A 56124-nucleotide genomic window follows, 5' to 3' on the forward strand; every position below is an offset into this window, starting at 1 on the left:
ACGGCGGTGACGGCGTCTTTATGCTGACCAAAGCGCAGCTGCTCGACGCGCGCGAACACTTCAGCATCTATAAAGATTAATCCAGCGGGCTTCGGCCCGTTTCACAATGCTCAAAACACAAACAACAACATCGGAGCCGTGATGGCAGGAAACAGTATTGGACAGGTATTCCGGGTGACCACGTTTGGTGAGTCGCACGGGCTGGCGCTGGGCTGTATCGTTGATGGCGTACCGCCAGGCATAGAACTGACCGAAGCAGATTTACAGCACGACCTTGACCGTCGTCGTCCGGGTACCTCTCGCTACACCACGCAGCGTCGCGAGCCGGACCAGGTCAAAATTCTCTCTGGCGTTTTTGAAGGCCGCACCACCGGCACCAGCATTGGTTTGCTGATCGAAAATACCGATCAGCGCTCTCAGGACTATGGCGCTATCAAAGACGTGTTCCGTCCGGGGCACGCTGATTACACCTACGAACAAAAGTACGGCTTTCGCGACTATCGCGGCGGCGGACGTTCGTCGGCGCGTGAAACCGCGATGCGCGTGGCGGCAGGCGCGATTGCTAAAAAGTATCTGCAGCAGAAATTTGGCATCGTTATCCGCGGCTGTCTGACCCAGATGGGCGACATTCCGCTGGCGATCAAAGACTGGGATCAGGTAGAACAAAACCCGTTCTTCTGCGCCGACGCAGACAAGCTGGAAGCGCTGGATGAGCTGATGCGCGGCCTGAAAAAAGAGGGCGACTCCATTGGCGCGAAAGTGACCGTGGTGGCCGACGGCGTCCCGGCTGGCTGGGGCGAACCGGTATTCGACCGTCTCGACGCCGACATTGCCCACGCGCTGATGAGCATCAACGCGGTGAAGGGCGTAGAGATTGGCGACGGTTTTGACGTGGTTCAGCTTCGTGGCAGCCAGAACCGCGACGAAATCACGAAAGCGGGTTTTCAGAGCAACCACGCGGGCGGCATCCTCGGGGGGATCAGTAGCGGACAGCAGATTATTGCCAACATCGCGCTGAAGCCAACCTCCAGCATTACCGTGCCGGGCCACACGATTAACCGCGATGGCGAAGAAGTTGAGATGATCACCAAAGGACGTCACGATCCGTGCGTAGGGATCCGCGCGGTGCCGATCGCAGAAGCGATGCTGGCGATCGTGCTGATGGATCACTTCCTGCGCCAGCGCGCGCAGAATGCGGATGTGACGACCACCATTCCACGCTGGTAAACATGAAAAAAACCGCAATTGCTCTGCTGGCGTTGCTGGTCAGTGGGGCCAGTCTGGCCGCGACGCCATGGCAAAAAATCACCCACCCGGTAGCGGGGAGCGCCCAGTCTATTGGCGCCTTTTCGAACGGATGTATCGTTGGTGCTCAGGAGCTGCCTCTGCAGTCTGATACCTACCAGGTGATGCGTACCGATCAGCGACGCTATTTTGGCCACCCGGATCTGGTGCTGTTCATCCAGCGTCTGGGAAACCAGGTGCATAACCTGGGGCTGGGCACGATGCTGATCGGCGATATGGGGATGCCTGCTGGCGGTCGTTTTAACGGTGGACACGCCAGTCACCAGACCGGACTGGATGTTGATATCTTCCTGCAGCTGCCGAAAGCGCGCTGGACGTCAGCCCAACTGCTGAAACCGCAGGCGCTGGATCTGGTGGCGAGCGACGGTAAGCGCGTTGTGCCATCACTCTGGACGCGGGATGTTTCCAGCATGATCAAGCTGGCGGCAGAAGATAACGACGTCACGCGGATTTTCGTCAACCCGGCCATCAAGCAGCAGCTCTGCCTGGATGCCGGAACCGATCGCGACTGGCTGCGCAAAGTGCGCCCGTGGTTCCAGCATCGTGCGCATATGCACGTTCGTCTGCGCTGCCCGGCGAACAGCCTGGAGTGTGAAGATCAGCCGTTACCTCCGCCAGGCGATGGCTGCGGTGCGGAATTGCAAAGCTGGTTTGAACCGGCAAAACCTGGAACCTCTAAGCCTGAGAAGAAGACACCGCCTCCGTTGCCGCCTTCCTGCCAGGCGCTACTGGATGAGCATGTACTTTAATGGATAATTTCGTCGATTTGTTTATGGTGTCACCGTGGATGCTGGCGGCACTGTTTTTTGTTGCGATGTTAGCCGGTTTTATCGATGCCCTGGCGGGTGGGGGCGGTTTGTTGACCGTTCCGGCACTGCTGGCGGTGGGGATGAGCCCTGCCCAGGCGCTCGCCACGAATAAACTTCAGGCCTGCGGCGGATCGCTCTCCGCGTCGCTCTACTTTATTCGGCGAAAAGTGGTAAACCTTGCCGATCAGAAGCTGAATATTCTGATGACCTTTATCGGCTCGACCTCAGGTGCGCTGCTGGTTCAGCACGTGCAGTCTGATATTTTGCGCCAGATCCTGCCGATTCTGGTTATCTGCATTGGCCTCTACTTTTTGCTGATGCCCAAGCTCGGTGAAGAGGATCGCCAGCGTCGTCTGCACGGCCTGCCGTTTGCTCTGATTGCCGGGGGCTGTGTGGGTTTTTACGACGGTTTCTTTGGCCCGGGTGCAGGCTCGTTTTACGCACTGGCGTTTGTGACGCTGGCCGGGTTTAACCTTGCCAAATCCACCGCTCATGCCAAAGTGCTCAACGCGACCTCGAACGTCGGCGGCCTGCTGCTGTTTATCATTGGCGGCAAGGTCATCTGGGCAACCGGCTTTGTAATGATGGCAGGGCAGTTTCTGGGCGCGCGCGCGGGCTCACGTCTGGTGTTAAGCAAAGGACAAAAACTGATTCGCCCGATGATTGTTATCGTCTCGGCGGTAATGAGCGCCAAACTGCTTTATGACAGCCATGGACAGGAGATCCTCACCTGGTTGGGGATGAACTAATGAACAGTACGCATAAATACGAACAGCTGATTGAGATTTTTGACGGCTGTTTTGCTGATGATTTTAATACCCGTCTGATTAAAGGCGACGACGAACCGATCTATCTTCCTGCTGATGCGGAAGTACCGTACAACCGTATCGTCTTTGCGCACGGCTTTTACGCCAGCGGTCTTCACGAGATTTCTCACTGGTGCATCGCGGGGAAAGCGCGTCGCGAGCTGGTGGACTTCGGTTACTGGTACTGCCCGGACGGACGTGACGCCGCCACGCAGGGGCAGTTTGAAGATGTGGAAGTGAAACCGCAGGCGCTGGAGTGGCTATTCTGCGTGGCGGCGGGCTTCCCGTTCAACGTTAGCTGCGACAACCTCGAAGGCGACTTCGAGCCGGACCGTATCGTCTTCCAGCGCCGCGTTCACGCGCAGGTGATGGAATATCTTGAGAAGGGCATCCCGGAACGTCCGGCACGTCTGATCAAGGCCTTACAGAATTATTACCACACGCCGGAGATGACGGCGGAATGCTTCCCTTGGCCGGAAGATCTTTAACAGAGGAAAGAAGATGATCGCAGAATTTGAATCACGCATTCTGGCGTTAATTGATGACATGGTGGAACACGCCAGTGATGATGAGCTGTTCGCCAGCGGTTATCTGCGTGGTCACCTGACGCTGGCTGTTGCCGAGCTGGAGGCAGGGGACGATCACTCTGCCGAGGCCGTTCACGATGAAGTGACCCGCAGCCTGGAGAAAGCCATTCAGGCAGGGGAACTCTCTCCACGCGACCAGTCTCTGGTGCTGGGCATGTGGGACAATTTGTTCAAGCAGGCGAAAGCGAAGTAAGCGTTTCACCTCCCTCTCCCTGTGGGAGAGGGACGCGGTGAGGGCACCAGACCGCACCCTACTTAACCTTCTTCCCCTTCAGCAGTTTCCTTACCCACAAGCGATTTGGATTAAGTCCCGCAAGCGTAACCCTGTCCAGCGGAATCGGCTCGTCGCTCATTTGCGCGGCTAACACTTCAGCCAGCAGCGGCGCAGAGCACAGCCCGCGAGAACCCAGCCCGCCCAGCATAAACAGCTCCGGATAGACCGGTGCGGCCACCGCTGTGTCCTTGTGTTCAGCCAGATCATGATAGGCTTCAAGCGTGGCTTCGTAGTCCGGCACATTTCCCGCCATCGGCAGATGATCGCGGGTGGCACAGCGCACGCCGCAGCGCGCTTCTCCCTCGCTGACGTCGACCTCTTTCGCCCACGCCGCATCCGGGAAACAGTCAATCAGGCGTTGGCGGTTCTGCGTCTGATCCGCCTCGCTGTAGCGCATATCCGTCTCGCCACGATGATAGCTGGCCCCGATGCAGTGATGACCATTTGACGGATTTTGCGGCGTCAGATAGCCGTCATAGCACAGCACCTGGCGCAGTTTGCTCAATTCGGGGGCGGTCGGGATATGGCTCACCTGACCGCCGACCGGATAAACCGGCAGCGTCTCTGTCTGGATAAACTGACTGATGTTATGTCCGTTTGCCAGCACAACGCTGGCATGGCTCGCCTCTTTCCCATCAGCAAAACGCAGATTCCAGTGTTCTGTCCGACTCAGCGATTCCACCTTGTGGGCATAATGCACCGTCAGCCCGCGCGACTGCGCAAGAGCAATCACCGCAGCGGTCAGTTCAGCCGGGCACAGCCAGCCGCCGAGGGGATACTGAATACCGCCGCAGCCCGTTTCAACGCCAGCGGTTTCAGCCACCTGCTGTGGGCTCACCGCGAGGGCAATCTCGTCAGGCAGACCCAGCGACAGCATCTGCGTGATTTTTTGCTGGCTCTTATCATCCCAGCCGAGCTGCGTCACGCCGCACCAGTCATGGTCGAACGCCACCGGCAGAGCGTCGTACAGGCGACGGGCGAAGGTAAACGCCGCCGGGAAAAACTGGAACAGCGCCGGATCATGCGCGCTTAAAAGCGGATAGAGCGCGCCCTGGCGATTACCGGACGCGCCGCTTGCTGGCGTGTCGTCAGCACAGTAGAGCGTAACCTGCCAGCCACGGTGAACAAGCGCGAGAGAGAGCAGGGCGCTGGCAATCCCCCCGCCGACTATCGCCACCTCACGTGATGCGCTGGCACTGCGTGAAAACCAGGGGGCCTGAGCAGGAATGTCCAGCGTCTGATCCATCCTGCCGACCAGCATGTCGCGCTTGCGGCCAAACCCTTTGGTTTTCTGCATGGTAAAGCCCGCCTCCTGCAACCCGCGGCGGACAAAGCCTGCCGAGGTAAAGGTGGCGAGCGTTGCGCCAGGACGCGCCAGGCGTGCCATTGCTTCGAACAGATGCTGGCTCCACATGTCCGGGTTTTTGGCGGGCGCAAAGCCGTCCAGGAACCACGCGTCCACCTTCTGATTCATCGAATCATCAAGCGTATCGGTCAGGTCGTTAATATCGCCAAGCCAGAGGTCCAGCGTGACGCGTCCGCCGTCCAGAATCAGGCGATGACAGCCGCCGATGTGGGGCGGCCACTGTGCCTGAAGCTGCTCTGCCCAGGCTGCAAGCTCCGGCCAGCGCTGATGAGCAAGCCGCAGGTCGTGCGCGGTGAGCGGGAATTTTTCGAAACTGATGAAATGTAATCTTTGTAGCGTAGCCTCAGGGTGTGCAGCGTGAAACCGATCGAACGCCTGCCAGAGGGTTAAAAAATTCAGCCCGGTGCCGAATCCGCTCTCCGCGACCACAAACAGGCTACGCGGGTGCATCGGGAAGCGGGCGCTGAGCTGGTTTCCGTCGAGGAAAACATAGCGGGTTTCTTCAAGTCCGTTATCATTAGAAAAATAGACGTCATCAAAATCTCGGGAAACAGGTGTACCCTCAGCGTTGAATTCGAGGTTGGCGGGTTGTATAGCGTTTTGTTTCACGTAAGTTACTCGTCTGACAGGCAGTGGCACGATCTTAACGATGTGAGTCCATTGGTGCAAATTTCCGCAGAAAATGTCTGATCGGACTTGTTCGGCGTACAAGTGTACGCTATTGTGCGACTCGAAACTTACTATAGTGCGACTTACAGAGGTATTGAATGAAACGTGCAGTGATTACTGGCCTGGGCATTGTTTCCAGCATCGGTAATAACCAGCAGGAAGTCCTGGCATCTCTGCGTGAAGGACGCTCCGGGATCACTTTCTCTGAAGAGTTTAAAGATTCAGGTATGCGTAGCCACGTATGGGGTAACGTCAAACTGGACACCACCGGTTTGATTGACCGCAAAGTGGTTCGTTTCATGAACGATGCCTCTATTTATGCTTATCTCTCCATGCAGGAAGCGATCAAAGATTCCGGCCTGAGTGAAGAGGTTTATCAGAACAACCCGCGCGTGGGTCTGATCGCCGGTTCCGGCGGCTCATCAAAAGCGCAGGTATTCGGTGCTGACGCGATGCGTAGCCCGCGTGGTCTGAAAGCGGTAGGTCCGTATGTGGTAACCAAAGCCATGGGTTCTGCGGTTTCCGCATGCCTGGCGACCCCATTCAAAATCCACGGTGTGAACTACTCCATCAGCTCCGCGTGTGCAACTTCCGCACACTGCATCGGTAATGCTGTTGAGCAGATCCAACTGGGTAAACAGGACATCGTGTTTGCTGGCGGCGGCGAAGAGCTGGGCTGGGAAATGGCCTGTGAATTCGACGCAATGGGTGCACTGTCCACCAAGTACAATGAGACTCCGGATAAAGCATCCCGTACTTATGATGCTCACCGTGACGGTTTCGTTATCGCTGGCGGCGGCGGTATGGTTGTGGTTGAAGAACTGGAGCACGCGCTGGCTCGTGGCGCGCACATCTACGCTGAAATCGTGGGCTACGGTGCAACGTCTGACGGTGCCGATATGGTGGCTCCATCCGGCGAAGGCGCAGTGCGCTGCATGAAGATGGCGATGCACGGTGTTGACACCCCAATCGACTACCTGAACTCTCACGGGACATCTACACCAGTAGGCGACGTGAAAGAGCTGGGTGCGATCCGTGAAGTCTTCGGCGACAACAGCCCGGCGATTTCCGCGACCAAAGCCATGACCGGTCACTCTCTGGGTGCGGCTGGCGTGCAGGAAGCGATCTACTCTCTGCTGATGCTGGAAAACGGCTTTATCGCCCCAAGTATCAACATTGATGAGATGGATGAGCAGGCTGCTGGCCTGAATATCGTGACCAAACCAATGGAAGCGACACTGACCACCGTCATGTCCAACAGCTTCGGTTTCGGCGGCACCAACGCCACGCTGGTCATGCGTAAGCTGAAAGCATAAGTTTTATGTTTGATTCAGAAAGGGAGCCATAAGGCTCCCTTTTTTTTCTGCATTGACAACCGGCTGATCTCACAGGCAAACTTCACCACTCAACATTATCCTCACGATAATGCGTAAGCGTTTAACGTCAACCAACGCACCTTAATCCTGATAAACAGGTGGAGGGGGCGTGGCATTTTCCCGCCTTACTCTTCATTTCGGAGTAAAGCATGACTGCAGTAACTCAAACAGAAACAACTTCTTCAGCGAACGTCTCGCTGTTCCGTATCGCCTTTGCAGTATTCCTGACCTATATGACCGTTGGCCTGCCGCTGCCGGTGATCCCGCTGTTCGTTCACCAGGAACTCGGCTATGGCAATACCATGGTTGGCATCGCCGTAGGCATTCAGTTTTTAGCCACGGTTTTAACCCGCGGCTACGCCGGACGGCTGGCGGATCAGCACGGTGCTAAACGCTCAGCGCTGCAGGGGATGTTTGCCTGCGGGCTGGCGGGCGGCGCATGGCTGCTGGCGGCTCTCCTGCCGGTAGACGCCGCGTATAAATTTGCGCTGCTGGTTCTGGGCCGTTTAATCCTTGGCTTTGGTGAAAGCCAGCTGCTGACCGGCACCCTGACCTGGGGAATGGGCCTGGTGGGCCCGGCACGTTCCGGCAAAGTGATGTCCTGGAACGGCATGGCCATCTATGGCGCGCTAGCCGCGGGCGCACCGCTTGGGCTGCTCATCAATAGCCAGTTCGGATTTGCGGCACTGGCAGCAACCACCATGGTGCTGCCGCTGCTGGCGTGGGCGTTTAACGGCTCGGTGCGTAAAGTGCCCGCGCACAAAGGCGAGCGTCCTTCCCTGTGGAGTGTTGTCGGCCAAATCTGGCAGCCGGGTCTTGGCCTGGCACTGCAGGGCGTGGGGTTTGCGGTGATTGGTACGTTCGTCTCGCTCTATTTTATGAGCCGAGGCTGGGCGATGGCCGGTTTTACACTCACCGCTTTTGGTGGTGCGTTTGTGCTGATGCGCGTGCTCTTCGGCTGGATGCCGGACCGCTTTGGCGGCGTGAAGGTGGCGGTGGCGTCGCTGGTGATTGAAACCATCGGTCTGCTGCTGTTGTGGAATGCACCCGTGGCATCCGTTGCGCTGCTTGGTGCGGCGCTTACCGGCTGTGGTTGTTCACTGATTTTCCCGGCACTCGGCGTCGAAGTGGTGAAGCGCGTGGCCCCGCAGGTGCGCGGTACGGCGCTGGGCGGCTATGCGGCGTTTCAGGATATCTCGTACGGAGTAACCGGGCCGCTGGCCGGGCTGTTAGCCACCTCGTTTGGCTATCCGTCCGTCTTCCTGGCTGGTGCGGTTTCAGCGGTGGTTGGGATTGTGGTGACGCTGGTGGCGTTTCGCAGGACTTGAGCCGTTGTTGCCGGGTGGCGGCTGCGCCTTACCCGGCCTACGTTTTGAGTCGTTGTAGGCCCGGTAAGCGAAGCGCCACCGGGCGAAACATCAGGCAACCAGCCAGAAAATCGCCAGCGCAATCAGTAGCGCAATAAACAGCAAACCCGGCCGCGCAGAGAGGGTTCTGAACGTCTCCACAACTGGCGCAAACAGCGGGCTGTAGATTGGCTGAATGTTTCTCACCTCTGGCATGCCGCTTTCGCGCTCGGCGCGACGAACGAAGATCTGATTGAGCACATCCTGCACCTGTGCGGTAGTCAGTACCGTTTGCGGTGTGGCCTGCCAGTTTTGCTGGGCGTAATCCCGAATCACCTCGAACTCGCGCGGCTCAAGCGGCTGTTTCAGTGCGGCCTGAACGGTATGCAGGGTAGGGGCATTCTGGGTGCTGAGCGTCTGGCGCGCCTGGAGCCAGGTCACCAGATGGGTAAACTGTTTGGCCGGAATCAGCTCGCCCGCCTTCACGCCGGACAGTTCCAGCATGGATTGCCAGATAAGCTTCGTCGGTTCGCCGGTGGCTGCGGCCAGTTTTGTCACCATCTGTTTAAGCGTGTTGTGCTCTGCGGGCAGCAGCGAACGCTCGGTCGACGGGCGCACCTGAGGCTGCGGAATAGACAGCTCATTGTTCTGCAACAGCATCAGCACGGTTTTAAGCTGGTCTGGTGTCAACTGGCCCAGGGCGGTCTGACCATACTGCTGGCGAATAAAATCACTCACCGCCTGTCGGTTATTTCCCTGGCCAAGCAGCTCCGTCAGCTGCGCAACAATCTGGCGCGTGGTGTGGTTCTGCTGCGCGGTATTGATACGCTGGTTCAGATTTTGCTCGGCAGCCGGGAAGTGGCGCGACTGCAGCGGTGCGTCGTTTCTCATACCCAAATCATGCTTTACCCCCGCCCAGACTTCCGCATTTTGCTGCGAAGTCAGCGCAATCAGGCGCGTGATCAGTCGCTCCAGCACGGTGCGCTGTTGCGTGGATAGCGGTTGTTCGCCGGCAACGTTTGGCGTAACAGGGCCTTCACCCGGAGGGCGCGGCGGCGTGCCTGAAATGGGCTGCATCGTCAAAAATCCTTAAAGTCAAAACTCAGCGTAAACCTGCATACGTATATGCCTGGCGGCCAGATTATGGCACACTTGGCAGGTTTTCTTCCTCTCAAACAGGTACTCAGACGTGAAAATCCTCGTTGATGAAAATATGCCTTATGCCCGGGAGCTGTTTAGCCGCCTGGGTAACGTTAAGGCTGTCCCTGGTCGCCCGATCCCGGTCAACGAACTGGATGACGCAGACGCGCTGATGGTGCGCTCGGTGACCAAAGTAAATGAGGCATTGCTCGCTGGTAAAGCGATTAAGTTCGTCGGGACTGCAACGGCAGGAACCGATCATGTGGATGATAAATGGCTTACGCAGGCCGGGATCGGTTTTTCCGCCGCGCCGGGCTGTAATGCCATTGCCGTTGTGGAATACGTTTTCTCCTCGTTGCTGATGCTGGCCGAGCGTGATGGTTTTACGCTGAAAGACCGCACCGTGGGGATTGTCGGCGTGGGTAATGTTGGCGGACGCCTGCAAAAGCGCCTTGAAGCGTTAGGGATCCGTACGCTGTTATGCGATCCGCCGCGCAAAGACAACGGTGATGACGGGGATTTCCGCTCGCTGGATGAGCTGGTTGAACAGTGCGATGTACTGACTTTCCACACGCCGCTGTTTAAAGAAGGGCCGTATAAGACGCTGCATCTCGCTGACGACGCGCTGATCCGCCGTCTGAAGCCTGGCACTATTCTGATAAATGCCTGCCGTGGTCCGGTGGTGGATAATGCCGCGCTGCTCACGTGTCTGAATGAAGGACAAAACCTCAGCGTGGTGCTGGACGTCTGGGAGCCGGAGCCGGATCTCAACGTCGAGCTGCTTAACAAGGTGGACGTGGGCACCGCGCATATTGCCGGTTATACCCTCGAAGGGAAAGCGCGCGGCACGACGCAGGTCTTCGAGGCCTACAGCGCTTTTATTGGCCATCCGCAGCAGGTGGCGCTGGATACCTTACTCCCCGCACCTGAATTTGGCCGCATTACCCTGCACGGCCCGCTCGATCAGGCAACGCTGAAAAGGCTGGTGCATTTGGTGTATGATGTGCGCCGCGATGATGCGCTGCTGCGTAAAGTGGCGGGGATCCCGGGTGAGTTTGATAAGCTGCGCAAGAACTATGTTGAGCGCCGCGAGTGGTCTTCCCTGTATGTGATATGCGACGACGCCCCGGCGGCGGCGCTGCTGCATAACCTGGGGTTTAACGCCGTTCATCACCCGGCGCGTTAATGTCTTCTTAATGCTCCCTGTCGGATACTCCGACAGGGACGCTTTTTTATTTCTGGAGTAAACCACCATGTCTGAAGGCTGGAACATTGCCATTTTAGGTGCCACAGGTGCCGTGGGCGAAGCCCTGCTCGAAACCCTTGCTGAGCGTCAGTTCCCGGTGGGCGATATCTATGCGCTGGCGCGTACGGATAGCGCGGGTGAGCATCTGCGTTTTAACGGTAAATCCGTGATGGTCCAGGATGCGGCAGCGTTCGACTGGACGCAGGCGCAACTGGCATTTTTCGCCGCGGGCGCTGAAGCCACTGCTGCATACATTGAAGAGGCGACCAACGCAGGCTGTCTGGTGATCGACCTGAGCGGTCTGTTCTCAATGGAGCCGGATGTGCCGCTGGTGGTCCCGGACGTGAACCCGTTTGTGCTGGCTGACTACCGTAACCGTAACGTCATTGCGGTACCGAACAGCCTGACCAGCCAGCTGCTGACCGCCCTGAAACCGCTGATCGACGACGGCGGCCTGTCGCGCATTACCGTCACCAGCCTGCTGTCCGCGTCCGCGAACGGCAAAAAGGCCGTTGACGCGCTGGCCGGACAGAGCGCGAAGCTGCTGAACGGCATCCCGATTGACGAAGACGATTTCTTTGGCCGCCAGCTGGCGTTCAACATGCTGCCGTTGCTGCCGGATCGCGAGGGTTCCGTACGCGAGGAGCGCCGCATCGTTGATGAAGTCCGTAAAATTCTGCAGGACGATGGCCTGATGATTTCTGCGAACGTTGTGCAGTCCCCGGTCTTCTACGGCCACGCGCAGATGGTCGGCTTTGAAGCGCTGCGTCCGCTGGCCGCAGAAGAGGCGCGCGATGCGTTTGGCCGCGGTGAAGACATCGTGCTTTCCGAAGAGAGCGAGTTCCCGACCCAGGTGGGCGATGCCACCGGCAGCGCACATATCTCCGTAGGCTGCGTGCGCAACGATTACGGTATGCCGGAGCAGGTTCAGTTCTGGTCCGTTGCCGATAACGTTCGCTTTGGCGGCGCGCTGATGGCGGTGAAGATCGCTGAAAAACTGGTGCAGGAGTACCTGTACTGATGTCAGCAGTGGAGCAAAAGCCAGTTCATAAAATTGCCCTCGGCATTGAGTACGACGGCAGTAAATATTATGGCTGGCAGCGTCAGAATGAGGTGCGCAGCGTCCAGGAAAAGCTGGAGAAAGCGCTCTCTCAGGTGGCAAACGAGCCGATTAACGTCCTATGCGCAGGACGTACGGACGCGGGTGTTCACGGCACAGGGCAGGTGGTTCACTTTGAAACCACCGCCGTGCGTAAGGATGCCGCCTGGACGCTGGGTGTAAATGCGAATTTACCTGGTGACATTGCGGTGCGTTGGGTAAAAGCTGTGCCGGATGATTTTCACGCGCGCTTCAGCGCTACGGCGCGCCGCTACCGTTATATCATCTACAACCAGCGTCTGCGTCCGGCGGTGTTGAGCCAGGGCGTGACGCATTTTTATGAACCGCTTGATGCTGAACGTATGCATCGCGCGGCGCAGTGTCTGATTGGTGAAAATGACTTTACCTCGTTTCGTGCGGTCCAGTGTCAGTCCCGTACGCCGTGGCGTAACGTCATGCACATAAACGTCAGTCGTTATGGCGCGTATGTGGTGGTGGATATCAAAGCCAATGCCTTTGTACATCATATGGTTCGGAATATTGTGGGCAGCCTGATGGAAGTGGGTGCCGGACACCAGCCGGAGAGCTGGATTGCAGACCTGCTGGCAGCGAAGGACAGAACGCTTGCGGCAGCCACGGCGAAAGCGGAAGGGTTGTATCTGGTCTCGGTAGACTATCCGGATCGGTTTGACCTGCCGAAACCGCCAATGGGCCCGCTGTTTTTAGCGGACTAAACAAAGGTGCAATTAGGGCTTAGACAATATGGACGTAATTCGTTTTTTGATTGATTTCATCCTGCATATTGATGTTCACCTGGCGGAGCTGGTCGCGCAGTATGGCGTCTGGGTTTACGCCATTCTGTTCCTCATTCTGTTTTGTGAAACCGGTCTGGTCGTGACCCCGTTCCTGCCAGGAGATTCCCTGCTGTTCGTCGCCGGGGCGTTATCTGCGTTACCCACCAATGACCTGAACGTGCACCTTATGGTTGTGCTAATGGTGATTGCCGCCATTGTCGGTGATGCGGTCAACTATACGATTGGACGCGTGTTCGGTGAGCGGCTTTTCCGCAATCCTGATTCAAAAATTTTCCGTCGCAGCTATTTAGATAAAACCCATGCGTTTTATGAACGCCATGGCGGAAAAACCATTATCCTTGCGCGCTTTGTGCCTATTGTGCGCACATTTGCACCGTTTGTGGCAGGAATGGGGCATATGTCCTATCGTCATTTTGCGGCATATAACGTGGTTGGCGCACTGCTCTGGGTACTGCTGTTTACCTATGCAGGCTACCTGTTTGGCGATCTTCCGATCGTGCAGGAAAACCTTAAGTTACTGATTGTAGCGATTATTGTACTTTCCGTACTGCCAGGCGTTATCGAAATTATTCGTCACAAACGTGCGGCGGCAAAACAAGCGAAGTAAAGGCACGCTGGCGGTTCGACCACTTTTTTATCCAAAGTTTCGGGCTGTTATGTTTTAATGTGCAACATTCATGGTCTGTTGGAGGCAAAAATGGCATTATTCGCCTCTTATAGCAAAACTGGCATACGACCAGGTTCAGGCAGAAAGGTTATCAATGAGCTGGATTGAACGAATTAAAAGCAACATTACCCCAACGCGCAAAGCGAGCATTCCTGAAGGGGTATGGACGAAGTGTGATAGCTGCGGCCAGGTTCTGTATCGCGCAGAGCTGGAGCGCAACCTTGAGGTGTGTCCGAAGTGTGACCACCATATGCGTATGTCGGCGCGCAACCGCCTGCATAGCCTGCTGGACGAAGGTTCTCTGGTAGAACTGGGCAGCGAGCTTGAGCCAAAAGACGTGCTGAAGTTCCGCGACTCCAAAAAATACAAAGATCGTCTGGCCTCTGCACAGAAAGAGACCGGCGAGAAAGATGCGCTGATCGTCATGAAAGGCACCCTGCATGAGATGCCGGTTGTTGCCGCTGCGTTTGAGTTCGCCTTTATGGGCGGCTCAATGGGCTCCGTGGTCGGTGCGCGCTTTGTGCGTGCCGTTGAGCAGGCGCTGGAAGACAACTGCCCGCTGATCTGCTTCTCTGCCTCCGGCGGAGCACGTATGCAGGAAGCGTTGATGTCTCTGATGCAGATGGCGAAAACCTCTGCAGCGCTGGCGAAAATGCAGGAGCGCGGTCTGCCGTATATCTCCGTGCTGACTGACCCAACCATGGGCGGCGTCTCCGCAAGCTTCGCGATGCTGGGCGATCTGAACATCGCTGAGCCAAAAGCGCTGATCGGCTTTGCGGGTCCTCGTGTTATCGAGCAGACCGTTCGTGAAAAACTGCCGCCTGGCTTCCAGCGCAGTGAGTTCCTCATCGAAAAAGGCGCCATCGACATGATCGTCCGCCGTCCGGAAATGCGCCTGAAGCTGGCGAGTGTCCTGGCGAAGCTGATGAATCTGCCAGCGCCGAACCCGGATGAACCGCGCGAAGGCGTGGTGGTACCGGATCAGGAACCCGAGGCCTGATAACTGAAAAGGGCAGGGCCGGATGGCGCTGCCCTTTTGCTTTCTAATCTGTTAATGACAACCGGGCATTATGGAAAATAAAAGCATTCCCCAAGCCACGTCGCCCCTGGCCGCGTGGCTTTCTTATCTGGAAAACCTGCACAGTAAAACCATCGATATGGGGCTTGAGCGCGTAAGCCAGGTCGCCGCGCGTCTTGATGTGCTCAAACCGGCACCTTTCGTGTTCACCGTTGCGGGTACCAACGGCAAAGGCACCACCTGCCGTACGCTGGAATCCGTGCTGATGGCTGCGGGTTACAGGGTAGGCGTTTACAGCTCTCCACACCTGGTACGCTACACCGAGCGGGTGCGCGTGCAGAACAGCGAACTGCCGGAGTCGGCGCATACGGCGTCGTTCGCGGAAATTGAAGCCGCGCGCGGTGAGATCTCATTAACCTATTTCGAATACGGTACCCTGTCGGCACTGTGGCTGTTCAGGCAGGCGCAGCTGGATGTAGTGATTCTGGAAGTTGGCCTCGGCGGACGACTTGATGCAACCAACATGGTGGATGCGGATGTGGCGGTGGTTACCAGCATCGCGCTGGACCATACCGACTGGCTGGGGCCGGATCGTGAAAGCATTGGCCGCGAGAAGGCCGGTATTTTCCGGGCCAATAAGCCCGCCGTGGTCGGCGAGCCAGATATGCCACACACTATTGCTGACGTGGCAAACGAGAAGGGCGCGCGTCTGCTGCGCCGCGGCGTTGACTGGCAGTATGAAGTGCATGACAACGGCTGGTGCTTTAGCGATGCACAGGGCGTGCTCGATAATCTGCCATTGCCACAGGTTCCACAGCCTAACGCGGCTACTGCCCTGGCGGCACTTCGTGCGAGCGGGCTTGTGGTCAGCGAGCATGCGATCCGCGACGGCATTCAGAACGCAATTCTGCCCGGGCGTTTCCAGATTGTCAGCGAGTCACCGCGTTTGATTCTGGATGTGGCGCACAACCCCCATGCGGCGGCGTATCTCGCGGGACGTCTCAAATCGTTACCAAAAACCGGGCGCGTGCTGGCGGTTATCGGTATGCTTCATGATAAAGATATCGGCGGGACGCTGGCCTGCATGGAGAGTGTGGTCGATAGCTGGTATTGTGCCCCTCTGGAGGGACCGCGCGGCGCGACGGCTGAGCAGTTGATGGAACATCTCGGCAAAGGCGCAATCTATAGTAGCGTGGCTCAGGCCTGGCATGCCGCGATGGCGGATGCTAAACCAGAAGATACCGTGCTGGTGTGTGGTTCATTCCACACGGTGGCACATGTCATGGAAGTGATGGACGCGGGGAGAACCGGTGGCGAGTAAGTTTCAGAACCGTTTAACAGGAACCATTGTGCTGGTCGCGCTCGGGGTGATTATTCTCCCGGGTCTTCTCGACGGGCAGAAAAAGCATTATCAGGATGAGTTTGCCGCTATTCCGCTGGTCCCTAAACCGGGTGACCGCGATGAGCCGGATATGCTGCCAGCGGCGACGCAGGCGCTTCCTGCTCAGCCACCGGAAGGGGCGGCGGAAGAGGTTCGTGCCGGCGATGCCGCAGCACCGTCGCTCGATCCGTCTCGCCTGGCGGCAGCGAGCAACAGCGACATCGATCCTGTGCCGGTAGAGCAGCCTAAACCTGTAGAAAAACCAAAGCCGGTCGACAAACCGCAGCCGAAACCGCAGCGTGACAAAACGGCAGACCAGCTTGCCGCGGCGTCAGAGACGCCACCGCCAGCGAAACCGGCTCAGCAAGACGCCGCTGCCCCAACGGGTAAAGCCTACGTTGTGCAGCTGGGCGCGCTGAAAAATGCGGATAAAGTCAATGAGGTGGTGGGCAAACTGCGCAGTGCGGGATATCGTGTTTACACTTCACCTGGCACGCCGGTGCAGGGTAAAATTACCCGTATTCTCGTGGGGCCAGAAGCGTCTAAAGACAAGCTGAAAGGTTCGCTCGGCGAGCTGAAGCAGATCTCCGGCCTGAGCGGTGTAGTGATGAGCTACAGCGCGAACTAAGTACGACCTGCTCCTTAAAGAGATAGGCGATAAGCCACGGCGTTGAACATTTTTTCAGCGCCTTTTTTATTTACGCGGGGGAAGGAAATCCCTACGCAAACGTTTTCTTTTTCTGTTAGAATTCGCCCCGAACTGGATGACAGGGCGTTAAATCGTGGGACACATATGGTCTGGATTGATTACGCCATCATTGCGGTGATTGGTTTTTCCTGTCTGGTTAGCCTGATCCGTGGCTTTGTTCGTGAAGCGTTATCGCTGGTGACTTGGGGTTGTGCTTTCTTTGTCGCCAGTCATTACTACACTTACCTGTCTGTCTGGTTCACGGGCTTTGAAGATGAACTGGTCCGAAATGGAATCGCCATCGCGGTGCTGTTTATCGCGACGCTGATTGTTGGCGCTATCGTGAATTACGTGATAGGCCAGCTGGTCGAGAAAACCGGTCTGTCAGGAACGGACAGGGTGCTTGGGATCTGTTTCGGGGCATTACGAGGCGTGCTGATTGTGGCCGCGATCCTGTTCTTCCTGGATACCTTCACCGGGTTCTCCAAAAGCGAAGACTGGCAGAAATCGCAGCTCATTCCAGAGTTCAGCTTCATCATCAGATGGTTCTTTGACTATCTGCAAAGCTCGTCGAGTTTTTTGCCCAGGGCATAAACCCTGAGATGTGGCTTAACGAGGAAAAGACGAATGTGCGGTATTGTCGGTATCGCCGGTTTCATGCCGGTAAACCAGTCGATTTATGACGCGTTATCGGTGCTTCAGCACCGTGGGCAGGATGCTGCGGGTATCATCACCATTGATGCAAACAACTGCTTCCGTTTACGCAAGGCGAATGGCCTGGTAAACGATGTGTTTGAAGCCCGCCATATGCAGCGTCTGCAAGGTAATATGGGTATCGGTCACGTTCGTTATCCTACTGCTGGCAGTTCCAGCGCTTCTGAGGCACAGCCTTTCTACGTCAACTCACCGTACGGCATTACCCTTGCTCATAACGGCAACCTGACCAACGCGCATGAGCTGCGTAAAAAGCTGTTCGAAGAGAAACGTCGCCACATTAACACCACCTCTGATTCTGAAATCCTGCTCAATGTGTTCGCCAGCGAGCTCGATAATTTCCGTCACTACCCGCTGGAAGCAGACAACGTCTTTGCCGCTGTCGCTGCGACAAACCGCCAGATCCGCGGTGCGTACGCCTGCGTGGCGATGATCATCGGTCACGGCATGGTGGCCTTCCGCGATCCAAACGGCATTCGTCCGCTGGTGCTCGGCAAGCGCGACCTCGGTGATGGTCGTACCGAATATATGGTTGCTTCTGAAAGCGTGGCGCTGGATACCCTGGGCTTTGAGTTCCTGCGTGACGTTGCGCCGGGCGAAGCGGTCTACATTACCGAGAAAGGCCAGCTGTTTACCCGTCAGTGTGCTGATAACCCGGTCAGCAACCCGTGCCTGTTTGAATACGTTTACTTTGCCCGCCCGGACTCCTTCATCGACAAGATTTCCGTCTACAGCGCGCGCGTGAACATGGGCACCAAGCTGGGCGAGAAGATTGCCCGCGAGTGGGACGATCTCGACATCGATGTCGTCATTCCTATCCCGGAAACCTCTTGCGATATCGCGCTGGAAATCGCCCGCATCCTGGATAAGCCATACCGCCAGGGTTTCGTGAAGAACCGCTACGTTGGCCGTACCTTTATCATGCCTGGACAGCAGCTGCGTCGTAAGTCCGTGCGCCGCAAACTGAACGCCAACCGCGCCGAGTTCCGCGACAAGAACGTTCTGCTGGTGGATGACTCCATCGTTCGCGGTACCACCTCTGAGCAGATCATCGAGATGGCGCGCGAAGCGGGTGCGAAGAAAGTCTACCTGGCCTCTGCGGCACCGGAGATTCGCTTCCCGAACGTGTACGGTATTGATATGCCAACCGCTAACGAGCTGATCGCTCACGGTCGCGAAGTGGATGAAATTCGCCAGATCATCGGTGCCGACGGCCTGATTTTCCAGGATCTGAACGATCTCATCGACGCGGTGCGCGCCGAGAACCCGGATATTCAGCAGTTTGAATGCTCCGTGTTTAACGGTATTTACGTGACCAAAGACGTTGACCAGCAGTACCTCGACTATCTGGATTCGCTGCGCAACGACGATGCGAAAGCCGTCCAGCTGCAGAACGATCTCGAAAGCTTAGAGATGCACAACGAAGGTTGATCTCTCTGCAGGTGAGGGCGCTCGCCCTCACTTGCAACTCCCCGCAAAATCCTGCACAGTCTGCCCTGAAATCAGTAAGGGCGAAAATCATGAAACGACTCATTGTTGGGCTCAGCGGCGCCAGTGGCGCGATTTACGGCGTACGTCTGTTACAGGTTCTGCGTAACGTGGCGGAAGTCGAGACCCATCTGGTGATGAGCCAGGCGGCGCGACAGACCCTCTCTCTGGAAACCGATCTCTCCCTGCGCGATGTTCAGGCCCTGGCGGATGTCGTTCACGACGCCCGTGATATCGCCGCCAGCATCTCCTCAGGCTCGTTTAAAACGGCCGGCATGGTTATCCTGCCCTGTTCAATTAAAACGCTCTCCGGCATTGTGAACAGCTATACCGATACCCTGGTAACCCGCGCGGCGGATGTGGTTCTGAAGGAGCGTCGTCCTCTGGTGCTCTGCGTGCGGGAAACGCCGCTGCACCTGGGCCACCTGCGCTTAATGACCCAGGCCGCCGAGCTCGGCGCGGTCATCATGCCGCCGGTACCGGCGTTCTATCATCGCCCAGTCACGCTGGATGACGTGATTAATCAGACCGTTAACCGCGTGCTGGATCAGTTTGACATCGACCTGCCTGAAGATCTCTTCACCCGCTGGCAGGGGGCCTGATTCTGTGCACAAACAGAGTGCATGAAAAGAGGCGTTGCCCTGTTTCAGGGCAATTATGCAACGGCGATCATATCCTCGACATTTAATTCGTTTTTTCCCTTTTTCTCTTTCCGGTTCGTTCGGCAGACCTGCTATCTTTCACCATTAAGGCAATATCGCAACGTTTTATTAACATATTTAACGTCGAAGTTTTGACCAGACGGCAATGTGGCATAAGACCTGCAAGATGAAGCCTGCAACACAACACACAACACAATACATAATAAAATCACGGTATTTGAGGGTAAATGTATGAAGAAGACGGTTCTGGCTCTGTCTTTGCTCGTGGGGTTAAGTGCGGCAGCAGGTAGCTACGCAGCGCTTCCACAGACGGTTCGTATCGGTACAGACGCAACCTACGCGCCATTCTCTTCCAAGGATGCGAAAGGCGATTTCGTGGGGTTTGATATCGATCTGGGTAATGAAATGTGCAAACGCATTGCGGTGAAATGCACATGGGTGGGCAGCGACTTTGACGCGTTAATCCCGTCGCTGAAAGCCAAGAAAATCGACGCCATTATCTCTTCTCTCTCTATCACCGAAAAACGTCAGCAGGAGATTGCCTTCTCTGACAAGCTCTACGCTGCGGATTCTCGCCTGATTGCCTCTAAAGGTTCCCCGATTAAGCCAACCATCGACTCGCTGAAAGGCAAGCATGTCGGCGTGCTGCAGGGATCGACTCAGGAAGGTTATGCCAATGCGACCTGGCGTGAGAAGGGCGTAGACGTGGTGGCTTACCAGAACCAGGATCTGATTTACTCGGACCTGGCGGCAGGCCGTCTGGATGCGGCATTCCAGGATGAAGTCGCCGCGAGCGAAGGCTTCCTGAAGCAGCCAGCGGGTAAAGACTACGCATTTGCGGGCCCGTCTGTGAAAGACAAAAAGTACTTTGGTGATGGTACCGGTATTGGCCTGCGTAAGGATGATACCGAGCTGAAAGCCGCCTTCGACAAAGCCTTTGCAGAGCTGCGTAAAGACGGTACCTACGACAAACTGGCGAAGAAATACTTCGACTTCAACGTATACGGTGACTAAGACCTGGCGCTAACGCACTGCAAAGGTGCGTTGCGGGAGCGGTTGACCCAATGCAGTGCATTTAATGCACTGTGTTGGGTCGCTGTGTGCATACTTACGCATTTATAATGCAAAAAATCCCGCCTGAAAGGCATTAATCTTTGCCTGACAGAGGGGATTGATGGCACATTAGCACCACCCCGTCGTCGTAAAAATCCCGTATGAAGACAGTTTGTTGAGGATAAATATGAAAAAACTCGTGTTGTCATTATCTCTGGTGCTGGCCTTTTCCAGCGCCACCGCGGCATTCGCAGCCATTCCGCAGAAAATTCGGATTGGTACCGATCCAACCTATGCGCCGTTCGAATCAAAGAATTCAAAGGGTGAACTGGTGGGTTTTGACATCGATCTGGCCAATGAGCTGTGCAAACGCATCAAAGCACAGTGTACCTACGTTGAGAACCCGCTGGATGCACTGATCCCTTCTCTGAAAGCGAAAAAAATCGACGTAATCATGTCCTCGCTTTCTATCACCGAAAAACGCCAGCAGGAGATTGCCTTCACCGACAAACTCTACGCAGCCGATTCTCGACTGGTGGTGGCTAAAGCTTCTGATATTCAGCCAACGCTGGAGTCGCTGAAAGGCAAACGCGTGGGTGTGCTGCAGGGCACCACGCAGGAAACCTACGGTAACGAACACTGGGCACCGAAGGGGATTGAAATTGTCTCTTATCAGGGCCAGGAAAATATCTATGCAGACCTGACGGCAGGCCGTATCGATGCAGCATTCCAGGATGAAGTCGCGGCGAGCGAAGGCTTCCTGAAAACGCCGGTAGGTAAAGTTTACAAGTTTGGCGGTCCGTCCATTAAGGATGTGAAGTTATTTGGTGTGGGCACCGGTATGGGCCTGCGCAAAGAAGACAACGAACTGCGTGAGGCGCTGAATAAAGCGTTTGCTGAAATGCGCGCTGACGGCACTTACGACAAACTGGCGAAAAAGTACTTTGATTTTAATGTTTACGGCGGCTAATCGCCCCGTTAAATAACGTGCGGCCCCTCCCGCTGCGGGAGGGGAAAAGACACGGTTCCACCACTCACGATACGACAGGGCTCGCGGTATGCTGTACGGATTTTCTGGCGTTATTTTACAGGGCGCGCTTGTCACCCTTGAGCTGGCTATCAGCTCCGTGGTGCTGGCGGTGCTGATAGGTCTGGCGGGCGCAGGGGCGAAGCTTTCAGCTAACAAACCGCTGGCGCTGATCTTTGAAGGCTATACCACGCTCATTCGCGGCGTTCCCGATCTGGTGCTGATGCTGCTTATCTTTTACGGTCTGCAGATTGCGCTGAACAGCGTGACGGATGCGATGGGCATGGGACAAATTGATATCGACCCGATGGTGGCCGGTATTATTACCCTCGGCTTTATCTACGGTGCCTACTTCACCGAAACCTTCCGCGGTGCTTACATGGCCGTGCCGAAAGGTCACATTGAGGCGGCAACCGCCTTTGGTTTTACCTCTTCACAAACGTTTCGTCGGATTATGTTCCCGGCCATGATGCGCTATGCGCTGCCCGGCATCGGCAACAACTGGCAGGTTATCCTCAAAGCCACAGCGCTGGTCTCGCTGCTGGGCCTTGAAGATGTGGTGAAAGCCACTCAGCTGGCAGGTAAAAGCACCTGGGAGCCGTTCTACTTTGCGGTAGTCTGTGGCGTTATCTATCTGGTCTTTACGACCGCCTCCAATGGTGTGCTGCTTCTGCTCGAGCGTCGCTACTCCGTGGGTGTGAAGAGGGCTGACCTGTGATTGAGATTATTCAGGAATACTGGAAATCGCTGCTGTGGACAGATGGCTACCGCTTTACCGGCGTGGCAATTACGCTCTGGCTGCTGATCTCCTCCGTGGTAATGGGCGGCATTCTGGCGGTGTTTCTTGCCATTGGCCGCGTGTCGAACAATAAATTTATTCAGTTCCCGATCTGGCTGTTTACCTATGTCTTTCGCGGTACGCCGCTGTACGTGCAGCTGCTGGTGTTCTATTCGGGGATGTACACGCTTGAGATCGTAAAAGGCACTGAGATGCTGAATGCGTTCTTCCGCAGCGGTCTGAACTGTACGGTGCTGGCGTTAACGCTCAATACCTGCGCCTATACCACCGAGATTTTCGCGGGAGCTATTCGCTCTGTGCCTTACGGCGAAATTGAAGCGGCGCGTGCGTACGGCTTTTCCTCAGTGAAGCTTTACCGCTGTATTATTCTGCCGTCGGCGCTGCGTATCGCGTTACCGGCGTACAGCAACGAAGTGATTTTGATGCTGCACTCCACCGCGCTGGCCTTCACCGCGACGGTGCCGGACCTGCTCAAAATTGCGCGCGATATTAACTCCGCGACCTATCAGCCGTTTACCGCGTTTGGCATTGCGGCAGTACTCTATTTAATTATCTCTTATGTTTTGATTAGCCTGTTCCGTAAGGCTGAAAAACGCTGGTTGCAGCATATAAAACCTTCTTCGACGCACTGAGAAAGATGATGGCTGAGAACAAATTAAACGTTATTGATTTGCACAAACGCTACGGCGAGCATGAAGTGCTGAAAGGGGTGTCGCTGCAGGCGAATGCGGGCGACGTGATCAGTATCATCGGCTCATCTGGCTCGGGTAAAAGTACCTTCCTGCGCTGTATTAACTTCCTTGAAAAGCCGAGTGAAGGCTCGATTGTGGTGAGCGGGCAGAATATTACGCTAGTGCGTGACAAAGACGGCCAGCTGAAGGTGGCAGATAAGCATCAGCTGCGTCTGCTGCGTACGCGTCTGACGATGGTGTTCCAGCACTTCAACCTCTGGAGCCATATGACGGTGCTGGAGAACGTAATGGAAGCACCGATTCAGGTGCTGGGCCTGAGCAAGCAGGAAGCGCGCGAGCGTGCGGTGAAATATCTGGCGAAAGTGGGTATCGACGAGCGCCAGCAGATGAAATATCCGGTGCATCTCTCCGGCGGACAGCAGCAGCGTGTCTCCATCGCCCGCGCGTTGGCGATGGAACCGGAGGTGCTGCTGTTCGACGAACCGACTTCCGCGCTGGACCCGGAACTCGTTGGCGAAGTGCTGCGCATCATGCAGAAGCTGGCAGAAGAGGGTAAAACGATGGTAGTGGTGACGCACGAGATGGGCTTCGCCCGTAACGTCTCGAACCACGTTATCTTCCTGCATCAGGGTAAAATTGAAGAGCAGGGGCACCCCGACGAGGTGCTGGCGAACCCGCAAAGCCCACGTTTGCAGCAGTTCCTTAAAGGCTCTCTGAAGTAGGTTTTGCCTTTCTCCCTCTCCCTGTGGGAGAGGGTCGGGGTGAGGGCATCAGACCGCAGTACAGCCCAATCGCCCGGTGGCGCTTCGCTTACCGGGCCTACTAATTCCGTTGCCGGCCGGCATACTCAAGCCGATACACCCAGTCGTCATAGCGCACGCCGTCAATCTCATACGCCTTTTCCAGCACCTGCATGCGCACAAACCCGGCTTTCTCAAGCACCCGCACCGACCCGCCGTTGTCCGCCAGAACGTACGCGTTGATCGCTTTCACGCCGGTCTGGTTAAACGCATAATCACACACCGCGCGCAGCGCCTCGCTGGCGATACCTTTTCCCTGCGCGGCAGGCACAACTGTATAGCCGATATCGGCCTCTTCACGATTCTCTGTGCTGATTTGCAGGCCGATATCGCCAAGCGGCGTGTCATCATCCTGAAAGCGGATCACAAACACATGTGCAGCCGTGAGTCGCGCGGCAAACACGCGTCGGGTCTCTTTTTCCGGGGTGATGGCGCCCATATAGCGCATGATATTACGGTCTTCCCGCAGCGAGCGAAAGAAGGCCCAGTCAGTGGGTTCGAAAGGGGTGAGGTGCAGACGGGGTGTGGTGATGGTTGCCATTGTTACGCCATTTGATCAAAACATGGCGTATGACTGTAGCATATTCACCGCACCACATCCCCCAGCGCCTCTTCTAATTCATACCAGCGGAACGCAAAGCCGGCCGCTTCCAGCCGTTTTGGCAGCGCGCGCTGCCCGCCCAGTACCAGCACAGACGCTTCACCCATCATCAGGCGAATCACCGTGGCAGGCACGCGCAAAATCGCCGGGCGATGCAGGGCATGTCCCAGCGCGTGGGCAAACTGTTCGTTACGCACCGGATACGGCGCAACCATGTTAAACGGCCCGCGCAGATCGTTATCCAGCAGCCAGAGAATACCGTTGACCATATCGTCGATATGGATCCAGGCCAGATACTGACGGCCATTGCCGATGGGGCCGCCGAGTCCGAGCCTGAAAGGGGGAAGCATCTTCGCCAGAATGCCGCCTTTCGGCGAGAGGACGACACCGGTCCGCAGCAGGCAGACGCGGGTACGATCGCTCTGCGCCGTGCAGGCGATACGCTCCCACTGGGCGCAAAGTTTATGGGTGAACTCGTTATGGGGCGGCTCTTCCTCGGTCACCACCACCTCACCGAGATCGCCGTAATAGCCCACTGCTGAACCTGAAATCAGCACTGAAGGCGGCGTGTGGCTGTTGCGGATCAGCTCGACCAGCTTTTCGGTGATGTTCCACCGGCTGCTGCATAACAGCTGTTTTTGCTCTTCCGTCCAGCGCTTATCGGCAATGGGTTCACCCGCGAGGTTAATGACGGCGTCGAAGCCGTCCAGATTTTGCTGCTCGGTCAGATTTTTCCAGATATCAATACCCGCCCCCAGCACCTGGCGCGCTTTCTCAGGGCTGCGCGTGACCACGGTAATATCGTGATGCAAGGCCTGCAGACGCGCAATAAGATGACGACCAATGAGGCCAGTACCGCCGGTCAGCAAAATCTTCATACAACCTCCAGGGTTACGCCTGGCGTTTCCAGCTTAACGCCATAGAGACGGAGTCGGCGTAACGCAGGGCGTGAAGTTTATCGATCTCAACTTCAGCATAAGTGACCCAGTGATGTTCGCGTGCGATATCGAGCACATCCTGAGTTAATTTTTCCAGCAGAGAGAAGCGGTTATTTTCTACGTACTGGATGATGTTTTTGGTTATTGTGCGGTAGTTCAGCGCGTCATTGATGTCTTCGCTGGCCCGCGCTTTTTCTGCGGGGTAGTGAATCACCACGTTAATGACAATATCCTGACGGTTGGCGATCTCTTCCTCTTTGATGCCGATAAAGGTACGCAAGCGTAAATTTTTTATACGAATAACAGCGTCTGGCTGTGACATTGCAGGTCTTCTCCGTGTCAGTATTTCCCGCTCATCATACATGAGAGGCTCGCGGGCACCCAGCCTCATACCGCGTTAAATCTGCTGGATTTTTTGCATCGCGCGTTCGGTGGCCGGGCGGGTCCGAATGCGTTCAAACCAGTTGTTCACGGCCGGGTAAGCGGCTAAGTCAATTCGGTGTTTTTCATGCGTATTCACCCACGGCCAGCAGGCGATATCGGCAATGCTGTAATGATCGCCCCCGAGCCACGGTGTTTTCTCCAGCCGACGGTTCAGAACGTCATAGAGCCGTTGAGTCTCTACCTGATAGCGTTCTATCGCATAAGGAATGGGCTGCGGGGCGTAAGCGGTAAAATGGTGATTTTGCCCCAACATCGGCCCAAGTCCGCTTGCCTGCCAGAAGAGCCATTGCAGGGTATGGTGACGCTCGCGCAACTCTCCGCTCAGCAGTTTGCCGGTTTTTTCCGCCAGGTAGAGCAAAATTTCACCGGATTCAAACAGGCTCAGCGGTCTGCCCCCGTCCACCGGCTGGTTATCAATAATTGCCGGGATTTTATTGTTCGGCGAGATAGCCAGAAAGAGAGGACTGAACTGATCGCCTTTGCTGATATCCACGCGAATGATCCTGTAATCCAGTTCGGCTTCCTCAAGAAAGAGGGTGATCTTATGGCCGTTTGGGGTAGGGGCATAATAAAGGTCGATCATTCTCAACTCCTGTCCATGCGAAGAGTGGTGCCATGACAAATGAGTATAGGTGGTTGTTGTAAATCGTGAGTTTTCATCAAGTGACAGCGAGGCAAAGAGATTATATGTTGAGTGAAAACCGATCAGCCGATGAGGATGTTATGAACCAGCCCGTAATCACGTTGTGGTCCGATGCGAATTTCTTTTCTCCCTATGTTATGAGCGTATACGTTGCGCTGGCCGAAAAAGGGCTCACTTTTACGCTGAAGACCGTTGATCTCGACGGCGGTGAACATCTCAAACCGCAGTGGCAGGGTTACGACCTGACCCGACGCGTGCCGGTGCTGGAAATTGATGGCTTTGCCCTGAGCGAATCATCGGCGATTGATGAATATCTGGAAGATCGGTTCGCGCCGCCCGAGTGGGAGCGTATCTATCCTCACGACCTGCAAAAGCGCGCCCGGGCGCGGCAGATCCAGGCGTGGCTGCGTAGCGATCTGGTACCGATTCGCGTGGAACGCTCGACGGATGTTGTGTTTGCCGGGGTGAAAAAGCCAGCGCTCAGCGCAGAAGGCACCGAAAGCGCGCAGAAACTAATTGAAACCGCCACCGCGCTGCTATCCCATGGTAACCCGAACCTGTTCGGCGAGTGGTGCATTGCCGACATCGATCTGGCGTTGATGCTAAACCGTTTGATACTCAACGGTGATGAGGTGCCTCAGTTGCTGGTCGATTATGCAGCGTTTCAGTGGCAGCGAGCCTCCGTGCAGCGCTATGTGGCACTCTCCGCTAAGCGCGCGGGCTGATAAGCCCAGACGCTTCAGGTATGATGAGGGCAGTCTGTTTTCCCGAGGAGTGACTGATGAAACTGATGTTTGCGTCGGATATCCATGGATCGCTGCCCGCTACCGAGCGTGTGCTCTCTCTGTTTACACAAAGCGGCGCGCAGTGGCTGATCATTCTGGGTGATGTGCTCAATCACGGCCCGCGTAATGCGCTGCCGGACGGCTATGCCCCTGCGCAGGTGGCTGAAAAACTGAATGCGCATGCCTCGCGTATCATCGCCGTGCGCGGCAACTGCGACAGCGAAGTGGACCAGATGCTGCTGCATTTTCCCATTACCGCGCCGTGGCAACAGGTGCTGCTGGAAGACAGCCGCCTGTTCCTGACCCATGGGCATCTTTTTAGCCCGGATAATCTCCCGGCGCTCGCGGCTGGCGATGTCCTGGTTTACGGTCATACTCATATTCCGGTTGCTGAAAAACACGGTGATATTTATCACTTTAACCCGGGTTCGGTCAGCATACCGAAAGGCGGATATCCTGCGAGCTATGGCATGCTGGAAGGAAATACCCTGAGCGTTATCGCACTTAATGATCAGCAAGTTATTGCGCAGGTAGCGATTAATCCGTAAGTTACACCTCAACTGCAAACGCGCCGAAAGAGCGCTTAGACGAGAAGGTTTCCCGATGGTGGAGCAGAGTCATTTGGCAAGTACAGAGTGGGTTGACATTGTCAACGAAGAGAATGAAGTGATCGCGCAGGCCAGCCGCGAACAAATGCGTGCGGAGCGTCTGCGTCACCGCGCAACGTATATTGTTGTGCACGACGGTATGGGCAAAATTTTGGTCCAGCGCCGTACGGACACCAAAGATTTTCTCCCTGGTATGCTGGATGCCACTGCAGGCGGCGTTGTCCAGGCGGATGAAGTGCTGCTGGATTCTGCGCGTCGTGAAGCGGAAGAAGAGTTAGGCATTGCCGGTGTGCCGTTTGCCGAGCACGGCCAGTTCTATTTCGAGGACGAACATTGCCGCGTCTGGGGCGGGCTGTTTAGCTGCGTCTCTCACGGGCCTTTCGCCCTGCAGGAAGAAGAAGTCAGCGAAGTGAACTGGATGACGCCGGAAGAGATTACCGCGCGCTGCGACGAGTTCACGCCGGATTCGTTAAAAGCGCTGGCACTGTGGATGACCCGCAACGCCAAAAACGAATCCGCTAAGCCAGAAAGCAAAGCGGAAAAAGAGGAAGAGGCTGAATAAGCCTTAACAGCTTTCCCGCAGGCACAGGCTGGACGCGATGGGTTTATGGTCGCGCCAGTCTCCGTCATTCAGACGTTCCAGTAACGCTTTCCCGGCTTCAATCCCAATCTTACGATGCGGTACCGCCATCGTCGTCAGCGGCGGCTGACAGACGCGGCTGACGTCGCTATCGCCAAAACCCACTACCGCCAGATCGTCCGGCACCTTGATTCGTCTGCGCTGGCACTCGTACAGCGCACCGCAGGCCAGCTCGTCAGAGACGCATACCAGCGCATCCAGCTCGGGCCAGGCCAGCAGAAATTCAGGCAGTTGCGCTGCGCCGGTCGAGAAACTCGGCGACATCGCCGCGTTAATGACCCGATTCGGTGACATATGGTGGCGAAGCATAGCTTTGTACCAGCCCTGCAGATGCTGCTGGAAAATCCACTGCTCCTGGTTGGCGCACAGCAGGCCAATATTTTGGTAGCCGCGCTTAATCACCATTTCCGTAAGCTCATACATGGCCGCCACGTTATCAATCCCGATATTCATATCAATCGGGTCGGCACGCATGGCACCCATTTCCATTACCGGAATGGAGGCATTTTTTAGCCAGTGACGAACGGTGTCGGTATGTTCAACGCTGAGCAGGATAGCGGCAGCAATATTCGACGCCAGCAGCGTCTCCAGCAACTTTTCTTCCTGCTCAAGGCGGTGCTGGGATTCAGCCAGCATGATCTGATACCCGGCAGGCTGCAGCACCTGCTGCAGCCCGGCAAACATCTCCGAGCAGCCAGCTTCGGAGAGATTAGGCACCACCATGGCGATTGTCCATGACGACGCCGAGGCCAGGGCGCTGGCGGCAAGATTAGGCATATAGCCCAGCTCCTGCACCGCAGCTTCAATTTTTTCTCGTAGTTTATCGGAAACCTGTTCAGGCGTGCGGAGTGCACGGGACACGGTCATCGTGCCTACACCGGCAAGCTGTGCGACATCGGCGAGTGTCACTTTACCAGTACTACGCCGTTTTCGGGTTAAAGACATACACCTTCCTGCTGACCAGACGCGTTCTTCTTTTCCTTCGCTTCACGTGACAGGCAGTATACGCCTTAAATCCCTTTTTTTGCTGTGATTTAGCGCCGTGATTGCAATTTGATAGCGCTATCACATTTCTGCATGTTAACGATTGGTAGCGCTATCTTTGTGATCGCGATCGCAGTCATTCAGCGATGTGTTGAATAAAGTTTGCTCATCTTTAGCGTGTAGCGGGAGTGAAAAGTGCTCAAAAAATGGATATATGATACAACCATCATGCTGCAGGATAGCGTGGAAAACTGGCCGCAGGCGCTGGAGCTGTGCGCGAAGCCGCTACTGGATTTGCAGGTGATTGAGCCTGAATACGTCACGGCCATCATTCAGCAGCACCACACGTTAGGACCCTATTATGTGCTGGCACCAGGGCTAGCCATGCCGCATGCGCGGCCGGAGGAAGGAGCCAAAGGACTGGGGTTGTCATTATTAAAACTAAAACAGGGCGTCTCGTTTGGTGCCGGTGAGTTTGACCCTGTCGACGTCATTATTATGCTCGCGGCACCCGACAAAAATAGTCATATCGAGATGATCTCATCGCTGGCTGAATTATTTTCCAGCGATGCAGATATGGCCGAACTGCATCAGGCGAATACCCTGGAGGAGATAAAAACGATTATTGACCGCTTCTGATTTAACTCTTTAATCCGATTATTCACAACATTACGCGCCAGCGTGATGGGGCGTACTCTACTCAAAATAAGGGGACAATAATGAAAATCATGGCTATTTGCGGTTCCGGCCTGGGCAGTAGTTTTATGGTCGAAATGAATATTAAAAAGGTGCTTAAAAAGCTGGAGATTGAGGCTGACGTTGAACACTCCGATCTCTCCTCGGCCACGCCGGGCGCGGCCGATCTTTTCGTGATGGCAAAAGACATTGCGGCCAGCGCCAGTGTGCCGGAATCCCAGCTGGTGGTGATCAACAACATCATCGATATCAACGAACTTGAAGCGCAGTTGCGCGCCTGGTTCGAAAGACAATAACCCTGATAAGGCGAGGTGGATATGTTTATCCTTGAAACGCTGAATTTCGTTGTTGATATTTTAAAAGTCCCTTCGGTGCTGGTGGGGTTAATTGCGTTAATCGGTCTGGTTGCGCAGAAAAAAGCGTTTTCCGACGTGGTGAAAGGGACCATTAAAACCATACTGGGCTTTATTGTTCTGGGCGGCGGCGCCACGGTTCTGGTCGGGTCATTAAATCCTTTAGGCGGTATGTTTGAACACGCCTTTAATATCCAGGGCATTATTCCAAATAACGAGGCGATTGTTTCCATTGCACTGGAAAAATACGGCGCCTCAACCGCACTGATTATGGCTTTCGGAATGGTGGCGAATATTATCGTCGCGCGCTTTACCCGCCTGAAGTATATCTTCCTGACCGGGCATCACACCTTCTACATGGCGTGCATGATTGGCGTGATCCTGACGGTAGCGGGCTTTGAGGGCGTAGGGTTGGTCTTTACCGGATCGCTGATCCTGGGTCTTATCATGGCTTTCTTCCCGGCGATTGCGCAGCGCTACATGAAGCGCATTACCGGCAACGATGAGATCGCCTTCGGCCACTTCGGCACGCTGGGCTACGTGCTCTCCGGCTGGATTGGCAGCAAGGTCGGCAAAGGCTCACGCTCAACCGAAGAGATGAACCTGCCGAAGAACCTGAGCTTCCTGCGCGACAGCTCGATCTCTATCTCGCTGACCATGATGATTATCTACCTGATCATGGCGGTGAGCGCCGGACGTGAGTACGTTGAGGCGACCTTCAGCGGAGGTCAGAACTACCTTGTCTACGCCATCATCATGGCAATTACCTTCGCGGCGGGCGTGTTCATCATCCTTCAGGGCGTGCGCCTGATTCTGGCGGAAATCGTCCCGGCCTTTACAGGCTTTTCGGAAAAACTGGTGCCCAATGCGCGTCCAGCCCTGGACTGTCCGGTGGTCTATCCGTATGCGCCAAACGCGGTGCTGATTGGCTTCCTGTTCAGCTTCCTCGGGGGAATTGTAGGGTTGTTCATCTGCGGTCAGTTCAGCTGGGTGCTGATCCTGCCGGGCGTGGTGCCGCATTTCTTCACCGGCGCAACGGCGGGCGTGTTTGGTAACGCCACCGGCGGACGACGCGGGGCAATGATTGGCGCCTTTGCTAACGGCCTGCTGATCACCTTCCTGCCGGTTCTGCTGCTGCCGGTACTGGGCGCAATTGGCTTTGCCAACACCACCTTCTCGGACGCTGATTTCGGTGCCGTTGGGATTGTGCTCGGCAACCTGGCGCGCTTCCTGTCGCCGCTTGCCATTACCGGGCTGGTTGTGGCGTTGTTCGCGCTGCTGGTGGCGTACAACGTCTTCGCGAAAAACAAACCTGCTGGCGGTAACGCGCAGGAAAACACCGGAGCCAAATCATGAATGAGAAAGAGATAACCGAACTCGCGCGTCAAATTCGTCTTGAGACCCTGAAATCGCTGACGCAGCTGGGGTTTGGCCACTACGGCGGCAGTATGTCGGTGGTTGAAACGCTGGCCGTGCTTTACGGCGCGGTGATGAAAATCGACCCAGCGGACCCGGACTGGCCAGAGCGAGACTATTTTGTCCTGTCGAAAGGTCATGCGGGCCCGGCGCTCTACAGCACGCTGGCGATCAAGGGCTACTTCCCGGTGGAAGAGTTGAGCACCCTGAACCAGAACGGTACGCGCCTGCCAAGCCACCCGGACCGCCTGAAAACGCGCGGCGTGGATGCCACCACCGGTTCGCTGGGGCAGGGGATTTCCATCGCAGGCGGAATGGCGTTGCCACACAGGCTGGCAGGAAGGCCAAACCGGGTATTTTGCATCGTTGGCGATGGCGAGCTGAACGAGGGCCAGTGCTGGGAAGCCTTCCAGTTTATTGCCCACCATCGCCTGAACAACCTGACGGTGTTCGTCGACTGGAACAAACAGCAGCTCGACGGCGAACTGGATGAGATCATCAGCGCATTCGACCTGGAGGGGAAATTCCGCGCCTTTGGCTTTGAGGTGGCGACGGTGAAGGGCGACGACATTCCGGGTCTGCTGGCAGTGACGTCGCGGGTCCCGGCTGCCGATGCGCGTCCGTTAGTCGTCATCCTCGACAGCATCAAAGGGCAGGGGGTGCCGTACCTGGAGCAGCTCAGCAACTCGCACCACCTGCGATTGACCGCGGAGAGCAAAGCGGCCCTCAACGAGACGATTCGCCAACTGGAGGCTTCACATGATTAAGGTTGCACCGCCACGACAGAAAGACGCCGTTGAGATGCGTAAAGTCTACGCGGGTTTTGTGGCAAAACAGATTGAGGCAGGAAGTGAGATTATCGCGCTTGAAGCCGATCTGATGAGCTCAATGGCAATGGACGGCGTCGCGCGCGATTATCCGCAGCACGTGATTAACTGCGGCATTATGGAGGCCAACGTCATCGGCACGGCGGCGGGGCTGTCGCTTACCGGACGCAAGCCGTTCGTGCACACCTTCACCGCGTTTGCCAGCCGCCGCTGCTTTGACCAGCTGTTTATGTCCCTGGACTACCAGCGCAACAACGTAAAGGTGATTGCCTCGGATGCAGGCGTGACGGCCTGTCATAACGGTGGAACCCATATGTCGTTTGAGGATATGGGCATCGTGCGTGGTCTGGCACACTCGGTGGTGTTGGAGGTGACCGACGCTGTGATGTTTGAGGACGTGCTGCGTCAGCTTATCGACCTGGAAGGCTTCTACTGGGTGCGCACCATCCGCAAGCAGGCGCCGAGCGTGTATGCGCCGGGCTCAACCTTCACCATCGGCAAAGGCAACGTGCTGCGCGAGGGGAGTGATATTACGCTTATTGCCAACGGCATTATGGTGGCGGAAGCGCTGGAGGCGGCGCATCAGCTGGAGCAGGAGGGGGTCAGCGCGGCGGTTATCGACATGTTTACCCTGAAGCCCATCGACCGGATGCTGGTGAAGAACTACGCCGAGAAAACCGGACGGATTGTGACCTGTGAAAACCACAGCATTCACAACGGGCTGGGGTCGGCGGTGGCGGAAGTGCTGGTGGAAACCTGCCCGGTACCGATGCGTCGGGTGGGGGTAAAAGAGCGTTACGGCCAGGTGGGGACGCAGGAGTTCCTGCAGAAGGAGTATGGCCTGACGGCACATGACATTGTGTCGGCGGCGAGAGAGTTGTTGTAATAAAAAAGGCGACTCTGTAGTCGCCTTTCTTGCCGGATGGCGCTTCGCTTATCCGGCCTACAAAACCGTAGGCCCGGTAAGCGCTAGCGCCACCGGGCTTTTTATCTTACTGCTGCTGCTGCGAAGACTGGATCGCGGTCAGCGCGATGGTGTAGACGATATCGTCAACCAGCGCACCACGGGACAGGTCGTTCACAGGTTTGCGCATACCCTGCAGCATTGGCCCGATGGAGATCAGGTCTGCAGAACGCTGTACCGCTTTGTAGGTGGTGTTACCGGTGTTCAGATCCGGGAAGATGAACACGGTAGCGCGACCTGCAACCGGAGAGTTCGGCGCTTTGGATTTCGCAACGTCAGCCATAACGGCGGCATCGTACTGCAGCGGGCCGTCGATCATCAGGTCAGGACGTTTTTCCTGTGCCAGACGGGTCGCTTCACGCACTTTCTCTACGTCGCTACCTGCACCAGAGGTACCGGTGGAGTAGGAGAGCATCGCCACGCGAGGTTCGATACCGAAGGCAATCGCGGAGTCCGCAGACTGGATAGCGATTTCAGCCAGCTGCTCTGCAGTTGGATCCGGGTTAATCGCACAGTCGCCGTAAACGTAAACCTGTTCAGGCAGCAGCATGAAGAAGACGGAAGAGACCAGAGAACTGCCCGGTGCCGTTTTGATCAGCTGCAGCGGTGGACGAATGGTGTTCGCAGTGGTGTGAACTGCACCGGAAACCAGACCGTCAACTTCGTCCTGTTCCAGCATCAGCGTACCCAGCACCACGTTGTCTTCCAGCTGCTCGCGCGCAACGGCTTCGGTCATGCCCTTGCTCTTACGCAGCTCAACCAGACGGGCAACGTAGCTTTCGCGGACCACTTCAGGGTCAACGATTTCGATGCCAGTGCCCAGCTCAACGCCCTGAGACGCCGCAACGCGGTTGATCTCATCCGGGTTACCCAGCAGCACACAGGTCGCGATACCGCGCTCTGCACAGATAGCCGCTGCTTTAACGGTACGTGGTTCGTCGCCTTCTGGCAGAACAACGCGCTTGCCTGCTTTACGCGCCAGCTCGGTCAGCTGGTAACGGAATGCAGGAGGAGACAGACGGCGGCTGCGCTCGGAGGTCGCAGTCAGGGATTCGATCCAGTCTGCGTTGATGTAACCCGCAACGTATTCCTGAACTTTCTCAATACGCTCGTGGTCGTCAACAGGCACTTCCAGGTTGAAGCTCTGCAGGCTCAGAGAGGTCTGCCAGGTATTGGTGTTCACCATGAAGACCGGCAGGCCAGTCGCAAATGCGCGCTCGCACAGTTTGCCGACGCGTGGGTCCATTTCGTAAGCACCGGTCAGCAGGATGGCACCGATTTCCACGCCGTTCATCGCGGCCAGACACGCAGCAACCAGCACGTCAGGACGGTCTGCGGAGGTCACCAACAGGGAACCTGCGCGGAAGTGTTCCAGCATGTGCGGAATGCTACGCGCACAGAAGGTCACGGACTTCACGCGGCGGGTGTTGATGTCGCCTTCGTTAACCACGGTCGCGTTCAGGTGGCGCGCCATATCGATTGCACGGGTGGCGATCAGATCGAAGCTCCATGGCACCGCGCCCAGTACTGGCAGCGGGCTGGATTCCTGCAGTTTAGCCGGGTCAATTTTGACAACTTTCGCTTTGGAAGAGTCGTCGAAGATTTCGGACAGGTCAGGGCGAGTGCGGCCCTGCTCATCAACTGGCGCGTTCAGCTTGTTCACGATCACGCCGGTGATGTTGGTATTTTTCGCGCCGCCGAAGCTGCTGCGCGTCAGTTCGATACGCTCGTTCAGCTGCTCTGGGGTATCGGTGCCCTGAGACATCACGAAAACGATCTCTGCGTTCAGGGTTTTCGCAATTTCGAAGTTCAGAGACTGGGCAAACTGGTGTTTGCGTGTCGGGACCAGGCCTTCAACCAGCACCACTTCAGCGTCTTGCGCGTTAGCATGGTAGTTGGCGATGATCTCTTCCATCAGCACGTCTTTCTGGTTGCTGGACAGCAGAGATTCAACGTGGCTCATCTTCAGCGGTTCAGCCGCTGGCAGATTGGAGTTCTTACGAACGATGGAGGTGGTCTGGTCTGGCGCATCGCCACCGGCACGTGGTTGGGCGATTGGCTTAAAGACGCTCAGACGAACGCCTTTGCGTTCCATAGCACGGATAACGCCAAGGCTGACGCTGGTCAGGCCGACGCTGGTTCCGGTAGGGATCAGCATAATAGTACGGGACACGGTTTATCCTCTTTCGTTACCGCCCAAATGTGGCGGGTTACAAAACAGCACCGCCAGCATTGCTGGCGGTGTGGAATCAGGCAGTCAGGCGGTGCGCGTCTTGCGCGATGACCAGTTCTTCGTTAGTTGGGATAACGAGAGCAGGGCGGGTGCCTTCTTTGTTGATGAAGCCAGACTTGCCGAAGCGGGCAGCCAGGTTACGTTCGTGATCAACGTCGAAGCCCAGAACGCCCAGTTTACCCAGGGACAGTTCACGAACCATTGCCGCGTTCTCACCGATACCGCCGGTGAAGATAACCGCGTCCAGACGACCGTCCATCAGCGCAGTGTAAGAGCCGATGTACTTCGCCAGACGGTGGCAGTAAACGTCCATTGCACGTTTAGCGTCTTCTTTGTCTGCGTAGTTGTCTTCAACGTAACGGCAGTCGCTGGTGACTTCGGTCAGACCCAGCAGGCCAGACTCTTTGGTCAGCATTTTGTTGATCTGGTCAACGCTCATGCCCAGGGTGTCGTGCAGGTGGAAGATGATCGCCGGGTCGATGTCACCGGAACGAGTACCCATCACCAGACCTTCCAGCGGGGTCAGACCCATGGAGGTATCAACACATTTACCGTTGCGGATAGCAGAAACAGAACCACCGTTGCCCAGGTGGCAGGTGATGATGTTCAGTTCTTCAACCGGCTTGTTCAGAACTTTTGCGGCTTCCTGCGTCACATAGAAGTGGCTGGTGCCGTGCGCGCCGTAACGACGTACGCCGTGTTCTTTGTACAGGCTGTATGGCAGGGCATAGAGGTAAGATTCTTCCGGCATGGTCTGATGGAACGCGGTGTCGAATACGGCCACGTTTTTGTTTTTCAGATTCGGGAAGGATTTCAGCGCTTCAGCGATACCGATCAGGTGCGCCGGGTTGTGCAGCGGTGCGAAGGACGCAGAGTCCTTGATGCCCTGGATTACAGATTCGTCGATCACAACGGAGCTGGTGTATTTTTCGCCGCCGTGGACGATACGGTGACCAATCGCAGTCAGCTGAGCAGACAGTTCTGGTTTTTGTGCCAGAATAGTGTTAACGATAAAGTTCAGCGCTTCACTGTGAGCGGCGCCTGCACCTAAAGCCGCTTCTTGTTTGCTGCCGTCCATCTTCCACTTGATACGTGCTTCAGGCAGATGGAAACATTCGGCCAAACCAGAGAGGTATTCGTCACCGTTGAGCGCATCGATGATGGCGAATTTCAGTGAGGAGCTACCGCAGTTCAGAACCAGTACTAACTTACTCGACATGGAAGTACCTATTATTGATACGTGGCTAAAAAAACGTCAGTGAGTCTAACAGCGTAACGCATGATGACTCAGACATTTATGATTAACATCATGCCAAACGAACATTGTGGCATGATGGAAGAAATAACTATGATTTTATGCCATTTTGCACAATTTTCAGCCAATGGCATAATATGCAATAATTTGACGAGTTAATGATTCTCGTCTAAGGCCCTATCAGGCTGGCACAGGATACCCGATACGGGGTAGAGATGACAAAATATTTTGAACGTTGTCATAGCTTGTTGTGGTTTTGCACGAAAATTTTAATTTTTATATGTGAAGTTGAGGTACAGCCATGTCGACACCAGAGAACCCGTCCGTAAATTTCTTCAGTCTGTTTCGTCGGGGACAGCATTACGCAAAGACGTGGCCGATGGAAAAGCGCCTTGCGCCCATGTTCATTGAGAATCGCACCATCCGCGCCACGCGCTATGCGATTCGCTTTATGCCGCCAGTTGCTGTCTTTACTTTGTGCTGGCAGATAGCGCTGGGTGGGCAGCTTGGACCTGCCGTCGCAACGGCACTCTTCGCGTTAAGCCTGCCGATGCAGGGGCTGTGGTGGTTAGGTAAACGCTCTGTCACGCCACTTCCACCTTCTATTTTACACTGGTTTTATGAAGTTCGCGGAAAACTGGAGGAGGCCGGGCAGGCGCTCGCCCCGGTCGAAGGTAAGCCGGATTACCAGGCGCTGGCGGACACGTTAAAGCGCGCTTTTAAGCAACTGGATAAAACATTCCTCGATGACTTGTGATTGATCATCGAAACGACGACGAAAAGAAGGCACAGTAACAATCAGTTACCGTGTCTTTTTTTTAAGTGCAATGCGCTACAGGAGTCGAAAGATGGAAATGACCCATGCTCAACGTCTGATTTTGTCTAACCAGTACAAGATGATGACTATGCTTGATCCCGATAACGCTGCGCGCTACAGCCGCCTGCAGACCATCGTCGAACGCGGCTTTGGTTTGCAAATGCGCGAACTGGACCGCGAGTTTGGCGAACTGAAAGAAGAAACCTGCCGCATCGTGATCGACATCATGGAGATGTATCACGCGCTGCACGTGTCCTGGACGAATCTCAAAGATCAGCAGTCCATTGACGAGCGCCGCGTGACCTTCTTAGGCTTTGATGCGGCAACGGAAGCGCGTTATCTGAGCTATGTTCGCTTTATGGTGAATACTGAAGGGCGTTATACCCACTTTGACGCGGGCACCCACGGTTTCAACGCGCAGACCCCAATGTGGGATAAATATCAGCGTATGCTGAGCGCGTGGCACGCCTGCCCGCGTCAGTACCATTTAAGCAGCAACGAAATTCAACAAATCATTAATGCCTGACGGAGGTGCGTGTGCAGTGTAGAGGTTTTCTGTTTGATCTGGACGGTACGCTGGTGGATTCGCTGCCGGTTGTGGAGCGTTCATGGTGTCATTGGGCTGACAGACATGGCATCGACCATCAGGAGGTGCTGAATTTTATCCATGGCAAACAGGCCATTACCTCGCTACGGCACTTTCTGGCCGGACGCTCTGAGGGCGAAATTCAGGCGGAGTTCAAATACCTGGAACACATTGAAGCCACTGACACGGACGGCATCACCGCATTGCCAGGGGCGCGCGAACTGCTTGAGCATCTGAACGAAGCGCAGATCCCGTGGGCTATTGTCACCTCAGGTTCTATTCCCGTCGCCCACGCCCGTCATAAGGCGGCTGGTTTACCGAAGCCGGAAGTGTTTATCACTGCGGAGCGCGTCAAGCGTGGTAAACCCGAACCCGATGCATTTTTACTGGGTGCTGAACTGCTGGGCCTCGCCCCTGCAGAGTGTGTGGTAGTAGAAGATGCGGCTGCTGGCGTACTGGCCGGGCTGAACGCCGGAAGCCACGTTATCGCCGTGAACGTTCCGGCTGGGTCACCCCGCCTGGAGGAGGCCGACTTTGTGCTGAATTCTCTGACGGCACTGGCTGTTTCAAAAGCCTCTGACGGAGTTGTAACCGTCTCGCTAAAAATGTAATCCCATGATATTGCCCCACATTGCTGGGGCTTTTTTATGGCAAAATTTCTCATCTCCCACTGACAAGGACATGTTGTGAACGGTGAACTGATTTGGGTCCTGAGCCTGCTTTTAATCGCCATCATTCTTTTTGCCACGGGCAAGGTACGCATGGACGCCGTCGCCTTGTTCGTCATTGTCGCGTTTGTGCTGAGCGGAACGCTCACGCTGCCGGAAGCCTTTTCCGGGTTTAGCGATCCCAACGTTATCCTGATTGCCGCCTTGTTTATTATCGGCGATGGCCTCGTGCGCACCGGTGTGGCGACCATTATGGGGGCGTGGCTGGTGAAGGTGGCTGGCAACAGCGAAACCAAAATGTTGATCTATTTGATGTTGACGGTCGCCGGGCTGGGGGCGTTTATGAGCTCAACGGGCGTGGTCGCCATCTTTATCCCGGTGGTGCTGAGCGTTTCCATGCGGATGCAGAGCTCGCCGTCGCGTCTGATGATGCCCCTGAGTTTTGCCGGTTTGATCAGCGGCATGATGACGCTGGTGGCAACGCCGCCGAACCTGGTCGTCAACAGCGAGCTTCTCCGGGAAGGCTTCCAGGGCTTCAGTTTTTTCAGCGTCACCCCGCTTGGGCTGGTTATTCTGGTGTTGGGCGTGTTCTACATGCTGCTGACCCGTTTTGCCCTCAAAGGCGAAAAACAGGACAAAAGCAAAGAAGGCTGGAAACGACGCACTTTCCGCGATCTGATTAAAGAGTACCGCCTCACCGGGCGGGCGCGCCGTCTGGCCATTCGCCCCGGCTCGCCGATGGTGGGGCAGCGCCTTGACGACCTGAAACTGCGTGAGCGCTATGGCGCGAATGTGATCGGTGTCGAGCGCTGGCGTCGTTTTCGCCGGGTCATCGTCAACGTCAACGGGGTGTCGGAATTCCGTGCGCGAGATGTCCTGCTGATTGATATGTCCACCGCGGAGGTGGATCTACGTGAGTTTTGCAGTGAACAGCTGCTGGAACCGATGGTACTGCGCGGGGAGTATTTCTCAGACCAGGCGCTGGATGTCGGTATGGCCGAAGTGTCGCTGATCCCGGAATCGGAATTGTTGGGTAAAACAGTGCGGGAAATGGGGTTCCGGACGCGTTATGGCCTGAATGTCGTGGGGCTGAAGCGCGATGGCGTGGCCATGGAAGGGGCGGTGGTGGACGAGCCGATCCTGCTGGGTGATATCTTCCTCGTCGTTGGCAACTGGAAGCTGATAAGCCAGCTCGGGCAAAAGGGCCGCGATTTTGTGGTGCTCAATATGCCTGTTGAAGAGAGCGACGCCTCTCCGGCGCACAGCCAGGCTCCCCATGCGATTTTTTGCCTGGTATTGATGGTGGCGCTGATGCTGACCGACGAGATCCCCAATCCGGTCGCGGCCATTATTGCCTGCCTGTTGATGGGGAAATTTCGCTGCATTGACGCCGAAAGCGCTTATAAAGCCATTCACTGGCCGAGCATTATTCTCATCGTCGGGATGATGCCCTTCGCCCTGGCGCTGCAAAAAACCGGCGGGGTGGATCTGATCGTTAAAGGCTTAATGGACGTTGGCGGCGGGTTTGGGCCGTACATGATGATGGTCTGTCTGTTTATCATGTGCGCCACCATCGGTCTGTTTATCTCCAACACCGCGACGGCGGTACTGATGGCACCAATTGCGCTGGCGATGGCGAAATCCATGGGCGTGTCGCCGTATCCCTTTGCGATGATGGTGGCGATGGCGGCATCAGCGGCGTTTATGACGCCGGTCTCTTCACCGGTCAATACCCTGGTGCTGGGACCCGGGAACTACCGGTTCAGCGATTTTGTGAAGCTGGGCGTGCCGTTCACCGTGCTGGTGATGCTGGTATGCGTAGTGTTGATACCGGTGTTGTTCCCGTTCTGAAAATTTTGCCGGGTGGCGGCTGCGCCTTACCCGGCCTACAACCCCGTAGTCCCTGCAAGCGTAGCGCCGCTGGGCGATAGTCAGAGGGGAGAGTCCTGGCTAATCTCATCCAGCGATAAATGGAAGCTCGGCACAAACACCTGCATAAAGTAATCCATCTCTTCGCTGCGGCGAGATTCCAGCGTTTTTTCCAGACGCGTTTTTGCCAGTAAAAACTCGTTATTCCCCGCAGACAGCTCTTCCAGACACTTCAGGTAGGCACACAGCGCGTCGGCCTGTTTTACCAGCAACCTTTCGTCTTCCGTGTATTGATGCTCATCGATCAGCGGCTCAAAGATATCGCGCAACTCGTCCGGTACCATGTCAATCAGCTTCTGCTGGGCAATCTTCTCAATGGCCTTATATTCCTGCGCAATCTGCGAGTTGAAATATTTCACCGGCGTAGGCAGATCGCCGGTCAGCACTTCTGACGCATCGTGGTACATCGCCAGCAGAGCAATGCGTTCTGCATTGACCTGTCCGTTGAATTTTCGGTTTTTAATGGCGGCCAGCGCGTGAGCGACCATCGCAACCTGCAGGCTATGCTCTGAAACATTCTCAGTGCGGACATTACGCATCAGCGGCCAGCGGTTGATGAGTTTCAGACGGGAGAGATGGGCAAAGAAATGACTCTGACTCATAGGTTACCTTTTGTCTTTACTGCGACAGGACTTCATTGTGCGGGGAGGGGAGGGAAGATGCAAATCTGCGGCTGTTGTAGGCCGGGTAAGCGCAGCGCCACCCGGCAGAAAGGCAACGTTATTGATGATAACCGGACAGGAATCGCCCGAAGCGGCTGATGGCCATTTCGAGGTCATCTTCGCGCGGCAGCGTCACGATACGTACGTGATCCGGCCATGGCCAGTTAAACGCCGTGCCCTGAACCAGCAGCACTTTTTCCTGCAACAGGAAATCGAGCACCATTTTCTGATCGTCGTGAATATTGAAGCGCTTCGCGTCGATTTTCGGGAACATATACAGCGCCCCATTCGGCTTCACGCAGGAGACGCCCGGGATATCGTTGATCAGCTCCCACGCGCGGTTACGCTGCTCGTACAGGCGACCACCGGGAACGATGAACTCGCTAATGCTCTGATAACCGCCGAGCGCTGTCTGGATCGCGTGCTGCGCCGGAACGTTGGCACACAAACGCATGGAGGCCAGCATCTCCAGCCCTTCAATATAGCCTTTGGCGTGTTTTTTCGGACCGTTTAATACCATCCAGCCCTGACGGAAACCGGCCACACGGTAGGTTTTAGACAGGCCGTTAAAGGTGACGGTCAGCAGATCCGGGGCCAGCGCGGCGATGGAGTGGTGCTGTGCCGCGTCGTACAGGATCTTGTCGTAAATCTCGTCAGCGAAAATGATCAGGTTATGCTGGCGGGCGAGCTCGACGATCTCCATCAGCAGCTCTTTCGAATAGACCGCGCCTGTCGGGTTGTTCGGGTTAATGATTACGATGCCGCGCGTGCGGGGCGTAATTTTTGCGCGAATGTCATCGAGATCCGGGAACCAGTCAGAGGACTCATCGCACAGATAGTGCACGGCTTTACCGCTGGACAGTGACACGGCCGCCGTCCACAACGGATAGTCCGGCGCGGGAACCAGCATTTCGTCCCCGCTGTTCAGCAGCGCCTGCATCGCCTGCACAATCAGTTCGGAGACACCGTTGCCGATATAAATATCTTCAACGGTAACATCACGCATACCGCGAGCCTGGTAATGCTGCATGATGGCTTTACGTGCGGAGTAAAGTCCTTTTGAATCGCAATAGCCTTGTGCGGTAGGAAGGTTGCGGATCACATCAACCAGAATTTCATCCGGCGCTTCAAAACCAAATGGCGCAGGGTTACCAATGTTGAGTTTCAGAACCTTATTGCCTTCTTCTTCAAGGCGTTTAGCCTCTTTCAGAACCGGGCCGCGGATGTCATAACAGACATTATCTAGCTTGCTGGATTTTTCGATAGGGGACATGAACCTTTAACCTTTTCGCTATTATTGCCACTCCCTGCCGTGGAAGTCAGCACGGAATAATGTACTCCCCCCTCGCTTCGTTTTGAAGGGTGTGCAGTAGAAGATTTTGTGGCGGTAGCGGAATTTTGATAAATCTTTTTCGCTGCGGGTAAACTTTTTACTGCCTTAAAGTTGTGCGCATAGAACAGAGTTAGGTGAGTTATGCTGTTCATTTGCAGAAATGATGTATATTGTGCTGGGAAAAATAAGTGGTGAGTAGAACAGAGGTGGCAATCACCCTGAGTGACTTTTCGTAAAACCTGAATGCTTGATACATCTTTCTGTAATAGCATGATGTGGTTAAAAGTTACTCATGTGAAATTAATGTTAAGGGCCATTAATGAATGGACTTAATCTAAATTAAAATTTATTTATTATTAACCTATAAAATGCAACTTTAGTTAATTTTAATAAAATTAGTTTATAAGCTTAACATTCTTCTTTAATCCTCAATATTGCAATAAGACTTATAAATAAAGTGGATTTGGGTTAAGATGTCTTTCAGGAAAGCAGATGACAGATGCATGTTTTTTGTATATCTGGGACTGATTTTCCGAATTAATTGATTGTTATTGTTGGAGTTATCTCTGGCTGGAATGTGTCGAACATCTCCTGCTACGTTGACAGCGCTGCGATAAAGATGGCAGAAAAGGTGTTACACCTTTAATGTAATTTACATAAACCTGCGAACATCTAAATATCCTGAACGTTTAAGAGAATAAAAATAACGTCATGAAACGTGCTTTCTGACTGTTGATATAAAGCAGCACAATAACTATCTGTCAGGCAGTCTGCCGGGCCGGGATGCGAGGGAGAACCTTCAGAGGGAATTGCTTAACTGTTACACACACAGCTTCAACCCGGGCAGCTCCGCACGAGCAACCTGAAAGTGAATAGATATGATAAATGCAAATCGTCCGATAATGAATCTCGACCTCGATCTGCTGAGAACGTTTGTTGCGGTCGCCGATCTCAACACTTTTGCAGCTGCTGCTGCCGCCGTTTGCCGAACCCAGTCCGCCGTTAGCCAGCAAATGCAGCGGCTGGAGCAACTGGTTGGTAAAGAGCTTTTTGCCCGTCACGGGCGTAATAAGCTTTTAACGGAACACGGTATTCAGCTTCTGGGTTATGCCAGGAAAATTCTTCGCTTTAATGATGAAGCATGTATGTCATTAATGTTTAGCAACCTTCAAGGGGTGTTAACGTTAGGTGCATCTGATGAGTCAGCGGATACTATATTGCCGTTTCTTCTCAATCGTATTAGTTCGGTTTATCCGAAGCTTGCGCTGGATGTGAGTGTAAAGCGTAATGCCTTTATGGTTGAGATGTTAAATGAGAATAAAGTCGACCTGGTGGTCACCACGCATCGTCCCGGGCAGTTTGATTGCCTGACGCTGCGTACATCGCCTACGCACTGGTATTGCGCAGCCGAATATGTGCTGCAAAAAGGGGAGCCTGTTCCTCTGGTGTTACTGGATGACCCGAGCCCTTTCCGCGATATGGTGCTGACGGCGCTCAATGAGGCCAATATTCCGTGGCGTCTGGCGTATGTGGCTTCCACATTGCCAGCGGTTCGTGCCGCGGTGAAAGCCGGGCTTGGCGTAACGGCCCGTCCGGTAGAAATGATGAGCCCGGATCTGCGCGTCCTGGGTAAATCTGATGGTCTTCCTGCGTTGCCTGATACGCAATATCTGCTCTGCCATAACTCGACCAGTCATAACGAGTTGGCAAAAGTCGTATTCGAGGCGATGGAAAACTACCATAACCCATGGCAGTTCGAGCGCGTTACCTCCGAAGGGGGGGATGATTCCCTGATCGTTGAAGGTGACTTTGAGTGATCAATAGCTCAAAATTGTAGTAACAAAATGTAAGTGTAAAAAAAAGCCACTCGTGTGATTTTCGCATGCAGTGGCTTTTTTTTAGCAATAATACCCGTTTATGTCGAGTGGGTTTTCTGGTTTACATCTTTTAATCAACAAGTTAAGTCATTTTGCTTAAAACTTGTCCATTTTCCGTTCTCACATCATCCGTATCCACTCTTTGTTAAAAAAACAGGAAAGATGTTGCCGTATTCCAGGTTGAATTAACAAAAGCGTGTCTCAGATCAAGAAAATACTCCTATTTGGGGGGAGGAATCGTTGGCAAATCCTGTCAAAATAGGAGGGTTATTTTTTTTACTTCCGAAACGGACACGATTCAACAACATACATTTGACGGAAAGTCATGTACCCACCAGGGTTAAAGGGCACCAAATGTTAATGAGAATCGCTCGATGTAATTTAATGTGAAGAAACCTTTGTTAAAGTTGACAATAGGTTATAGAAAGGAGTAAAAAACCCCATCATTTTGCTGTCTACGTCTCATTTCAGACAGTTAGTGTAAGGTTATTTGTTCCTCCCCATGAATCGATGTGATGCCCATCTGCCAGCAAGAGCAGTGTCGTTGGTATCACTTTTGATGAGTAAGCAATGAGTATGTCAACATCCACAGAAGTCATCGCTCATCACTGGGCATTCGCAATCTTTCTTATTGTAGCCATTGGCCTGTGCTGCCTGATGTTAGTCGGCGGCTGGTTCCTGGGCGGTCGCGCCCGCGCAAGGCACAAAAACACACCTTTCGAATCAGGTATTGATTCAGTAGGTACCGCTCGCTTACGCCTGTCTGCCAAGTTCTATCTGGTAGCCATGTTCTTCGTCATCTTCGACGTGGAAGCGCTTTACCTTTTCGCATGGTCGACGTCCATCCGCGAAAGTGGTTGGGTGGGCTTTGTCGAGGCCGCAATTTTCATTTTAGTGCTACTGGCCGGTCTGGTTTATCTGGTGCGTATTGGCGCGCTTGACTGGACGCCTGCGCGTTCACGTCGTGAACACATCAACCCGGAAAACAGTATCTCTAATCGTCAGCAGTAACAGCGAGGCAATAAGATGGATTATACGCTCACCCGCATAGATCCTAACGGTGAGAATGACCGTTACCCCCTGCAAAAACAGGAGATCGTAACCGACCCCCTGGAGCAAGAAGTCAATAAAAGCGTGTACATGGGCAAGCTCGAGCATGCCATGCACGATATGGTCAACTGGGGTCGTAAGAACTCCATCTGGCCATACAACTTTGGCCTTTCTTGCTGCTACGTTGAAATGGTGACGTCATTCACTGCGGTGCATGACGTTGCGCGTTTTGGGGCAGAGGTATTGCGTGCTTCCCCACGTCAGGCTGACCTGATGGTGGTGGCGGGTACCTGCTTTACCAAAATGGCACCTGTTATTCAGCGTCTTTATGACCAGATGCTGGAGCCAAAATGGGTTATCTCCATGGGCGCATGTGCAAACTCTGGCGGTATGTACGACATCTATTCCGTCGTGCAGGGCGTAGATAAGTTTATTCCAGTGGATGTGTACATCCCGGGTTGTCCGCCACGTCCGGAAGCTTACATGCAGGCGCTCATGCTGCTGCAGGAGTCTATCGGTAAAGAACGTCGCCCACTGTCGTGGGTTGTTGGCGATCAGGGTGTGTATCGCGCGAACATGCAGTCTGAGCGCGAGCGTAAACGTGGTGAACGTATTGCCGTCACCAATCTGCGTACGCCTGACGAAATTTAATTTGCGCCTGTAGGCCTGGAGAACACCTTCGCATATCACTACTCAAATAGCGCGAAGCCAGGCTCAACAGTCACCACGGACCATTTGCAATGGTGAACAATATGACCGACTTAACCGCGCAAGAAGCCGCCTGGCAGACCCGGGATCATCTCGATGACCCAGTCATTGGCGAACTGCGCAACCGTTTTGGGCCGGATGCCTTTACTGTTCAGGCTACCCGCACCGGGGTACCCGTTGTTTGGGTGAAGCGTGAGCAATTACTGGAAGTGGTCGATTTCCTCAAGAAATTGCCAAAACCTTACGTCATGCTGTTTGACTTACACGGCATGGATGAACGTCTGCGTACCCACCGCCAGGGTCTCCCTGCTGCGGATTTTTCCGTTTTCTACCACCTGATCTCAATAGACCGTAATACGGATATCATGCTCAAGGTGGCATTGTCTGAAAACGACATGCATCTGCCGACTATCGTCAAACTTTTCCCAAACGCCAACTGGTATGAGCGTGAAACCTGGGAAATGTTCGGCATGACCTTCGACGGCCACCCGCATCTGACGCGCATCATGATGCCGCAGACCTGGACCGGCCACCCGCTGCGTAAAGACTACCCGGCACGTGCGACCGAATTCGATCCGTTTGAGCTGACCAAAGCCAAGCAGGATCTGGAGATGGAAGCGCTGACCTTCAAACCGGAAGACTGGGGCATGAAGCGCGGTACCGATAACGAGGACTTCATGTTCCTCAACCTCGGTCCAAACCACCCGTCTGCACATGGTGCATTCCGTATTATTCTTCAGCTTGATGGCGAAGAGATTGTCGACTGCGTACCTGACATCGGCTACCACCACCGTGGTGCTGAGAAGATGGGCGAGCGTCAATCCTGGCACAGCTACATTCCATATACCGACCGTATCGAGTACCTCGGCGGCTGCGTAAACGAAATGCCATACGTGCTGGCCGTTGAGAAACTGGCGGGTATCGTTACGCCGGATCGCGTTAACGTGATTCGCGTTATGCTGTCAGAACTGTTCCGTATCAACAGCCACCTGCTGTACATCTCCACGTTTATTCAGGACGTCGGCGCGATGACCCCGGTCTTCTTCGCCTTTACCGACCGTCAGAAAATCTACGATCTGGTAGAAGCGATTACCGGTTTCCGTATGCACCCGGCCTGGTTCCGTATCGGCGGTGTCGCACACGATCTGCCGCGCGGCTGGGACCGTCTGCTGCGCGAATTCCTCGACTGGATGCCAAAACGTCTGGCGTCTTACGAGAAAGCCGCACTGCGTAACACTATCCTGAAAGGCCGTTCCCAGGGCGTTGCTGCCTACGGCGCGAAAGAAGCGCTGGAGTGGGGTACGACGGGTGCAGGTCTGCGTGCGACCGGTATTGATTTCGACGTGCGTAAAGCACGTCCTTACTCTGGCTATGAGAACTTCGACTTTGAAGTCCCGGTTGGCGGCGGTGTTTCCGACTGCTACACCCGCGTGATGCTGAAAGTGGAAGAGCTGCGCCAGAGTCTGCGCATCCTTGAGCAGTGCCTCAACAACATGCCGGAAGGCCCGTTCAAAGCGGATCACCCGCTGACCACGCCGCCGCCGAAAGAGCGCACGCTGCAACATATCGAAACCCTGATCACTCACTTCCTGCAGGTTTCCTGGGGTCCGGTCATGCCGGCGCAAGAATCCTTCCAGATGATTGAAGCGACCAAGGGTATTAACAGTTACTACCTGACCAGTGACGGCAGCACCATGAGCTACCGTACCCGCGTGCGTACGCCGAGCTTTGCGCACCTGCAGCAGATCCCGTCCGCCATCCGCGGCAGTCTGGTCTCTGACCTGATTGTGTATCTGGGTAGTATCGATTTTGTTATGTCAGATGTGGACCGCTAATTATGCACGAGAATCAACAACCACAGACCGAGGCTTTTGAGCTGAGTGAAGCAGAACGTGCCGCCATTGAGCACGAGATGCACCACTACGAAGACCCGCGTGCGGCGTCCATTGAAGCGCTGAAAATCGTACAGAAACAGCGTGGTTGGGTGCCGGATGGGGCGATCTATGAGATCGCAAAAGTGCTGGGTATCCCGGCCAGTGACGTAGAAGGCGTAGCCACGTTCTACAGCCAGATCTTCCGTCAGCCGGTAGGCCGCCATGTGATCCGCTACTGTGACAGCGTTGTGTGTCACATCACCGGTTATCAGGGCATTCAGGCTGCGATTGAGAAGAAGCTCAATATCAAGCCGGGCCAGACCACGTTCGACGGCCGCTTTACGCTGCTGCCGACCTGCTGCCTGGGTAACTGCGACAAGGGGCCGACCATGATGATTGATGAGGACACTCACAGCCATCTGACGCCGGAAGCGATTCCTGACCTGCTGGAGCAGTACAAATGAAAACTGTAATTCGTACTGCTGAAACTCATCCACTGACCTGGCGTCTGCGTGATGACAAACAGCCGGTATGGCTTGAAGAATACGAAAGCAAAAACGGCTATGCCGGTGCGCGTAAAGCCCTTGGCGGCATGGCACCGGACGACATCGTTAATGCGGTGAAAGACTCTGGCCTGAAAGGGCGCGGCGGTGCGGGCTTCTCCACCGGTCTGAAGTGGAGCCTGATGCCAAAAGACGAGTCCATGAACATCCGTTACCTGCTGTGTAACGCTGATGAAATGGAGCCGGGCACCTATAAAGACCGCCTGCTGATGGAACAGCTGCCACACCTGCTGGTGGAAGGCATGCTGATCTCCGCGTTCGCGCTGAAAGCGTACCGTGGCTACATCTTCCTGCGCGGTGAGTACATCGAAGCGGCAGAAAACCTGCGTCGCGCGATTGCCGAAGCCACCGAAGCCGGCCTGCTTGGCAAAAACATCCTGGGCACCGGCTTTGACTTCGAGCTGTTCGTGCATACCGGTGCCGGGCGTTATATCTGCGGTGAAGAAACCGCGCTGATTAACTCCCTGGAAGGTCGCCGTGCGAACCCGCGTTCCAAGCCACCGTTCCCGGCAAGCTCCGGCGTATGGGGTAAACCGACCTGTGTAAACAACGTCGAAACCCTGTGTAACGTTCCGGCTATCCTCGCCAACGGCGTGGAGTGGTATCAGGGTATCTCCTCAAGTAAAGATGCCGGTACCAAGCTGATGGGCTTCTCCGGTCGCGTTAAAAATCCTGGCGTCTGGGAACTGCCGTTCGGTACCACCGCACGCGAAATTCTTGAAGACTACGCCGGCGGCATGCGCGATGGCCTGAAATTCAAAGCCTGGCAGCCGGGTGGGGCAGGAACAGACTTCCTGACCGAAGCCCACCTTGACCTGCCAATGGAATTCGAAAGCATTGGTAAAGCAGGCAGCCGTCTGGGTACGGCGCTGGCGATGGCCGTCGACCACGAGATCGGCATGGTATCGCTGGTGCGTAACCTGGAAGAGTTCTTCGCCCGCGAGTCCTGCGGCTGGTGTACACCGTGCCGTGATGGTCTGCCGTGGAGCGTGAAGATCCTGCGTGCTATCGAACGTGGTGAAGGTCAGCCAGGCGATATCGAGACACTTGAGCAACTGTGTCGATTCTTAGGCCCGGGTAAAACCTTCTGTGCCCACGCACCGGGTGCCGTCGAACCTCTGCAGAGCGCGATTAAATATTTCCGCGACGAGTTCGAAGCAGGCATCAAGCAGCCGTTCAGCAATACCCATGCGATCAATGGGATTCAGCCGAACCTGCTTAAAGCGCGCTGGTAACGACAAGAATTTTGATTAACGCTCGGTTTCGACTGAGCCAACTGGAAGCATGCTAATGGCTACGATTCATGTAGACGGCAAAGAATATGAGGTTAACGGGGCGGACAACCTGCTGGAAGCTTGTCTGTCGCTCGGCCTTGATATTCCGTATTTTTGCTGGCATCCGGCGCTGGGCAGCGTCGGTGCTTGCCGCCAGTGTGCGGTGAAGCAATATCAGAACGCGGAAGACACGCGTGGTCGCCTGGTGATGTCCTGTATGACGCCAGCCACCGAAGGCACCTTTATTTCGATTGATGACGAAGAAGCCAAACAGTTCCGCGAAAGCGTTGTGGAATGGTTGATGACCAACCACCCGCACGACTGTCCGGTCTGCGAAGAGGGCGGTAACTGCCACCTTCAGGATATGACCGTAATGACCGGTCACAGCTTCCGTCGCTATCGCTTTACCAAGCGTACCCACCGTAACCAGGATCTGGGGCCGTTCATCTCTCACGAAATGAACCGCTGCATCGCCTGCTACCGCTGCGTGCGTTACTACAAAGACTACGCAGACGGTCAGGATCTGGGCGTATATGGCGCGCATGACAACGTCTACTTTGGTCGTCCGGAAGACGGTACGCTGGAAAGCGAATTCTCCGGTAACCTGGTAGAAATTTGCCCGACCGGCGTATTCACGGATAAGACTCACTCCGAGCGCTACAACCGTAAGTGGGACATGCAGTTTGCACCAAGCATCTGCCAGCAGTGCTCCCTCGGCTGTAACACCAGCCCGGGCGAGCGCTACGGCGAACTGCGTCGTATTGAAAACCGTTACAACGGTACCGTTAACCACTACTTCCTCTGCGACCGCGGTCGTTTCGGCTATGGCTATGTGAACCTGAAAGACCGTCCGCGTCAGCCGGTTCAGCGCCGTGGCGATGACTTCATTACCCTGAACGCTGAACAGGCGATGCAGGGCGCGGCAGACATTCTGCGCCAGTCGAAGAAAGTGATCGGTATCGGCTCCCCGCGTGCCAGCATCGAAAGCAACTTCGCGCTGCGCGAGTTGGTTGGCGCGGAAAACTTCTATACCGGTATCGCCCAGGGCGAACAGGAACGTCTGCAGCTGGTGCTGAAAGTGCTGCGTGAAGGCGGTATTCATACCCCTGCGCTGCGCGAAATCGAATCCTATGATGCGGTTCTGGTGCTGGGTGAAGATCTGACTCAGACCGGCGCTCGCGCGGCGCTGGCGGTTCGTCAGGCGGTGAAGGGTAAAGCACGTGAAATGGCAGCCGCGCAGAAAGTGGCTGACTGGCAGATTGCGGCAATCCTGAACATCGGCCAGCGCGCGAAGCATCCTCTGTTCGTGACTAACGTCGATAATACCCGTCTGGACGATATCGCGGCGTGGACCTACTGCGCACCGGTTGAAGATCAGGCGCGTCTCGGCTTTGCGATTGCCCACGCGCTGGACAACAACGCGCCGGCGGTTGAACTGGATCGTGACCTGCAAAACAAGGTCGACGTGATTGTTCAGGCCCTGGCGGGTGCGAAGAAACCCCTGATTATTTCGGGTACTAATGCCGGAAGCGCGGAGATCATTCAGGCCGCAGCAAACGTTGCCAAAGCCCTGAAAGGCCGCGGTGCCGACGTTGGCGTAACCATGATTGCCCGTGCGGTAAACAGTATCGGTCTGGGGATGATTGGCGGTGGCTCCCTGGAAGCTGCGTTAAGCGAACTGGAATCCGGTGCTGCTGACGCCGTTGTGGTGCTGGAAAACGACCTGCATCGCCATGCTTCTGCCGCACGCGTAGACGCCGCACTCTCCAAAGCGCCGCTGGTGATGGTTATCGATCATCAGCGCACTGCGATTATGGATAAAGCGCACCTGGTGCTCTCTGCGGCAAGCTTCGCAGAAAGCGACGGTACCGTTATCAACAACGAAGGCCGCGCGCAGCGTTTCTTCCAGGTTTACGACCCGGCGTACTACGACAGCAACACCGTGATGCTGGAAAGCTGGCGCTGGCTGCACTCCCTGCACAGCACCGTGCAGAGCCGTGAAGTGGACTGGACGCAACTCGACCACGTTATCGACGCGGTTGTGGAAAAACTGCCTCAGCTGGCAGGCATTAAAGATGCCGCGCCTGAAGCAAGCTTCCGTATTCGCGGCCAGAAACTGGCGCGTGAACCGCACCGCTACAGCGGCCGTACCGCAATGCGTGCCAATATCAGCGTGCACGAACCGCGCCAGCCGCAGGACAAAGACACCATGTTTGCCTTCTCAATGGAAGGGAACAACCAGCCGTCTGCCCCGCGTTCACAGATCCCATTTGCATGGGCTCCAGGCTGGAACTCCCCGCAGGCATGGAACAAGTTCCAGGCTGAAGTGGGTGGTTCACTGCGCCACGGCGATCCGGGCGTACGTCTGATTGAAGCCTCCGAAACTGGTCTGGATTTCTTCACGACCGTTCCGGCGAGCTTCCAGGCGCAGGAAGGTAACTGGCGTATTGCGCCGTATTACCATCTGTTCGGTAGCGACGAGCTGTCCCAGCGTTCACCGGTCTTCCAGACCCGCATGCCGCAGCCGTACATCAAGCTCAACCCGGCGGATGCCGCGAAGCTTGGCGTAAATGCGGGTGCGAACATTGCCTTTAGCTATGACGGCCAGACAATCAGCCTGCCGCTGATTATCTCCGAAGGTCTGACAGCAGGGCAGGTGGGTCTGCCGATGGGTATGCCTGGCATCGCGCCGGTACTGGCGGGTGCACGTCTTGATAACCTGCAGGAGGCAAAAGCATGAGTTGGTTAACGCCGGATCTTATCGACATCCTGCTGAGCATTCTGAAAGCAGTCGTTATCCTGCTGGTGGTGGTCACCTGTGGCGCGTTCATGAGCTTTGGTGAACGTCGTCTGCTCGGTCTGTTCCAGAACCGTTACGGACCGAACCGCGTGGGCTGGGGTGGTTCACTCCAGCTGGTCGCGGACATGATCAAGATGTTCTTTAAAGAGGACTGGATCCCGCGCTTCTCGGATCGCGTGATCTTTACTCTGGCTCCGATGATCGCCTTCACCTCGCTGCTGCTGGCGTTTGCTATCGTTCCTGTCAGCCCGACCTGGGTGGTCGCTGACCTGAACATCGGCATTCTGTTCTTCCTGATGATGGCAGGCCTCGCGGTTTACGCGGTGCTGTTCGCGGGCTGGTCCAGTAACAACAAATACTCCCTGCTGGGTGCGATGCGTGCTTCCGCGCAGACGCTGAGCTACGAAGTGTTCCTGGGTCTCTCCCTGATGGGCGTGGTGGCGCAGGCCGGTTCATTCAACATGACCGACATCGTCAACAACCAGGCCGACATCTGGAACGTTATCCCGCAGTTCTTTGGCTTTATTACCTTTGCTATCGCGGGCGTGGCCGTGTGTCACCGTCACCCGTTTGACCAGCCAGAAGCCGAACAGGAACTGGCCGACGGTTACCACATCGAATATTCCGGTATGAAATTCGGTCTGTTCTTCGTGGGCGAGTACATCGGTATCGTCACCATTTCCGCGTTGATGGTAACGCTGTTCTTTGGTGGCTGGCATGGCCCGTTCTTACCGCCGTTCATCTGGTTCGCGCTGAAAACCGCGTTCTTCATGATGATGTTCATTTTGATTCGCGCAGCGTTACCGCGTCCGCGTTATGACCAGGTAATGTCCTTCGGCTGGAAAGTGTGCCTGCCGCTGACGCTCGTCAACTTGTTGGTAACGGCGGCTGTCATTCTCTGGCAGCAGCCATAAGGGGCTATAGACCATGACCTTAAAAGAATTACTGGTAGGCTTCGGTACCCAGGTACGCAGTATCTGGATGATCGGCCTGCACGCGTTTGCCAAACGCGAAACCCGGATGTACCCGGAAGAGCCGGTATATCTGCCGCCGCGCTACCGTGGCCGTATCGTGCTGACGCGCGACCCGGACGGTTCCGAGCGCTGCGTTGCCTGTAACCTGTGTGCGGTAGCGTGTCCGGTAGGCTGTATCTCTCTGCAGAAAGCAGAGACGGTAGATGGCCGCTGGTATCCTGAGTTCTTCCGCATCAACTTCTCACGCTGCATCTTCTGCGGTCTGTGTGAAGAAGCGTGCCCAACCACGGCGATTCAGCTGACTCCAGACTTCGAGCTGGGTGAGTACAAGCGTCAGGACCTGGTGTACGAGAAAGAGGATCTGCTGATTTCCGGTCCGGGCAAATACCCGGAATATAACTTCTACCGGATGGCGGGTATGGCAATCGACGGCAAAGATAAGGGCGAAGCAGAGAACGAAGCTAAGCCTATCGACGTCAAGAGCCTGTTACCGTAAGGAGAGGGCAATGGAATTCGCTTTTTATATCTGTGGCCTTATCGCCATCCTGGCTACGCTGCGAGTGATTACGCACACCAATCCGGTGCACGCGCTGCTGTACTTAATCATCTCGCTGCTGGCCATTTCCGGGGTGTTCTTTGCGCTGGGCGCGCACTTCGCCGGTGCGCTGGAAATCATCGTCTACGCCGGGGCCATTATGGTGCTGTTCGTGTTCGTGGTGATGATGCTGAACCTGGGCGGCTCTGAAATTGAGCAGGAACGTCAGTGGTTAAAACCGCAGGTGTGGATTGGTCCGGCCATTTTGTCGGCCATCATGCTGGTGGTGATTGTTTACGCCATTCTGGGTGTCAACGATCAGGGCATCGACGGAACGCCAATCAGCGCTAAAGAGGTCGGTATTACGCTCTTTGGCCCATACGTTCTGGCGGTTGAACTGGCCTCAATGCTGCTGCTGGCAGGTCTGGTTGTTGCTTTCCACGTTGGCCGCGAAGAGCGTGCTGGCGAGGTGCTGAGCAACCGCACTGACGACCGCGCGAAAAGAAAAACGGAGGAGCGCGCATGATCCCCTTAACACATGGACTGATCCTCGCTGCGATTTTATTCGTTCTGGGTTTGACCGGTCTGGTTATCCGCCGCAATCTGCTGTTTATGCTGATCGGCCTGGAAATCATGATTAACGCCTCCGCGCTGGCCTTCGTGGTCGCCGGAAGCTACTGGGGCCAGACCGATGGTCAGGTGATGTACATTCTCGCCATCAGCCTCGCGGCTGCCGAAGCGAGTATTGGCCTGGCGCTGTTACTGCAGCTCCATCGTCGCCGCCAGAACCTGAACATCGATTCAGTAAGTGAGTTGCGTGGATGAACATGCTTGCCTTAACCATTATTTTTCCGCTGATTGGCTTCGTGCTGCTGGCGTTTTCTCGCGGCCGCTGGTCTGAGAACCTGTCTGCAACCGTGGGCATTGGCTCAATCGGTCTGGCTGCGCTGGTGACAGCGTATGCGGGTATCGACTTCTTTAACAACGGACGTCAGCCATTCAGCGTGCCGCTGTGGACCTGGATGTCGGTCGGTGATTTCAACATCGGTTTCAACCTGGTGCTGGATGGTCTCTCGCTGACCATGCTCTCCGTGGTGACCGGCGTGGGTTTCCTGATCCACATGTTCGCTTCCTGGTACATGCGCGGTGAAGAGGGTTACTCCCGCTTCTTCGCCTACACCAACCTGTTTATCGCCAGCATGGTGGTTCTGGTGCTGGCCGATAACCTGCTGCTGATGTATCTGGGCTGGGAAGGCGTGG

General features: G+C 55.4%; 58 protein-coding genes (2 of these 58 only partly in view). 47 read left to right on the forward strand and 11 right to left on the reverse strand.

Features of this window, described 5'->3' with window-relative positions:
* The 6 genes from prmB to E3U32_RS04145 form a co-directional block, all read left to right on the forward strand.
* A protein-coding gene (gene prmB, locus E3U32_RS04120) for a 50S ribosomal protein L3 N(5)-glutamine methyltransferase (protein ID WP_008502612.1) crosses the window boundary here: on the forward strand, window positions 1-80 show its end. Its footprint begins 853 nt before the window's first position; 80 of the gene's 933 nt are visible here — the last part of the coding sequence; its start codon lies beyond the left edge, outside the window; the stop codon is at window positions 78-80.
* 61 nt (window positions 81-141) lie between these two features.
* The gene (aroC, locus tag E3U32_RS04125; protein ID WP_023312577.1) at window positions 142-1227 is read left to right on the forward strand and encodes a chorismate synthase; all 1086 of its coding nucleotides are present in this window, start codon (window positions 142-144) and stop codon (window positions 1225-1227) included.
* A gap of 2 nt (window positions 1228-1229) precedes the next feature.
* A complete protein-coding gene (mepA, locus tag E3U32_RS04130; RefSeq protein ID WP_134347744.1) occupies window positions 1230-2054 on the forward strand; it encodes a penicillin-insensitive murein endopeptidase in 825 nt (274 codons plus the stop codon).
* Entirely contained in the window at window positions 2054-2863 is an 810-nt protein-coding gene (locus E3U32_RS04135; protein ID WP_131634830.1) for a sulfite exporter TauE/SafE family protein, read from the forward strand. The genes mepA and E3U32_RS04135 overlap by 1 nt, the downstream gene beginning before the upstream one ends.
* The gene (locus E3U32_RS04140; RefSeq protein WP_134347745.1) at window positions 2863-3408 is read left to right on the forward strand and encodes an elongation factor P hydroxylase; all 546 of its coding nucleotides are present in this window, start codon (window positions 2863-2865) and stop codon (window positions 3406-3408) included. The genes E3U32_RS04135 and E3U32_RS04140 overlap by 1 nt, the downstream gene beginning before the upstream one ends.
* Window positions 3409-3421: 13 nt before the next feature.
* The gene (locus E3U32_RS04145; protein WP_134347746.1) at window positions 3422-3700 is read left to right on the forward strand and encodes a YfcL family protein; all 279 of its coding nucleotides are present in this window, start codon (window positions 3422-3424) and stop codon (window positions 3698-3700) included.
* Window positions 3701-3758: 58 nt separating this feature from the next.
* Here the strand turns inward: E3U32_RS04145 and mnmC are convergent, their stop codons facing one another.
* A complete protein-coding gene (gene mnmC, locus E3U32_RS04150) occupies window positions 3759-5756 on the reverse strand; it encodes a bifunctional tRNA (5-methylaminomethyl-2-thiouridine)(34)-methyltransferase MnmD/FAD-dependent 5-carboxymethylaminomethyl-2-thiouridine(34) oxidoreductase MnmC (RefSeq protein WP_134347747.1) in 1998 nt (665 codons plus the stop codon).
* A 158-nt stretch (window positions 5757-5914) separates the two neighbouring features.
* On the opposite strand from mnmC, the gene fabB reads away from it, so the two are divergent.
* Window positions 5915-7132 carry a beta-ketoacyl-ACP synthase I gene (gene fabB, locus E3U32_RS04155; RefSeq protein WP_134347748.1) on the forward strand — a complete coding sequence of 406 codons (1218 nt, stop codon included), beginning with the start codon at window positions 5915-5917 and terminating at the stop codon, window positions 7130-7132.
* A gap of 209 nt (window positions 7133-7341) precedes the next feature.
* Window positions 7342-8520: an MFS transporter gene (locus E3U32_RS04160; RefSeq protein WP_134347749.1), complete on the forward strand. Its 1179-nt coding sequence runs from the start codon at window positions 7342-7344 to the stop codon at window positions 8518-8520.
* A 90-nt stretch (window positions 8521-8610) separates the two neighbouring features.
* On the opposite strand, the gene flk is transcribed toward E3U32_RS04160, so the two are convergent.
* Entirely contained in the window at window positions 8611-9615 is a 1005-nt protein-coding gene (gene flk / locus E3U32_RS04165; protein WP_134347750.1) for a flagella biosynthesis regulator Flk, read from the reverse strand.
* Between the two features lie 112 nt (window positions 9616-9727).
* Here flk and pdxB point away from each other — a divergent pair, with 112 nt between their 5' ends.
* From pdxB to hisP, 15 genes are all read left to right on the forward strand, one after another.
* Complete coding sequence (gene pdxB / locus E3U32_RS04170) at window positions 9728-10864, forward strand: 4-phosphoerythronate dehydrogenase PdxB (RefSeq protein WP_134347751.1); 1137 nt, start codon at window positions 9728-9730, stop codon at window positions 10862-10864.
* 67 nt (window positions 10865-10931) lie between these two features.
* Complete coding sequence (locus E3U32_RS04175) at window positions 10932-11945, forward strand: aspartate-semialdehyde dehydrogenase (protein ID WP_134347752.1); 1014 nt, start codon at window positions 10932-10934, stop codon at window positions 11943-11945.
* On the forward strand, window positions 11945-12757 hold the full coding sequence (gene truA / locus E3U32_RS04180; protein WP_134347753.1) for a tRNA pseudouridine(38-40) synthase TruA: 813 nt from the start codon (window positions 11945-11947) through the stop codon (window positions 12755-12757). The genes E3U32_RS04175 and truA overlap by 1 nt, the downstream gene beginning before the upstream one ends.
* A gap of 28 nt (window positions 12758-12785) precedes the next feature.
* Window positions 12786-13445, forward strand: a complete 660-nt coding sequence (locus E3U32_RS04185; RefSeq protein WP_134347754.1) for a DedA family protein — start codon at window positions 12786-12788, stop codon at window positions 13443-13445.
* Between the two features lie 154 nt (window positions 13446-13599).
* The gene (gene accD / locus E3U32_RS04190) at window positions 13600-14505 is read left to right on the forward strand and encodes an acetyl-CoA carboxylase, carboxyltransferase subunit beta (protein WP_063145400.1); all 906 of its coding nucleotides are present in this window, start codon (window positions 13600-13602) and stop codon (window positions 14503-14505) included.
* Between the two features lie 70 nt (window positions 14506-14575).
* Complete coding sequence (gene folC / locus E3U32_RS04195; protein WP_134347755.1) at window positions 14576-15844, forward strand: bifunctional tetrahydrofolate synthase/dihydrofolate synthase; 1269 nt, start codon at window positions 14576-14578, stop codon at window positions 15842-15844.
* Entirely contained in the window at window positions 15834-16532 is a 699-nt protein-coding gene (dedD, locus tag E3U32_RS04200) for a cell division protein DedD (RefSeq protein WP_134347756.1), read from the forward strand. Before folC ends, dedD begins: the two co-directional genes overlap by 11 nt.
* A gap of 165 nt (window positions 16533-16697) precedes the next feature.
* A complete protein-coding gene (gene cvpA, locus E3U32_RS04205; protein ID WP_000262116.1) occupies window positions 16698-17186 on the forward strand; it encodes a colicin V production protein in 489 nt (162 codons plus the stop codon).
* Between the two features lie 33 nt (window positions 17187-17219).
* Window positions 17220-18737, forward strand: coding sequence for an amidophosphoribosyltransferase (purF, locus tag E3U32_RS04210; RefSeq protein WP_047346639.1), 1518 nt, complete (start codon window positions 17220-17222; stop codon window positions 18735-18737).
* 89 nt (window positions 18738-18826) lie between these two features.
* Entirely contained in the window at window positions 18827-19396 is a 570-nt protein-coding gene (locus tag E3U32_RS04215) for a UbiX family flavin prenyltransferase (protein ID WP_134347757.1), read from the forward strand.
* 291 nt (window positions 19397-19687) lie between these two features.
* The gene (argT, locus tag E3U32_RS04220) at window positions 19688-20470 is read left to right on the forward strand and encodes a lysine/arginine/ornithine ABC transporter substrate-binding protein ArgT (protein ID WP_134347758.1); all 783 of its coding nucleotides are present in this window, start codon (window positions 19688-19690) and stop codon (window positions 20468-20470) included.
* Between the two features lie 226 nt (window positions 20471-20696).
* Window positions 20697-21479 (forward strand): histidine ABC transporter substrate-binding protein HisJ, encoded by a 783-nt coding sequence (gene hisJ / locus E3U32_RS04225; protein WP_134347759.1) that lies wholly within the window; start codon window positions 20697-20699, stop codon window positions 21477-21479.
* An 88-nt stretch (window positions 21480-21567) separates the two neighbouring features.
* Complete coding sequence (locus E3U32_RS04230) at window positions 21568-22254, forward strand: histidine ABC transporter permease HisQ (protein ID WP_023336422.1); 687 nt, start codon at window positions 21568-21570, stop codon at window positions 22252-22254.
* Entirely contained in the window at window positions 22251-22967 is a 717-nt protein-coding gene (locus E3U32_RS04235; protein ID WP_008502590.1) for an ABC transporter permease, read from the forward strand. The genes E3U32_RS04230 and E3U32_RS04235 overlap by 4 nt, the downstream gene beginning before the upstream one ends.
* 8 nt (window positions 22968-22975) lie before the next feature.
* Entirely contained in the window at window positions 22976-23749 is a 774-nt protein-coding gene (hisP, locus tag E3U32_RS04240; protein ID WP_134348071.1) for a histidine ABC transporter ATP-binding protein HisP, read from the forward strand.
* Between the two features lie 100 nt (window positions 23750-23849).
* Here hisP and E3U32_RS04245 read toward each other — a convergent pair whose 3' ends face one another.
* The 4 genes from E3U32_RS04245 to yfcG form a co-directional block, all read right to left on the reverse strand.
* Complete coding sequence (locus E3U32_RS04245) at window positions 23850-24368, reverse strand: GNAT family N-acetyltransferase (protein WP_134347760.1); 519 nt, start codon at window positions 24366-24368, stop codon at window positions 23850-23852.
* Between the two features lie 44 nt (window positions 24369-24412).
* Window positions 24413-25306 carry a TIGR01777 family oxidoreductase gene (locus tag E3U32_RS04250; protein WP_134347761.1) on the reverse strand — a complete coding sequence of 298 codons (894 nt, stop codon included), beginning with the start codon at window positions 25304-25306 and terminating at the stop codon, window positions 24413-24415.
* A 13-nt stretch (window positions 25307-25319) separates the two neighbouring features.
* Window positions 25320-25688 carry a dihydroneopterin triphosphate 2'-epimerase gene (gene folX / locus E3U32_RS04255; RefSeq protein WP_134347762.1) on the reverse strand — a complete coding sequence of 123 codons (369 nt, stop codon included), beginning with the start codon at window positions 25686-25688 and terminating at the stop codon, window positions 25320-25322.
* A gap of 75 nt (window positions 25689-25763) precedes the next feature.
* The gene (gene yfcG, locus E3U32_RS04260; protein ID WP_134347763.1) at window positions 25764-26393 is read right to left on the reverse strand and encodes a GSH-dependent disulfide bond oxidoreductase; all 630 of its coding nucleotides are present in this window, start codon (window positions 26391-26393) and stop codon (window positions 25764-25766) included.
* A gap of 140 nt (window positions 26394-26533) precedes the next feature.
* On the opposite strand from yfcG, the gene yfcF reads away from it, so the two are divergent.
* From yfcF to yfcD, 3 genes are read left to right on the forward strand one after another with little or no spacing between them, the layout of a single operon-like run.
* Window positions 26534-27178 carry a glutathione transferase gene (yfcF, locus tag E3U32_RS04265; protein ID WP_134347764.1) on the forward strand — a complete coding sequence of 215 codons (645 nt, stop codon included), beginning with the start codon at window positions 26534-26536 and terminating at the stop codon, window positions 27176-27178.
* Window positions 27179-27234: 56 nt separating this feature from the next.
* Window positions 27235-27786 carry a phosphodiesterase gene (yfcE, locus tag E3U32_RS04270; protein WP_134347765.1) on the forward strand — a complete coding sequence of 184 codons (552 nt, stop codon included), beginning with the start codon at window positions 27235-27237 and terminating at the stop codon, window positions 27784-27786.
* 55 nt (window positions 27787-27841) lie between these two features.
* The gene (gene yfcD / locus E3U32_RS04275; RefSeq protein ID WP_134347766.1) at window positions 27842-28408 is read left to right on the forward strand and encodes an NUDIX hydrolase YfcD; all 567 of its coding nucleotides are present in this window, start codon (window positions 27842-27844) and stop codon (window positions 28406-28408) included.
* A 3-nt stretch (window positions 28409-28411) separates the two neighbouring features.
* Here yfcD and E3U32_RS04280 read toward each other — a convergent pair whose 3' ends face one another.
* Complete coding sequence (locus tag E3U32_RS04280) at window positions 28412-29431, reverse strand: LacI family DNA-binding transcriptional regulator (protein ID WP_134347767.1); 1020 nt, start codon at window positions 29429-29431, stop codon at window positions 28412-28414.
* Between the two features lie 267 nt (window positions 29432-29698).
* Between E3U32_RS04280 and E3U32_RS04285 the strand changes: the two genes are divergently transcribed.
* The 5 genes from E3U32_RS04285 (at window position 29699) to E3U32_RS04305 (ending at window position 33648) form a co-directional block, all read left to right on the forward strand.
* Window positions 29699-30109 carry a PTS sugar transporter subunit IIA gene (locus tag E3U32_RS04285; RefSeq protein ID WP_435659340.1) on the forward strand — a complete coding sequence of 137 codons (411 nt, stop codon included), beginning with the start codon at window positions 29699-29701 and terminating at the stop codon, window positions 30107-30109.
* Between the two features lie 80 nt (window positions 30110-30189).
* Window positions 30190-30462 (forward strand): PTS sugar transporter subunit IIB, encoded by a 273-nt coding sequence (locus tag E3U32_RS04290; RefSeq protein ID WP_134347769.1) that lies wholly within the window; start codon window positions 30190-30192, stop codon window positions 30460-30462.
* A gap of 21 nt (window positions 30463-30483) precedes the next feature.
* Window positions 30484-31875 (forward strand): PTS ascorbate transporter subunit IIC, encoded by a 1392-nt coding sequence (locus E3U32_RS04295; RefSeq protein ID WP_063429128.1) that lies wholly within the window; start codon window positions 30484-30486, stop codon window positions 31873-31875.
* Complete coding sequence (locus tag E3U32_RS04300) at window positions 31872-32702, forward strand: transketolase (protein WP_134347770.1); 831 nt, start codon at window positions 31872-31874, stop codon at window positions 32700-32702. The genes E3U32_RS04295 and E3U32_RS04300 overlap by 4 nt, the downstream gene beginning before the upstream one ends.
* The gene (locus tag E3U32_RS04305) at window positions 32695-33648 is read left to right on the forward strand and encodes a transketolase family protein (RefSeq protein WP_134347771.1); all 954 of its coding nucleotides are present in this window, start codon (window positions 32695-32697) and stop codon (window positions 33646-33648) included. The genes E3U32_RS04300 and E3U32_RS04305 overlap by 8 nt, the downstream gene beginning before the upstream one ends.
* Before the next feature lie 106 nt (window positions 33649-33754).
* Here the strand turns inward: E3U32_RS04305 and pta are convergent, their stop codons facing one another.
* Window positions 33755-35899, reverse strand: coding sequence for a phosphate acetyltransferase (gene pta / locus E3U32_RS04310; RefSeq protein ID WP_134347772.1), 2145 nt, complete (start codon window positions 35897-35899; stop codon window positions 33755-33757).
* Window positions 35900-35975: 76 nt separating this feature from the next.
* On the reverse strand, window positions 35976-37178 hold the full coding sequence (gene ackA, locus E3U32_RS04315; RefSeq protein ID WP_134347773.1) for an acetate kinase: 1203 nt from the start codon (window positions 37176-37178) through the stop codon (window positions 35976-35978).
* 337 nt (window positions 37179-37515) lie between these two features.
* On the opposite strand from ackA, the gene yfbV reads away from it, so the two are divergent.
* The 4 genes from yfbV (at window position 37516) to E3U32_RS04335 (ending at window position 41136) form a co-directional block, all read left to right on the forward strand.
* A complete protein-coding gene (gene yfbV / locus E3U32_RS04320; RefSeq protein WP_032641969.1) occupies window positions 37516-37971 on the forward strand; it encodes a terminus macrodomain insulation protein YfbV in 456 nt (151 codons plus the stop codon).
* 91 nt (window positions 37972-38062) lie between these two features.
* Entirely contained in the window at window positions 38063-38557 is a 495-nt protein-coding gene (locus E3U32_RS04325) for a YfbU family protein (protein ID WP_008502874.1), read from the forward strand.
* An 11-nt stretch (window positions 38558-38568) separates the two neighbouring features.
* Window positions 38569-39228 (forward strand): sugar phosphatase, encoded by a 660-nt coding sequence (locus E3U32_RS04330; protein ID WP_134347774.1) that lies wholly within the window; start codon window positions 38569-38571, stop codon window positions 39226-39228.
* 75 nt (window positions 39229-39303) lie between these two features.
* Window positions 39304-41136 (forward strand): SLC13 family permease, encoded by a 1833-nt coding sequence (locus tag E3U32_RS04335; protein WP_134347775.1) that lies wholly within the window; start codon window positions 39304-39306, stop codon window positions 41134-41136.
* A gap of 80 nt (window positions 41137-41216) precedes the next feature.
* Here E3U32_RS04335 and yfbR read toward each other — a convergent pair whose 3' ends face one another.
* Entirely contained in the window at window positions 41217-41816 is a 600-nt protein-coding gene (gene yfbR / locus E3U32_RS04340) for a 5'-deoxynucleotidase (RefSeq protein WP_134347776.1), read from the reverse strand.
* A 118-nt stretch (window positions 41817-41934) separates the two neighbouring features.
* Window positions 41935-43149 (reverse strand): alanine transaminase AlaA, encoded by a 1215-nt coding sequence (alaA, locus tag E3U32_RS04345; RefSeq protein ID WP_008500204.1) that lies wholly within the window; start codon window positions 43147-43149, stop codon window positions 41935-41937.
* 938 nt (window positions 43150-44087) lie between these two features.
* Here alaA and lrhA point away from each other — a divergent pair.
* From lrhA to nuoL, 12 genes are all read left to right on the forward strand, one after another.
* Window positions 44088-45026 (forward strand): transcriptional regulator LrhA, encoded by a 939-nt coding sequence (lrhA, locus tag E3U32_RS04350; RefSeq protein ID WP_134347777.1) that lies wholly within the window; start codon window positions 44088-44090, stop codon window positions 45024-45026.
* Between the two features lie 630 nt (window positions 45027-45656).
* Window positions 45657-46097: an NADH-quinone oxidoreductase subunit NuoA gene (gene nuoA / locus E3U32_RS04355; RefSeq protein ID WP_006176516.1), complete on the forward strand. Its 441-nt coding sequence runs from the start codon at window positions 45657-45659 to the stop codon at window positions 46095-46097.
* A 15-nt stretch (window positions 46098-46112) separates the two neighbouring features.
* The gene (gene nuoB, locus E3U32_RS04360) at window positions 46113-46787 is read left to right on the forward strand and encodes an NADH-quinone oxidoreductase subunit NuoB (protein WP_003861482.1); all 675 of its coding nucleotides are present in this window, start codon (window positions 46113-46115) and stop codon (window positions 46785-46787) included.
* Between the two features lie 89 nt (window positions 46788-46876).
* Window positions 46877-48679, forward strand: a complete 1803-nt coding sequence (gene nuoC, locus E3U32_RS04365) for an NADH-quinone oxidoreductase subunit C/D (protein WP_134347778.1) — start codon at window positions 46877-46879, stop codon at window positions 48677-48679.
* 2 nt (window positions 48680-48681) lie between these two features.
* Window positions 48682-49182 carry an NADH-quinone oxidoreductase subunit NuoE gene (gene nuoE / locus E3U32_RS04370; RefSeq protein ID WP_006176513.1) on the forward strand — a complete coding sequence of 167 codons (501 nt, stop codon included), beginning with the start codon at window positions 48682-48684 and terminating at the stop codon, window positions 49180-49182.
* On the forward strand, window positions 49179-50516 hold the full coding sequence (gene nuoF, locus E3U32_RS04375) for an NADH-quinone oxidoreductase subunit NuoF (RefSeq protein ID WP_134347779.1): 1338 nt from the start codon (window positions 49179-49181) through the stop codon (window positions 50514-50516). Before nuoE ends, nuoF begins: the two co-directional genes overlap by 4 nt.
* A 55-nt stretch (window positions 50517-50571) precedes the next feature.
* Complete coding sequence (gene nuoG / locus E3U32_RS04380) at window positions 50572-53295, forward strand: NADH-quinone oxidoreductase subunit NuoG (protein ID WP_134347780.1); 2724 nt, start codon at window positions 50572-50574, stop codon at window positions 53293-53295.
* Window positions 53292-54269: an NADH-quinone oxidoreductase subunit NuoH gene (gene nuoH, locus E3U32_RS04385; protein WP_047346615.1), complete on the forward strand. Its 978-nt coding sequence runs from the start codon at window positions 53292-53294 to the stop codon at window positions 54267-54269. Before nuoG ends, nuoH begins: the two co-directional genes overlap by 4 nt.
* Window positions 54270-54282: 13 nt before the next feature.
* On the forward strand, window positions 54283-54825 hold the full coding sequence (nuoI, locus tag E3U32_RS04390) for an NADH-quinone oxidoreductase subunit NuoI (RefSeq protein ID WP_003861491.1): 543 nt from the start codon (window positions 54283-54285) through the stop codon (window positions 54823-54825).
* 10 nt (window positions 54826-54835) lie between these two features.
* Window positions 54836-55390: an NADH-quinone oxidoreductase subunit J gene (gene nuoJ, locus E3U32_RS04395; RefSeq protein WP_047346614.1), complete on the forward strand. Its 555-nt coding sequence runs from the start codon at window positions 54836-54838 to the stop codon at window positions 55388-55390.
* Window positions 55387-55689 (forward strand): NADH-quinone oxidoreductase subunit NuoK, encoded by a 303-nt coding sequence (gene nuoK, locus E3U32_RS04400; RefSeq protein ID WP_003861496.1) that lies wholly within the window; start codon window positions 55387-55389, stop codon window positions 55687-55689. The genes nuoJ and nuoK overlap by 4 nt, the downstream gene beginning before the upstream one ends.
* Window positions 55686-56124, forward strand: the beginning of a protein-coding gene (gene nuoL, locus E3U32_RS04405) for an NADH-quinone oxidoreductase subunit L (RefSeq protein ID WP_134347781.1). It continues 1403 nt past the right edge of the window; 439 of the gene's 1842 nt are visible here — the first part of the coding sequence; it begins with the start codon at window positions 55686-55688; the stop codon falls past the right edge of the window. Before nuoK ends, nuoL begins: the two co-directional genes overlap by 4 nt.

This window comes from Lelliottia nimipressuralis (assembly GCF_004402045.1).
Lineage (GTDB): Bacteria > Pseudomonadota > Gammaproteobacteria > Enterobacterales > Enterobacteriaceae > Enterobacter > Enterobacter chinensis.

Excerpts from the sequence above, each read along its gene's own strand:
- aroC (WP_023312577.1), top strand. The coding sequence starts at position 142 with ATGGCAGGAAACAGTATTGGACAGGTATTCCGGGTGACCACGTTTGGT.
- mepA (WP_134347744.1), top strand. The coding sequence starts at position 1,230 with ATGAAAAAAACCGCAATTGCTCTGCTGGCGTTGCTGGTCAGTGGGGCC.
- E3U32_RS04135 (WP_131634830.1), top strand. The coding sequence starts at position 2,054 with ATGGATAATTTCGTCGATTTGTTTATGGTGTCACCGTGGATGCTGGCG.
- E3U32_RS04140 (WP_134347745.1), top strand. The coding sequence starts at position 2,863 with ATGAACAGTACGCATAAATACGAACAGCTGATTGAGATTTTTGACGGC.
- E3U32_RS04145 (WP_134347746.1), top strand. The coding sequence starts at position 3,422 with ATGATCGCAGAATTTGAATCACGCATTCTGGCGTTAATTGATGACATG.
- fabB (WP_134347748.1), top strand. The coding sequence starts at position 5,915 with ATGAAACGTGCAGTGATTACTGGCCTGGGCATTGTTTCCAGCATCGGT.
- E3U32_RS04160 (WP_134347749.1), top strand. The coding sequence starts at position 7,342 with ATGACTGCAGTAACTCAAACAGAAACAACTTCTTCAGCGAACGTCTCG.
- flk (WP_134347750.1), bottom strand. The coding sequence starts at position 9,615 with ATGCAGCCCATTTCAGGCACGCCGCCGCGCCCTCCGGGTGAAGGCCCT.
- E3U32_RS04175 (WP_134347752.1), top strand. The coding sequence starts at position 10,932 with ATGTCTGAAGGCTGGAACATTGCCATTTTAGGTGCCACAGGTGCCGTG.
- truA (WP_134347753.1), top strand. The coding sequence starts at position 11,945 with ATGTCAGCAGTGGAGCAAAAGCCAGTTCATAAAATTGCCCTCGGCATT.
- E3U32_RS04185 (WP_134347754.1), top strand. The coding sequence starts at position 12,786 with ATGGACGTAATTCGTTTTTTGATTGATTTCATCCTGCATATTGATGTT.
- accD (WP_063145400.1), top strand. The coding sequence starts at position 13,600 with ATGAGCTGGATTGAACGAATTAAAAGCAACATTACCCCAACGCGCAAA.
- folC (WP_134347755.1), top strand. The coding sequence starts at position 14,576 with ATGGAAAATAAAAGCATTCCCCAAGCCACGTCGCCCCTGGCCGCGTGG.
- cvpA (WP_000262116.1), top strand. The coding sequence starts at position 16,698 with ATGGTCTGGATTGATTACGCCATCATTGCGGTGATTGGTTTTTCCTGT.
- purF (WP_047346639.1), top strand. The coding sequence starts at position 17,220 with ATGTGCGGTATTGTCGGTATCGCCGGTTTCATGCCGGTAAACCAGTCG.
- E3U32_RS04215 (WP_134347757.1), top strand. The coding sequence starts at position 18,827 with ATGAAACGACTCATTGTTGGGCTCAGCGGCGCCAGTGGCGCGATTTAC.
- argT (WP_134347758.1), top strand. The coding sequence starts at position 19,688 with ATGAAGAAGACGGTTCTGGCTCTGTCTTTGCTCGTGGGGTTAAGTGCG.
- hisJ (WP_134347759.1), top strand. The coding sequence starts at position 20,697 with ATGAAAAAACTCGTGTTGTCATTATCTCTGGTGCTGGCCTTTTCCAGC.
- E3U32_RS04230 (WP_023336422.1), top strand. The coding sequence starts at position 21,568 with ATGCTGTACGGATTTTCTGGCGTTATTTTACAGGGCGCGCTTGTCACC.
- hisP (WP_134348071.1), top strand. The coding sequence starts at position 22,976 with ATGGCTGAGAACAAATTAAACGTTATTGATTTGCACAAACGCTACGGC.
- E3U32_RS04245 (WP_134347760.1), bottom strand. The coding sequence starts at position 24,368 with ATGGCAACCATCACCACACCCCGTCTGCACCTCACCCCTTTCGAACCC.
- E3U32_RS04250 (WP_134347761.1), bottom strand. The coding sequence starts at position 25,306 with ATGAAGATTTTGCTGACCGGCGGTACTGGCCTCATTGGTCGTCATCTT.
- folX (WP_134347762.1), bottom strand. The coding sequence starts at position 25,688 with ATGTCACAGCCAGACGCTGTTATTCGTATAAAAAATTTACGCTTGCGT.
- yfcG (WP_134347763.1), bottom strand. The coding sequence starts at position 26,393 with ATGATCGACCTTTATTATGCCCCTACCCCAAACGGCCATAAGATCACC.
- yfcF (WP_134347764.1), top strand. The coding sequence starts at position 26,534 with ATGAACCAGCCCGTAATCACGTTGTGGTCCGATGCGAATTTCTTTTCT.
- yfcE (WP_134347765.1), top strand. The coding sequence starts at position 27,235 with ATGAAACTGATGTTTGCGTCGGATATCCATGGATCGCTGCCCGCTACC.
- yfcD (WP_134347766.1), top strand. The coding sequence starts at position 27,842 with ATGGTGGAGCAGAGTCATTTGGCAAGTACAGAGTGGGTTGACATTGTC.
- E3U32_RS04280 (WP_134347767.1), bottom strand. The coding sequence starts at position 29,431 with ATGTCTTTAACCCGAAAACGGCGTAGTACTGGTAAAGTGACACTCGCC.
- E3U32_RS04285 (WP_435659340.1), top strand. The coding sequence starts at position 29,699 with ATGCTGCAGGATAGCGTGGAAAACTGGCCGCAGGCGCTGGAGCTGTGC.
- E3U32_RS04290 (WP_134347769.1), top strand. The coding sequence starts at position 30,190 with ATGAAAATCATGGCTATTTGCGGTTCCGGCCTGGGCAGTAGTTTTATG.
- E3U32_RS04295 (WP_063429128.1), top strand. The coding sequence starts at position 30,484 with ATGTTTATCCTTGAAACGCTGAATTTCGTTGTTGATATTTTAAAAGTC.
- E3U32_RS04300 (WP_134347770.1), top strand. The coding sequence starts at position 31,872 with ATGAATGAGAAAGAGATAACCGAACTCGCGCGTCAAATTCGTCTTGAG.
- E3U32_RS04305 (WP_134347771.1), top strand. The coding sequence starts at position 32,695 with ATGATTAAGGTTGCACCGCCACGACAGAAAGACGCCGTTGAGATGCGT.
- ackA (WP_134347773.1), bottom strand. The coding sequence starts at position 37,178 with ATGTCGAGTAAGTTAGTACTGGTTCTGAACTGCGGTAGCTCCTCACTG.
- yfbV (WP_032641969.1), top strand. The coding sequence starts at position 37,516 with ATGTCGACACCAGAGAACCCGTCCGTAAATTTCTTCAGTCTGTTTCGT.
- E3U32_RS04325 (WP_008502874.1), top strand. The coding sequence starts at position 38,063 with ATGGAAATGACCCATGCTCAACGTCTGATTTTGTCTAACCAGTACAAG.
- yfbR (WP_134347776.1), bottom strand. The coding sequence starts at position 41,816 with ATGAGTCAGAGTCATTTCTTTGCCCATCTCTCCCGTCTGAAACTCATC.
- alaA (WP_008500204.1), bottom strand. The coding sequence starts at position 43,149 with ATGTCCCCTATCGAAAAATCCAGCAAGCTAGATAATGTCTGTTATGAC.
- lrhA (WP_134347777.1), top strand. The coding sequence starts at position 44,088 with ATGATAAATGCAAATCGTCCGATAATGAATCTCGACCTCGATCTGCTG.
- nuoA (WP_006176516.1), top strand. The coding sequence starts at position 45,657 with ATGAGTATGTCAACATCCACAGAAGTCATCGCTCATCACTGGGCATTC.
- nuoB (WP_003861482.1), top strand. The coding sequence starts at position 46,113 with ATGGATTATACGCTCACCCGCATAGATCCTAACGGTGAGAATGACCGT.
- nuoC (WP_134347778.1), top strand. The coding sequence starts at position 46,877 with ATGGTGAACAATATGACCGACTTAACCGCGCAAGAAGCCGCCTGGCAG.
- nuoE (WP_006176513.1), top strand. The coding sequence starts at position 48,682 with ATGCACGAGAATCAACAACCACAGACCGAGGCTTTTGAGCTGAGTGAA.
- nuoF (WP_134347779.1), top strand. The coding sequence starts at position 49,179 with ATGAAAACTGTAATTCGTACTGCTGAAACTCATCCACTGACCTGGCGT.
- nuoG (WP_134347780.1), top strand. The coding sequence starts at position 50,572 with ATGGCTACGATTCATGTAGACGGCAAAGAATATGAGGTTAACGGGGCG.
- nuoH (WP_047346615.1), top strand. The coding sequence starts at position 53,292 with ATGAGTTGGTTAACGCCGGATCTTATCGACATCCTGCTGAGCATTCTG.
- nuoI (WP_003861491.1), top strand. The coding sequence starts at position 54,283 with ATGACCTTAAAAGAATTACTGGTAGGCTTCGGTACCCAGGTACGCAGT.
- nuoJ (WP_047346614.1), top strand. The coding sequence starts at position 54,836 with ATGGAATTCGCTTTTTATATCTGTGGCCTTATCGCCATCCTGGCTACG.
- nuoK (WP_003861496.1), top strand. The coding sequence starts at position 55,387 with ATGATCCCCTTAACACATGGACTGATCCTCGCTGCGATTTTATTCGTT.